The 42,449-nt window shown below is 57.6% G+C and carries 38 protein-coding genes and 2 tRNA genes (1 of these 40 only partly in view); 24 read left to right on the top strand and 16 right to left on the bottom strand.

Features of this window, described 5'->3' with window-relative positions; all coding sequences use genetic code 11:
* Nucleotides 1-2 precede the first annotated feature (2 nt).
* Nucleotides 3-75: transfer RNA gene (locus WMP97_RS01810), tRNA-Gly, on the bottom strand.
* Between the two features lie 245 nt (nt 76-320).
* Here WMP97_RS01810 and WMP97_RS01805 point away from each other — a divergent pair.
* The 5 genes from WMP97_RS01805 to msrB all read left to right on the top strand — a co-directional run bounded on the left by WMP97_RS01805 (nt 321) and on the right by msrB (nt 3,731).
* Nucleotides 321-395: transfer RNA gene (locus tag WMP97_RS01805), tRNA-Val, on the top strand.
* Nucleotides 396-467: 72 nt separating this feature from the next.
* Nucleotides 468-1,370, top strand: a complete 903-nt coding sequence (locus WMP97_RS01800) for a DMT family transporter (RefSeq protein WP_340439669.1) — start codon at nt 468-470, stop codon at nt 1,368-1,370.
* A 72-nt stretch (nt 1,371-1,442) separates the two neighbouring features.
* On the top strand, nt 1,443-2,141 hold the full coding sequence (locus WMP97_RS01795; protein ID WP_340439668.1) for a pyrimidine reductase family protein: 699 nt from the start codon (nt 1,443-1,445) through the stop codon (nt 2,139-2,141).
* A gap of 6 nt (nt 2,142-2,147) precedes the next feature.
* Entirely contained in the window at nt 2,148-3,299 is a 1,152-nt protein-coding gene (locus tag WMP97_RS01790; protein ID WP_340439667.1) for a glycosyltransferase family 87 protein, read from the top strand.
* Between the two features lie 9 nt (nt 3,300-3,308).
* The gene (gene msrB / locus WMP97_RS01785) at nt 3,309-3,731 is read left to right on the top strand and encodes a peptide-methionine (R)-S-oxide reductase MsrB (RefSeq protein ID WP_023021414.1); all 423 of its coding nucleotides are present in this window, start codon (nt 3,309-3,311) and stop codon (nt 3,729-3,731) included.
* A 107-nt stretch (nt 3,732-3,838) separates the two neighbouring features.
* Here the strand turns inward: msrB and hemQ are convergent, their stop codons facing one another.
* Entirely contained in the window at nt 3,839-4,540 is a 702-nt protein-coding gene (gene hemQ / locus WMP97_RS01780) for a hydrogen peroxide-dependent heme synthase (protein WP_340439666.1), read from the bottom strand.
* A 213-nt stretch (nt 4,541-4,753) separates the two neighbouring features.
* Between hemQ and WMP97_RS01775 the strand changes: the two genes are divergently transcribed.
* Together WMP97_RS01775 and WMP97_RS01770 are read left to right on the top strand one after the other, a co-directional pair.
* Nucleotides 4,754-5,347 (top strand): DUF3000 domain-containing protein, encoded by a 594-nt coding sequence (locus tag WMP97_RS01775; protein WP_086587733.1) that lies wholly within the window; start codon nt 4,754-4,756, stop codon nt 5,345-5,347.
* Nucleotide 5,348: 1 nt separating this feature from the next.
* A complete protein-coding gene (locus WMP97_RS01770) occupies nt 5,349-6,593 on the top strand; it encodes an HRDC domain-containing protein (protein ID WP_340439665.1) in 1,245 nt (414 codons plus the stop codon).
* Nucleotides 6,594-6,614: 21 nt separating this feature from the next.
* Here WMP97_RS01770 and dxs read toward each other — a convergent pair whose 3' ends face one another.
* The 5 genes from dxs to dut all read right to left on the bottom strand — a co-directional run bounded on the left by dxs (nt 6,615) and on the right by dut (nt 12,100).
* Nucleotides 6,615-8,540, bottom strand: coding sequence for a 1-deoxy-D-xylulose-5-phosphate synthase (dxs, locus tag WMP97_RS01765; protein ID WP_023021410.1), 1,926 nt, complete (start codon nt 8,538-8,540; stop codon nt 6,615-6,617).
* A gap of 128 nt (nt 8,541-8,668) precedes the next feature.
* Nucleotides 8,669-9,892 (bottom strand): class I SAM-dependent RNA methyltransferase, encoded by a 1,224-nt coding sequence (locus WMP97_RS01760; RefSeq protein ID WP_340439664.1) that lies wholly within the window; start codon nt 9,890-9,892, stop codon nt 8,669-8,671.
* Nucleotides 9,885-10,613 (bottom strand): DUF3159 domain-containing protein, encoded by a 729-nt coding sequence (locus WMP97_RS01755; protein WP_340439663.1) that lies wholly within the window; start codon nt 10,611-10,613, stop codon nt 9,885-9,887. The genes WMP97_RS01760 and WMP97_RS01755 overlap by 8 nt, the downstream gene beginning before the upstream one ends.
* A gap of 17 nt (nt 10,614-10,630) precedes the next feature.
* Nucleotides 10,631-11,578: a DUF3710 domain-containing protein gene (locus WMP97_RS01750; protein ID WP_340439662.1), complete on the bottom strand. Its 948-nt coding sequence runs from the start codon at nt 11,576-11,578 to the stop codon at nt 10,631-10,633.
* A 48-nt stretch (nt 11,579-11,626) separates the two neighbouring features.
* Nucleotides 11,627-12,100, bottom strand: coding sequence for a dUTP diphosphatase (gene dut / locus WMP97_RS01745; RefSeq protein WP_023021406.1), 474 nt, complete (start codon nt 12,098-12,100; stop codon nt 11,627-11,629).
* 64 nt (nt 12,101-12,164) lie between these two features.
* On the opposite strand from dut, the gene WMP97_RS01740 reads away from it, so the two are divergent.
* Entirely contained in the window at nt 12,165-12,701 is a 537-nt protein-coding gene (locus WMP97_RS01740) for a DUF3093 domain-containing protein (protein ID WP_034655386.1), read from the top strand.
* 123 nt (nt 12,702-12,824) lie between these two features.
* On the opposite strand, the gene WMP97_RS01735 is transcribed toward WMP97_RS01740, so the two are convergent.
* Nucleotides 12,825-13,115: a DUF4193 domain-containing protein gene (locus WMP97_RS01735; protein ID WP_023021404.1), complete on the bottom strand. Its 291-nt coding sequence runs from the start codon at nt 13,113-13,115 to the stop codon at nt 12,825-12,827.
* A 112-nt stretch (nt 13,116-13,227) separates the two neighbouring features.
* Nucleotides 13,228-14,115, bottom strand: coding sequence for an inositol monophosphatase family protein (locus WMP97_RS01730; protein WP_301731998.1), 888 nt, complete (start codon nt 14,113-14,115; stop codon nt 13,228-13,230).
* Between WMP97_RS01730 and ppgK the strand changes: the two genes are divergently transcribed.
* Both ppgK and WMP97_RS01720 read left to right on the top strand, forming a co-directional pair.
* The gene (gene ppgK / locus WMP97_RS01725; RefSeq protein ID WP_023021402.1) at nt 14,114-14,872 is read left to right on the top strand and encodes a polyphosphate--glucose phosphotransferase; all 759 of its coding nucleotides are present in this window, start codon (nt 14,114-14,116) and stop codon (nt 14,870-14,872) included. The two genes, WMP97_RS01730 and ppgK, sit on opposite strands and share 2 nt — an antisense overlap.
* A gap of 200 nt (nt 14,873-15,072) precedes the next feature.
* Nucleotides 15,073-16,551 (top strand): RNA polymerase sigma factor, encoded by a 1,479-nt coding sequence (locus tag WMP97_RS01720; protein WP_301731997.1) that lies wholly within the window; start codon nt 15,073-15,075, stop codon nt 16,549-16,551.
* Between the two features lie 82 nt (nt 16,552-16,633).
* Here the strand turns inward: WMP97_RS01720 and WMP97_RS01715 are convergent, their stop codons facing one another.
* Together WMP97_RS01715 and WMP97_RS01710 are read right to left on the bottom strand one after the other, a co-directional pair.
* Nucleotides 16,634-18,400, bottom strand: coding sequence for a DEAD/DEAH box helicase (locus WMP97_RS01715; protein WP_340439661.1), 1,767 nt, complete (start codon nt 18,398-18,400; stop codon nt 16,634-16,636).
* Nucleotides 18,397-18,681, bottom strand: coding sequence for a DUF3039 domain-containing protein (locus WMP97_RS01710; protein ID WP_049361236.1), 285 nt, complete (start codon nt 18,679-18,681; stop codon nt 18,397-18,399). The genes WMP97_RS01715 and WMP97_RS01710 overlap by 4 nt, the downstream gene beginning before the upstream one ends.
* A 104-nt stretch (nt 18,682-18,785) precedes the next feature.
* Here WMP97_RS01710 and WMP97_RS01705 point away from each other — a divergent pair, with 104 nt between their 5' ends.
* From WMP97_RS01705 to galE, 9 genes are all read left to right on the top strand, one after another.
* The gene (locus WMP97_RS01705) at nt 18,786-19,160 is read left to right on the top strand and encodes a DUF3099 domain-containing protein (RefSeq protein WP_301731996.1); all 375 of its coding nucleotides are present in this window, start codon (nt 18,786-18,788) and stop codon (nt 19,158-19,160) included.
* A gap of 15 nt (nt 19,161-19,175) precedes the next feature.
* Nucleotides 19,176-20,747, top strand: a complete 1,572-nt coding sequence (locus tag WMP97_RS01700) for a DUF7782 domain-containing protein (RefSeq protein ID WP_301731995.1) — start codon at nt 19,176-19,178, stop codon at nt 20,745-20,747.
* A 43-nt stretch (nt 20,748-20,790) separates the two neighbouring features.
* Entirely contained in the window at nt 20,791-21,234 is a 444-nt protein-coding gene (dtd, locus tag WMP97_RS01695) for a D-aminoacyl-tRNA deacylase (RefSeq protein WP_239204147.1), read from the top strand.
* Nucleotides 21,235-21,590: 356 nt separating this feature from the next.
* Nucleotides 21,591-22,979 (top strand): HAAAP family serine/threonine permease, encoded by a 1,389-nt coding sequence (locus tag WMP97_RS01690; protein WP_200288970.1) that lies wholly within the window; start codon nt 21,591-21,593, stop codon nt 22,977-22,979.
* Nucleotides 22,980-23,025: 46 nt separating this feature from the next.
* The gene (locus WMP97_RS01685) at nt 23,026-24,399 is read left to right on the top strand and encodes an L-serine ammonia-lyase (protein ID WP_023021394.1); all 1,374 of its coding nucleotides are present in this window, start codon (nt 23,026-23,028) and stop codon (nt 24,397-24,399) included.
* 146 nt (nt 24,400-24,545) lie between these two features.
* Nucleotides 24,546-25,337, top strand: a complete 792-nt coding sequence (locus WMP97_RS01680) for a helix-turn-helix transcriptional regulator (RefSeq protein ID WP_308767096.1) — start codon at nt 24,546-24,548, stop codon at nt 25,335-25,337.
* Between the two features lie 181 nt (nt 25,338-25,518).
* Nucleotides 25,519-26,532 carry a sigma-70 family RNA polymerase sigma factor gene (locus WMP97_RS01675; protein ID WP_023021392.1) on the top strand — a complete coding sequence of 338 codons (1,014 nt, stop codon included), beginning with the start codon at nt 25,519-25,521 and terminating at the stop codon, nt 26,530-26,532.
* 223 nt (nt 26,533-26,755) lie between these two features.
* Nucleotides 26,756-27,433: a metal-dependent transcriptional regulator gene (locus WMP97_RS01670; RefSeq protein ID WP_023021391.1), complete on the top strand. Its 678-nt coding sequence runs from the start codon at nt 26,756-26,758 to the stop codon at nt 27,431-27,433.
* Nucleotides 27,434-27,435: 2 nt separating this feature from the next.
* Nucleotides 27,436-28,422 carry a UDP-glucose 4-epimerase GalE gene (gene galE, locus WMP97_RS01665; RefSeq protein ID WP_023021390.1) on the top strand — a complete coding sequence of 329 codons (987 nt, stop codon included), beginning with the start codon at nt 27,436-27,438 and terminating at the stop codon, nt 28,420-28,422.
* On the opposite strand, the gene WMP97_RS01660 is transcribed toward galE, so the two are convergent.
* On the bottom strand, nt 28,419-29,519 hold the full coding sequence (locus WMP97_RS01660; RefSeq protein ID WP_340439660.1) for a DUF4192 domain-containing protein: 1,101 nt from the start codon (nt 29,517-29,519) through the stop codon (nt 28,419-28,421). The genes galE and WMP97_RS01660 overlap by 4 nt on opposite strands.
* A 242-nt stretch (nt 29,520-29,761) precedes the next feature.
* Here WMP97_RS01660 and WMP97_RS01655 point away from each other — a divergent pair, with 242 nt between their 5' ends.
* Nucleotides 29,762-30,826, top strand: coding sequence for a proteasome assembly chaperone family protein (locus tag WMP97_RS01655; RefSeq protein WP_301715692.1), 1,065 nt, complete (start codon nt 29,762-29,764; stop codon nt 30,824-30,826).
* Between the two features lie 34 nt (nt 30,827-30,860).
* A complete protein-coding gene (locus tag WMP97_RS01650; protein ID WP_340439659.1) occupies nt 30,861-33,404 on the top strand; it encodes a DEAD/DEAH box helicase in 2,544 nt (847 codons plus the stop codon).
* Nucleotides 33,405-33,492: 88 nt separating this feature from the next.
* On the opposite strand, the gene WMP97_RS01645 is transcribed toward WMP97_RS01650, so the two are convergent.
* Nucleotides 33,493-34,017, bottom strand: a complete 525-nt coding sequence (locus WMP97_RS01645; protein ID WP_239204155.1) for a carboxymuconolactone decarboxylase family protein — start codon at nt 34,015-34,017, stop codon at nt 33,493-33,495.
* 97 nt (nt 34,018-34,114) lie between these two features.
* Nucleotides 34,115-34,708, bottom strand: coding sequence for a peroxiredoxin (locus tag WMP97_RS01640; protein WP_023021385.1), 594 nt, complete (start codon nt 34,706-34,708; stop codon nt 34,115-34,117).
* Between the two features lie 160 nt (nt 34,709-34,868).
* Between WMP97_RS01640 and WMP97_RS01635 the strand changes: the two genes are divergently transcribed.
* Entirely contained in the window at nt 34,869-35,813 is a 945-nt protein-coding gene (locus WMP97_RS01635; RefSeq protein WP_200288966.1) for a hydrogen peroxide-inducible genes activator, read from the top strand.
* An 88-nt stretch (nt 35,814-35,901) separates the two neighbouring features.
* Here the strand turns inward: WMP97_RS01635 and WMP97_RS01630 are convergent, their stop codons facing one another.
* The gene (locus tag WMP97_RS01630) at nt 35,902-36,810 is read right to left on the bottom strand and encodes a hypothetical protein (protein WP_340439658.1); all 909 of its coding nucleotides are present in this window, start codon (nt 36,808-36,810) and stop codon (nt 35,902-35,904) included.
* 105 nt (nt 36,811-36,915) lie between these two features.
* Here WMP97_RS01630 and hrpA point away from each other — a divergent pair, with 105 nt between their 5' ends.
* Nucleotides 36,916-40,803 carry an ATP-dependent RNA helicase HrpA gene (hrpA, locus tag WMP97_RS01625; protein ID WP_340439657.1) on the top strand — a complete coding sequence of 1,296 codons (3,888 nt, stop codon included), beginning with the start codon at nt 36,916-36,918 and terminating at the stop codon, nt 40,801-40,803.
* On the opposite strand, the gene nrdR is transcribed toward hrpA, so the two are convergent.
* Entirely contained in the window at nt 40,800-41,258 is a 459-nt protein-coding gene (gene nrdR, locus WMP97_RS01620) for a transcriptional regulator NrdR (protein WP_049361220.1), read from the bottom strand. The two genes, hrpA and nrdR, sit on opposite strands and share 4 nt — an antisense overlap.
* A gap of 725 nt (nt 41,259-41,983) precedes the next feature.
* On the opposite strand from nrdR, the gene lexA reads away from it, so the two are divergent.
* A protein-coding gene (gene lexA / locus WMP97_RS01615) for a transcriptional repressor LexA (protein WP_023021380.1) crosses the window boundary here: on the top strand, nt 41,984-42,449 show its 5' portion. The gene runs 239 nt beyond the window's last position; only the first 466 of its 705 coding nucleotides appear in the window; the start codon lies at nt 41,984-41,986; the stop codon falls past the right edge of the window.

The raw sequence follows: 42,449 nt of genomic DNA, 5'->3' as shown, positions 1-42,449 counted from the left end.
GGAGCGGATGACGAGACTCGAACTCGCGACCCTCACCTTGGCAAGGTGATGCGCTACCAACTGCGCTACATCCGCATTGCGCCGCAAACTTTTATTCCGTTGCGGTGCGAGAAGAAACATTATCGTGCTCCGCGCCAGTTTCCAAATCCCCAGCCCAGCGCCTTGCTTTTAACCGCCGATATTCCACGTTTGTACGTTCCCAAATCACACCGGTGTGATTCTTGTGGACCGCAGGCGCCCAGCCGCCTCCCGCTCATGAGTAGCCCTACGCAGCCAATTAGGTATTTGAATTTCAAGCGGTGTACATTTAGCCACCGCACGGTCCTATAGCTCAGTGGGAGAGCGTTCCGTTCACACCGGAAAGGTCACTGGTTCAATCCCAGTTAGGACCACCACTTCCCCGCCCAGCGCTCCTCTTCACAAGGAGCCTGGGCGGGTTACTTTGTGTGCCGGTAAAGTGTTCCGTCGTGTTGTGGATCCTTTTAGGCGTTATCGCTGGGCTCGTTTTGCCCGTACAGACCCTGGTTAATACGCGCTTGCGCTTGTCAACAGGCACGCCCTTTTCTTCTTCGCTTATCTCTTTCGCCGTGGGCACGGTGACCTTGCTCGTTATCGCCACCGCTGTCACCGGCGGTGAATTCGGCCTTTCCCGCACAGCTGGCCAACCACTGTGGATATGGTTCGGCGGTTTGCTCGGCGTAGTTGCGCTTACTGGGAATATTCTCCTATTTCCCCCCTTGGGTGCCGTCCAGACCGTAGTTCTTCCCATCGCCGGTCAGATCATCATGGGGCTCGTCATCGATCACCTTGGGCTCTTTGACTCCCCTATATCCCCGCTGACCGTGGTTCGCATGCTAGGGGCTCTCATCGTCCTAGGCGGAGTAATCGCCATCGTCGCCGGCCCCGGCGCACCCACGAAGCGTGAGGACAGTGCCACAGCGCTGTGGATGTGGCGCTTAGCGGGGTTTGTTTTTGGCTGTTTTACTGCAAGCCAATCCGCGATCAATGGTCACCTGGGCCAGATTACTGGCTCACCTGTTGGCGCGGCTTTAGTTTCTTTTAGCGTCGGGGTATCTGCCCTTGCCATTGTGAATATTGTTCTACGCTGGCGACCTCGCATTGAGCGCCCCGAGGGGAAGAACAATCCCTGGTGGATGTGGGTTGGTGGCGTCCTGGGTGCGTTGTTTGTTTTTGGCAACGCGGCTTTGGTACCACAACTGGGCACGGGGCTTACCGTGGTCGCGGCTCTGCTCGGCTCCATGCTGGGGTCCCTACTCATTGATCGCTTGCGTGGCGCCCGCGTAACGCTGCGCCAGGTAGCCGGCATTGCAGTGATACTGGTCGGCGTGATTCTCATCCGTCTGGTGTAGCCCGTCTTGCTGAGGTTATGGCGCTGTTATTGCCATGCTGGGCACTCGCCGCTCTGGCTACACTGGGATGACATGGATATCTCTTCGCTTTTGGGTCCTGATTCCCGCGGCACATTCACCATCCGGACGAATATGGTCAGCACATTGACCGGATCGGCGACGATGAACCATGTCTCAGAAGACATGGGAAATGACACCGATGGACAACTTTTTGCAGCTCTACGGGACTGGGCAGACGTGGTGTTGGTGGGCGCGCAAACGGTGCGCGCAGAAGATTACTCCGGCGTTGTTCCTAGCACCGATGGCTCGCGCCCAGCTCCTATTGCAGTGCCTTCTCGCAGCCTTGATTTCGATATCGACTCGGACTTTTTTACAGACTTTACTACCCCACCTGTCATCTTGGCCCCACACAGCAGCTGGGAGGATGAAGACATCGTTACCCGAATCGAGGCTATTGAAAGCACGGGGGCGGAGGTCTGCGATGCCGGTGAAGGAAGCGTGCGCAACTACATATCCGTCCTGAAGGATCGCGGGTTTAAGCGCGTGCTATGTGAAGGCGGACCAGGAATGATTGGGCAATTAGTGTACGCCGATGCGATTGACCAGATGTATTTGACCCTGGATCCGCATCTGTCTACCGGCGTAGAGACTCCGATGGCTACTTTTAAGGGCGAGCATTCCCACCGCCGCATGCAGTTGGAAAATGTCGCGGCCGATACGGATGGCACGGTGTTTCTGCGGTATTCCCGCACCCGCGAGGACGTAGACTAAGGGCCCGTGAATTCCCGAATCAATGTTGCCGCTTGGCCCGTGGCCGTATTGCTCGTTGTGCACCGCGTATTCATCATTGCGCGCAACGGCACGCCAACGGATGATTTCACCACCGTGTATAACGCGGTGGCGCGCATGTCCAGCAGCCAGCCGGTCTACGAGCAGGCCTATAACCACGTTGACCCGCTGTATCTGTATACCCCGGGAGCCACGCTGCTGCTTGCGCCATTAGGGCACCTAGACTTCTCACTTGCGCGAGGACTATTCATCGTGGCGAATGCGGCCGCGATCATCGCGGCACTGGCGGTGCTTACCCTTATAGTGGACCGCAAGCTCACCTCGCCCGTGTGGCCGGTATCTATTGCGCTGGCGTTTGTCACGGAGTCAGTGACCAATACGCTTGCCTTTACCAATATCAACGGCGTTCTCTTGCTGTGTCTGGCCGTGTTTTTGTGGGCCTTTTTGCGGGCAGAGCGCACCCCGTGGTTGGGCTGGGTGGCAGGCGTGGTCATTGGCCTTGACATCGTCATTAAGCCGCAGTTTGCGCCGCTGCTCTTCCTGCCCTTGGTAAAGCTCCAGTGGCGCAGTCTCGCCGGAGGCATCGGAGTTCCGGTGATTCTCAATCTACTGGCGTGGCCGGTGGTGCCGGGCGCCAGCGGCTTTTTCGAAAAGCTGCTGCCCTATCTTTCGGAAACTCGTGACTATGCCAATTCTTCCTGGGCGGGTTTCCACGCCTACGTTAATTTTGGCGCCGGGTTGTATTGGACCGTGTGGCTGATTTTTGCCGGTCTTACGGCCGCAGCGATTCTCGGGCTTTTACGCTGGCGCAACTCCGACCCAACCTTGTGGGCACTGACCACTAGCGGGGCGATAATGGTGGGAATTTTCTTCCTGTCTTCCCTAGGCCAGCAGTACTATTCCATGTGGCTTTTCCCGCTGATGTTTACCGTTGTGCTCCCGCGCTCGGTATTTCATTCCGCAGGAGCGTGGTTGGCCGCATTTCTCTTTTTGGCTCCGGTCTCGTGGGCGTCTGCATCGCACCCGGATGCTGGGCGGTGGATGAATTTTTTCACGGCCACGGCAGGATGGGCGCTGCTTATCGTCGCAATTTTCGCTACGGTCGCTGGCTGGTGGCGTGCCGCGCGCAGAGCGGTTTAGACTCGGCTCATGACCGATTTCAAGCTCATTGCTGATACCGAATGGCGCCAGCGTTTAAGCCCCGAGGAATACTATGTTCTGCGTGAGGCAGGTACGGAGCCGCCCCATGTAGGCGAGTACACCAATACTACTACCGAGGGTGTCTATTCTTGCCGCGCGTGTGGAGCGGAGCTTTTCCGTTCCACGGAAAAGTTTGAGTCCCATTGTGGCTGGCCGTCTTTCTTCTCCCCGCTTGCCGGAGACAAGATCATCGAGCGAGAAGACAACTCGCTAGGCATGCGCCGAGTAGAGGTCTTGTGTGCCAACTGCGAATCGCACCTAGGCCACGTCTTTGAGGGCGAGGGCTACGACACCCCTACTGACCTTCGCTATTGCATTAACTCCATTTGCCTTGACCTGGAGGAAAAACCGGTAGAAGGTGGCACCGCTTAAAGGGCCCCGACACAACTTACGCCCCGTCAGCAGCCTGGCTGCCAGGCTAGTGAAGGAGCGCAGCCCGGGACGTCGCCAAGCAGGGCTTTTGCTGGGCGACGCTTCTTTTAGGGCAGTACTGCAATGAGTTCTGCTACGTCCTTGACGCGACGGCCGGTGTGGAAAGGAATTTCCTCGCGCACGTGGTGACGGGCTTCGGTATAGCGCATCAGGTACATCAGGTCGACGATACGGTGGAGCTCATCCGCCTCAAAGGCCAGAATCCACTCGTAGTCACCCAACGCAAAAGCCGGTACGGTATTAGCTCGCACATCAGGATAATCACGCGCTTGCATGCCGTGCTCCATAAGGATGCGGCGGCGCTTTTCCTCGTCCATGGTGTACCAGTCATAGGAGCGCACGAAGGGATAGACCGAGATCCACTCCTTTGGCGCCTCGCCCATGATGAAAGACGGCAGGTGCGACTTATTAAACTCCGCTGGACGGTGCAAAGCGTTGCCTACCCAGGTCACTTCGCTAACCTGGCCCAAGGTGGTCTCGCGGCGAAAGTCCCCAAAGACCTTCTGCAGGTCAGAGAATTCCTCGGCGTGCCACCAGATCATAAAATCAGCAGAATCGCGCATAGCCGTGAGGTCATAGATACCGCGCACCGTCACTTTGCCAGCCTCTTCAACGTCGGCGAAGAACTTCTGCGCTTGGGCGATGATTTCCGCTCGCTCGGTGCCGAGCGCCCCCGGGATCACCTTAAAAACTGCGTGCTGGGAATATTGCTGAACCGCATTGAGTTCCTTGTAGTCTAGCTTCGCCATTGCGTTCTCCTTTGCCAAAGCCTCTGGGTAATCGGACATATCCATCATAAGTTGGATATGAAACCTTGTCACTTCCCCCGCCGCGGGGATGCCGACACGCTCTCGCATCGGCGCGCCTCCCCCAGCTAGAGGCTGGGAAACTATAGCTTGAACGTCGTGAGCAATTCCGAATCGACCACCCCACGCAGCGCCGAGGCTTCCGCCCCCACTCCTTTGCACAGGCAAGCGGAAAGCCACGAACCAGCTACCCCCGCCGCATTCACCCAAGCAGTGGAGTCAATGCACGCGGCCGACCTGCGCCCCGAGATAACCCTGGGCTCCATTCGCCCACCGCAGCGCCTTGCGCCGTTTAGCCACGCTATCGGCCTCGAGGTGGGAGGCGAAGAAAACCCAGACATCGTGCCCACTGATGCGGAAGGCGATGCATTTGGCCGCCTTATCTTGCTCCACGATCCGGGTGCTGAGGAAGCCTGGGAGGGCGCTATGCGCCTTGTGGCTTATATTCAGGCCGATATGGATGATGCCGTAGCAGGAGATCCGCTCTTGCCCGATGTGGCTTGGCAGTGGCTCAATGAAGGCCTAGAAGAGGAAGGCGCCGACCACACCAACTTGGGTGGCACCGTCACCTCCACCGCGTCCGTTCGATTTGGGGAGATTGGTGGCCCACCGCGCGCCTATCAAATCGAAATGCGCGCTTCGTGGACCGCTGAAGGCCTCGATCTGGCTCCTCACGTGCAGGCTTTTGCAAAGGTATTGGCTAACGTTGCCGGCCTCCCTCCTGAGGGCGTTACCAAGCTCGGCCACTAGAATGCCAGAATTGCGCAGCCGGCCGGTAGAGGGCATCCCGGCGGTCCTTGCTACCCGGGATGAATTCACCGCTGCCGCAGCACGCCTAGCCGCAGGTACGGGCCCGTTTGCCATCGATACTGAACGCGCCTCTGGTTACCGCTACGATGACCGCGCCTTCGTAGTTCAAATTCGCCGCCGAGGCGCAGGCACCATGCTTTTTGCCCCTGAAGGCCATCGCGCGGAGCTCACCGCTGCCCTCGCCCCAGTACTCAACGGGGCGGAATGGATAATTCATGCCGCGCATTCGGATTTGCCCTGTCTAGGGTGGCTTGGGCTATTCCCCGGCTCCATCTTTGATACCGAGCTAGCGGCGCGGCTCGCTGGTTTCGACCGCCCGAATCTGGGCACAATGGTTGCAGAGCTTTTTGATATCGAATTAGAAAAAGGCTACGGCGACGCTGACTGGTCAACCCCGCGGCTCAGCGAGGAACTCAAGGCCTATGCCGCACTAGATGTGGAGCTGCTCCTCGAGCTGGCCGAATCTCTGCGCGATATCTTGGCCGAACAAGACAAAATGGATTGGGCGCTAGAGGAATTTTCCTCCATCGTCCGTGAGCATGCCGGTGATACTCACCCGCAGGCACCTACCTGGCGCGACCTAAAGGGAGTCTCCAACTTGCGCAACGGCAGCCAGCTTGCTGCCGCTCGAGCGCTATGGCTTAAACGGGACGCAATAGCTCGGCGCACCGATACTGCACCCGGCCGGGTTTTAGCGAATAAGACGCTGGTAGAAATTGCGCGCGCTCTCCCCACCTCTGGCAGCGACTTGGCCCGCATCAAGGGTTTTCCCCGCCGGCGCAAGGGGGCCACCGCCCGCTGGATGGCGGTGCTAAACCAGGCGCGCGCCATTCCCCCGCACCAGCGGCCTCGCGTGCACCGTACCCCGCAACCGGTCCCTTCCAAGACCATCTGGACCAAGGACTACCCGGATCTCTGGGAGATATATCAAACTATTCGCGCCGACATCGCGGAACTAGGCGATGATCTTGGAATGTCCTCCGAGCTTATTATCCGCCCCGCCACCGTGCGCGCCGCAGTATGGGCGAAGGTAGGGGTGCGTGCTGATAAACGCCACCGCGGACCTGATTCTGTTGCCGGTTCCATCCGCCAGCCAGACGACGTCGCTGCGTTTCTCCGCGCGGAAGGCGCGCGCGAATGGCAAATAGAATTGACCGCCCCGCTTATCGTGGACGGTCTTTTCTAGAAGATATTTATCAGGACAGGCCTAGCCTTCATTTCCCAGCTCATTGGCATCAGCAGTGAAGTTTTCTACCCACTCGCTAATCGAGGCCGCCATAAGTTCAGGGGTAAGCCCGAATTCCTCTAGGACCTCGCCGCGCGAGCCGTGCTTAGGGAAGTATCCCGGAACGCCAAGTCGGCGCACAGGGGTATTTACCTCGGCTGCGCTGAGGGCTTCAGAAATCATGGAGCCAATACCGCCGCGTACAAGGCCGTCTTCTGCCGTAACCACCAGATCGTGGTCAGCGGCGAGTGCCACAATAGAACTTGGAACCGGCACAACCCAACGCGGGTCAACGACGGTTACGTTAACGCCTTGCTCTCCGAGCAGCTTCGCTGCCTCGATGCTGCGCGCGGACATGGCACCGATAGAGACGATAAGCACCTCTGGGGTGTCCTCGCCAGCGTCGGCTTCGCCGTAGTGGAGGATGTCGACGCCATCCCCCAAGGTTTCTACCGCATCCATATCCGGCAGCAGGTTGCCTTTAGGGAAACGAACTACGGAGGGGCCGGATTCGATTTCTAGCGACTCCCGTAAGAGCTCCCGCAGGCGCGCGCCATCGCGCGGGGCGGCAATGTGTATGCCCGGTACGATGCTCATCAGCGCCATATCCCACACACCATTGTGCGATGCTCCATCGGAACCGGTAACCCCGGACCGGTCGAGCACGATGGTTACTGGCAGCTTCAGCAGCGCAATATCCATAATGACCTGATCCACGGCTCGATTTAAAAAGGTGGAATATACCGCCACGACCGGGTGCATACCCCCGAGCGCAAGACCAGAGGCGGAGGTCATCGCGTGCTGCTCTGCGATTCCCACGTCAAAGAAGCGTTCAGGAAAGCGCTCTTGGAACGGCGTGAGCCCAGTCGGCCCTGCCATGGCAGCGGTAATGGCCACAATGTCTTCGCGTTTTTCAGCAGCGGCTACAAGCTCTTCTGAAAAAGCTGCGGTCCAGCCAGGCTGCTTAGTTCCTTTTGCCACACCGGTGACCGGATCAATAGCACCGGTTGAGTGCATCTGATCCTTTGGCTCATTGACGGCTGGGGCAAACCCATGGCCCTTTTCAGTAACCACATGCACAATGATGGGTCCGTCATAATCGCGGGCATAGGTCAGGGCATGCACCAAGCTATCGATATCGTGCCCGTTAATGGGACCGATGTACTTCATGCCTAGTTCCGGGAACATCTCGGTTGGCAAGACCGTAGACTTGACGCCTTCTTTCATGGCATGCAGGGCATCGAAGGCCCGCTCGCCTACCCAACCCATTTGTTTCAGGCGGCGCTTGCCCTGCTCCATAAGTTCGTCATAGCCGTGCTGAGAGCGGATACGACCAAGATTTTCCGAGAGGCCGCCGATGGTGGGCGAATAGCTGCGGCCATTGTCATTGACCACAATCACCGCATTGCGGTCCTTGTCCTCGGAGATATTGTTGAGTGCCTCCCAGCACATACCGCCGGTCAGGGCGCCATCACCAACGACGCCGATAACGTTGCGGTGACCATCGCCGCGGATTTTAAAGGCCTTTGACAAGCCATCCACCGTAGACAGCGAGGCCGAAGCGTGCGAGGACTCGGTCCAGTCATGCTCGGACTCGCCGCGGTCCGTGTACCCCGAAAGACCATCTTTTTGCCGCAAGGTATCGAATTGATCGGTGCGACCGGTAAGCATTTTATGCACATAAGACTGGTGCGAGGTATCAAAAATAATGGGCTCGCGCGGGGAATCAAATACGCGGTGCAACGCTATGGTCAGTTCCACCACGCCCAAGTTGGGACCCAAATGTCCGCCTGTGACGGAAACCTTATCAATGAGACGCTGCCGAATCTCTGCCGCAAGCTCTTCAAGCTTGTCTGCGGACAGTGCCTTGAGATCCTGCGGCGAGTTAATGGTATCCAAGATAGTCATGGAGCGGCCTTCAACTCCTTCTGTGCTTAGTTCTTCTTTTCTACCGTACCCGCGGCGGGCGGTGAATATTATATTCCGGCTAGGGCGCGGCACCGTACCCGGCCGCGCCTGGGCACCTATGCAGCGCATTAGGCAGGGGTAATGAGCGCAATCGTTTCGAAGTGATGCGTTCCGGGAAACGCGTTAATGAGCGCCATTTTTTCAATCCCGTACCCGTGTTCGTCCCAGTGATGCAGATCGCGAGCAAAGGTTGCTGGGTCACATCCCACGTGCACGACCGCTTGGGGTGCAGCGGCCGCCACGGAACGAATCACGTCTTTGCCTGCGCCGGTGCGTGGGGGATCGAGGACTACAGCGCCTGGTTTAGGTAACTGCGCAGCAACCTGCTCCACCTTCGCGGATTTTAGTTCCACATCGCAGTCCGCCAGGCAAGGCTGCTCCGCCGCCGTTGCCGCTGGCGAATAATCCACGGAGATGACCTTGCCCTGCACGGCTGCGGCCAGTGCTGGAACGAAAAGCCCAACACCGCCATAAAGATCCCAGGCGGTACGTTCCTGGTACTCACGTTGACCGAGCCACTCAGTTACCAGCTGGGTATACGCTGCCGGCGCCTGACTATGGGCTTGCCAAAAGGCAGTGGCGGGGAAGCTAAACGTCCTACTACCCACATGTTCTTGCACTTGGCCGCTGCCTTCTACCACCTCACGGATGGTCTCTACGCGGCGTCCGCGCGGAGCTTTGCGGGTTTCTACTACATGGCGGTCTCCCGCGCCATCGACAACAGCAATGACCTCTGCACCTGGGATAAAACGACGTGCGCCTTCTCCGACGAGGCCGTCTGCCAATCCCGGAGCCAGCTGCGTACAGGCGGCTGCCGTAACGAGCTCATTGGACCGACGCTCACGGGTTCCAGCACGCCCTTGCTTGTCGACGCCCCACCGAACCCGAGTGCGCCAGCCCCTCACCGGCTCTAGGGTGTGTTGTTCAATGTCTAGGCCCGCACTGGTTTTAACGCCAGTGCGGCGCAGCTGCTCCGCTAAGATTTCTGCCTTAATCCCAGTTTCGGCCGCAGGATCTAGCTCTGCAAAATCGCAGCAGCCTGCCCCTTGTTCCGCAGCTGGGCACGACGATGGCACGCGCAGCGCACCCGGGGTCACTACACTGTCCAGGTCCGCCTTAATGAACGACTTCTTGACTCGGCCGGCCTTAGCCTTAACGACGTCTCCTGGAAATGCGCGTGGAACAAATACAACTCGCCCATCAGGCGCCTGGCCGATTCCTTCCCCGCCGTGTGCCATGCGGTCAATTCTCACCTCAAGAATATCGCCCCGGCTAATCGTAGGTTCAGTCATTTTCTACCTCGGCCTCTTGTAGTGGTTCTGGTTGTGCCTGCGTACGCTCACCCGCGCCTGTAGCTTCCTCCACAGCTGTGTCCGCGCGCCGCACCATCCACACGGTAAGCGCCGTTACCAGAAGGGTCAGGGGCCATCCCATTAAGATTCTGGTCACTCCCAATGCTGTAGTTGCATCGGCATCATAGATGGCGCGCTGGACAATAAAACGGGCAAGAAAGATTACCGCCCACCCACCGGTGGCTATGGCATAGGCCCGGCGCGCTGGGGTAATCTTCTGCCACTGCATTTCCTCGCCGTTAATCCCCTTCCAGATAACGCCCACCGCGGGCCACCGGAATAGGATCGAGAGTACGGCGGCAATGCATAGCGCCAACGACATCCAGATACCGTACAAGAAATACCCTTTGGCATCACCGGTAAACCAGGCGATTGCCGCACACAGAGCGACGCCCAAAAGCCCCGAAATGGCTGGCTGAAGGGTCTCTTTGCGAAGCACCCTCCAGATAGCGATAGCAACGGCTACACCAAGCGCCGCTGCGAGGGCTGGGCCCAGCCCAAAAAAGTTATTGACTGGAATCAGCACAATGACCGGCAAGGTAGCGGAAACGAGCCCGGATAGCCCACCCATTTGTTCCAATAGGGTGAGTTCGGCTTGAGGCTCATTAGCGTCAAGGTTCTTTGCGTCCTGGGAGGACTGCGGCGAGGAAGAGTGTGTCACGTGGTTTACTGCTTTGCCTAGTCTTTGGAAGTAGGTGCAGAACCCTCATCGGGGTCCTGCGGGGACGATCCATTCTCCCCCTCCTGTGGGGTGCCGCCCAAATCGCGCAAGTGCTGTTCCGCCTCTGCTTCTGCTGCAGGGTCTGGACCGCCAACGCCGTTTTCTGGGTGGTTCTGGGCATTAGCGGCTGCCTGCTGCTCCTGCTGGCGCTGGTCCATGGCCTGCTTGACTTGCTCTACGAGCTGCTCGGGCATGATGACCGGCAAAGCGTTTCCGGCCAAGATGGGGTCTTCTCCACGGTAGACAAAGGTGCGCGCGGCTACCTCGCGGGCCATTTCTGCCAGGTCAGCTTCCATTCCTGCCGGTGCCGCCAGCGTCATGCGCAGCATCCACCGTGGGCCATCTGCACCGATGACGCGAACCTGGCCATTGTCGTTTTTACCCACGACCTCAGCACCCCACGGGCCTGGCTCGGTAGTAACGGTGAGACCGTCGCGGCTCATGCCTTCCCTGATCTCCTCGACGGATTCTGCCCACTGGCCCGGCTTGCGTGGGGCGGCAAAGGCTACGGGGGTAATTCGGCCCACCTTGGTTACGATGTGCAGCATTCGCGGGCCTTGCTCGCCCATTTCTACTTGTACCTGGGACTCCTTTGGCAGTGGGATGCGCAGAGAGCCCAAATCTAAAATGCCGATGGAAAAGTCGCTGAAATCGAAAGTTTCGATATCTACGGAGTCACCATCAAAGGGGCCGGTCTGACCGTTGATAGCGTCATGGGCAAATTCGCGTGGTTCATTGCCAGAAGCTACCGCAGCATCGGCTGCGGTACCTTCTACCGGAGCATATGATTCCTGGGCATCTTTATCCACGGACTCAGGGCCCGCCGGCTTTTCGCCCTTTGCTGCAGGCTGTGCCTGCTCCTTCTTCGCATCCTCGTTCTTCTTGCCAAAGGGCCAGATTCCCATGGTTGCTACATCCTTTCTAGAAGTTTCGTTAAGTCTCTATTGCTTTAGCTACACGCCGGTAGAGCCATAGCCACCGGCTCCCCGGTCCGTGTCCTCCAATTCTTCGACCTCAGCAAATCCCACTAGCTCAACGCGCTGGACCACGAGCTGAGCGATACGCATTCCGCGTTCGATTTCGATAGGGGTATGCCGGTCATGGTTGATAAGGCAGACTTTGATTTCCCCGCGGTAGTCAGCATCCACTGTCCCCGGAGTATTAACTACCGAAAGCCCTTGTTTAGCAGCCAACCCGGACCGTGGATGAATCAAACCGACTGTTCCTAGTGGCAGCGCAATTGCAATCCCGGTGCCTACAAGGGCGCGCTCGCCGGGTTGCAACGTAAGTGCTTCTGCTGCGTAGAGGTCCGCACCGGCGTCGCCGCGATGGGCGCGTTTCGGCAGCGGAAGCTCCTTGTCTAGACGCTTGACTTTAATATCGCCGAAAGGGCTTTCTGGCTGAGAATATGGAAACGAGTCAGTCACCTGGCCAATCCTACCTGCCTTAGCAGGTTCATTCTGCGGTGCGTGTGGACTAGACTAGCTAGACGTGTCTGATACATCTGCTTCTTCCGCAACTCCGGCACCGTCGAGCTCCGCTTCTGCACAGGGCACGATGGCCCCTCAGGTGCTCTACCGCGAACGCCAATGGGTGCCTTGGTACTTTTGGCTTTTTGCCGCCGGCATCGTGGCACTTACTTCTGCTACCGCCGGGCTAAACCGCTCCATGTGGTGGACCATTATTCCTGCAATACTCCTTGGCGCCATCGCCGTGTGGGTACTTATTACGTGGTCCAATACGGTCATCGTGGTAGAGCGTGACCCAGACGGAACGCGTTGGCTCTCAGTCAAAGACGCCCAACTACCCAACGACGTGGTCTCGCGGTCTATCACGGTTCCCAAATCTGCACGGCGTAATGCGCTAGGCCCGCAATTCGATCCCGCGGCGTTCTTGGTCTCCCACGCTTGGGTGGATGAGCACGCCATGATGGTGCTCAATGATCCTGAGGACGATACCCCTTATTGGCTCATCGCTTCGAAGGACCCAGAAGCTTTACTCCATGCCTTCCTGCCGGAACAGCACTAAATTTTAAAGATTTTGTGGGCATCCTCGAACCGGCAGATTCGAGGCGGCCACAACACCAAACCCCGCACTCGGCTTTAAGCAAGTTGCCGTGTGCGGGGTTTCTTTACTGCTGCGATTTTTCCTTTAAGCACAGTCCTTACAGATAGGCTGGCCATCCTCATCGTGGGAATAGCGCTTATTGGACTGCACTAGGAAACAAGAGCCGCAAGTAAACTCGTCTTCTTGGCGGGGAACTACCTCAACATTGAGCTCCTCACCGGTAAGGTCAACTGTTGGCGGCTGGAACGATTCGACGATTTCTCCGTCATCGTCCATGCCATTGTTGTCGCTTTCAGCGGCTTTGAGCCCCTCTAGGGAGTCAGTTTCGAGTTCATCTTCCGCGCGCCGGCGCGGTGCGTCATAATCGGTGGCCATAATGCACGCCCCTAATGGTCAAATTGCTTTAAGGAATGGGTAATTATCGATCGCGCATAGTAAAGCACAAATGGCTAGATGTCATCTCACCGGCCGTTAGCGTGGAAAACTATTACCCCCGCAACGCGCCTGTGGCGTTGTGTGCTGCCAAAAGTTCCTCAAAGGCGGGGGCCAAATCTGCCCCCGCGGCCCAGGTAAGTTCGCCGTGAGCGGACCCCTTCTCAAAGCCTGGATGGTGCACCACCGCGCCTGCTTCGCGGGCAATAACTGCCCCGGCGGCAAAATCCCAAGCATTGATGCCGTGCTCAAAGTAGGCATCAACCGTGCCCTCAGCTACGCGGCATAAATCCAGCGCGGCAGCACCGATGCGGCGAATATCTCGTACCTGGGGCAAGAGCTTGGTGAGCAGCTCGGCTTGCGCTGCTCTCCGTTGGGCATCGTATCCGAAGCCAGTGGCTACCAGTGCCAACGCGGGATTTTTGGTGTGGGCGCACTGCAATGGGTGCACCTTCCCGTCCGGGCCGGTGACCGTGGCGCCTTGACCGGCCGCGGCTGCATAAGTGCGCCCGCGGGCCACGTTGACCACCGCGCCAGCTACCAGGCGCCCCTGATATTCCGCACCGATAGAAACTGCAAAATCCGGCACCCCGTAGAGGAAATTTACGGTGCCATCAATCGGATCCACTATCCAGGTAACACCGCTGGTGGATTCCACATTGGCGCCTTCTTCCCCAAAGATTCCATCCCCTGGGCGTTGGGTACGAATGGTGGTGGCAATGAATTCCTCTGTGGCGGTGTCGACCTCAGTTACCGGATCCACATCACTGGACTTGGTGCTGGTATGTGCCGCGATGCCGTCACCGGCGACAAGCTCTGCGCGCCGGGCGGCAACTAGTTCGGCCGCTCGCGTGGCGGTAGAGACGGCAAAATCCCGCAATTGGAGAAAATCGATGTGCTCAGTCATGCCAACTATTGTGCCTTCTTCTACACTGTCGGGCATGACTACTCTTTCTGGACATTCTTTTGGCGTCGATGTCGGTGGTTCGGGCATTAAGGGCGCAGAGGTGGACCTTGCCACCGGCGAATTCGTGGGCGAGCGTATGAAAATCGCCACGCCGCAGCCATCGACTCCGCACGATGTTGCCAAGGTGGTAGCCCAGATCATCCAGGAAAAGCAGTGGGAAGGCCCAGTAGGCATTACCCTGCCTTCCGTTGTCCGCAACCAAGAGGTAGAAACGGCAGCGAATATTTCCAAGGAATGGATTGGCATTAATGCTACAGAGCTATTCGCTGATTACTTGGATGCGGATTTTGCCGTGCTTAACGACGCCGACGCGGCGGGACTAGCCGAGGTTGCCTACGGAGAGGACATCGCCAAGCAGGGCTCCGTAATCTTTTTGACTCTGGGGACCGGCATTGGTTCGGCCTTCTTCTTGAATGGTCAGCTCTTTCCCAATACCGAGCTAGGGCACATGCTGGTGGGCGATGATGAAGCCGAAAGGATTGCATCTTCGGCTGTCAAGGACCGCGAAGGGCTCAAGTACAAGCACTGGGCTAAGCGGTTAAATAAGGTCCTTGCGGAGTATGAAAAGCTTTTTAACCCGCAGGCTTTCCTCATTGGGGGTGGTATCTCGCGCAAGTTTGAAAAGTGGGGCCCGCACCTTGACATTGCCACCCCCGTCATGCCTGCACAATTGCGCAATCGTGCAGGGATTGTTGGTGCCGCAATGGCGGCGGTAGAGGGCTTGAAACCATAAAATTTATGCACTGCTGGTGACCCTATCCACCGGCAGAGTAGAAAGATCCTCTATACTGGGCGGTCGATCCTAAGTTAAATAGCTCCAAGGCGTGTCTGGCCTGCATAAGGCCACAGCGCGTTAACATCACAGTGATGGACGAGCGCCCAGCTAGGGCGCACTGAGCTGTTTTAATCAAGAAGTAAGTCGAAAGGGCGTACGTGGCAGCCACTGAATCTTCAGACCAGGCACTCGGCGAGGGCGAAAACGCCGCCGGGGCATCTACTCCTGCAAAGAAGACCGCCAAGAAGACGGCAAAGAAAACCGCGAAGAAGACGGCTAAAAAGACGGCCAAGAAGACCGCTAAGAAAACAGCCAAAAAGACTGCGAAAAAGACCGCTAAGAAGTCGGCCAAGAAGACCACTAAAAAGTCTGCTAAGAAGGCCACGAAGAAGACGGTCCGCAAGTCCGCGGCGAAAAAGCAGGAATCCCCCGCTGAGTCCGAAAAGCAAGCACAGCCGGAGGTAGATGAAGAGCTCGACGAGGACGAGCACGACGAAGACGTCGACTTCGATCCCACCAATGCGGACATCGAGGAAGATGATGACTTCGCAAGCGGTGAAGACCTCGAGGACGAGGACCTCGAAGAGGACTTGGACGAAGACGATGAGGACGATGACGAAGAAGAGGACTCCTCCTCCGTCTGGGACGAGGAAGAATCCGCTGCACTGCGTCAGGCACGCAAGGATGCGCAGCTGACTGCCTCTGCTGACTCCGTTCGTGCCTACCTCAAGCAGATTGGTAAGGTGGCCCTGCTCAACGCCGAGCAAGAGGTTTCCTTGGCCAAGCGCATCGAGGCTGGTCTTTACGCACAGCACCGCATGGATGAGATGGAAAAGGCCCGCGCCGAAGGCGATAAGGCCGCTAAGCTCTCCCCCATGGAAAAGCGCGACCTGCGCAGCATCGCCCGCGATGGCCGCAAGGCCAAAAACCACCTGTTGGAGGCGAACCTGCGTCTGGTGGTTTCCTTGGCAAAGCGCTACACCGGCCGCGGCATGGCTTTCTTGGACCTCATCCAAGAAGGCAACTTGGGACTTATCCGCGCTGTGGAGAAGTTCGACTACACCAAGGGCTATAAGTTCTCTACTTACGCCACGTGGTGGATCCGCCAGGCTATTACCCGCGCCATGGCTGATCAGGCTCGTACCATCCGCATCCCGGTCCACATGGTGGAAGTCATCAACAAGCTGGGCCGTATCCAGCGCGAGTTGCTGCAGGACTTGGGCCGCGAGCCTACCCCGCAGGAGCTGGCAAAGGAAATGGATATCACCGAGGAAAAGGTGCTCGAAATCCAGCAGTACGCCCGCGAGCCCATTTCTTTGGATCAGACCATTGGCGACGAAGGCGACTCCCAGTTGGGTGACTTCATCGAGGACTCCGAAGCCGTTATTGCAGTCGACGCTGTCTCCTTCACTTTGCTGCAGGATCAGCTCCAAGACGTGCTGACCACCCTCTCCGAGCGCGAAGCCGGCGTGGTGCGCCTGCGCTTCGGCTTGACCGATGGCATGCCGCGCACTTTAGACGAAATCGGCCAAGTCTACGGCGTTACCCGCGAGCGCATTCGCCAGATCGAATCCAAGACCATGTCGAAGCTGCGCCACCCCTCTCGCTCCCAGGTATTGCGCGATTATCTCGACTAATCGTTTTACGTGGACGAGAAGAAAGCCCGCACCTTTCTGGTGCGGGCTTTTGCGTAGCTGCCCTCAGGCGGTTGTGGCCAAACTACCACTTGCGCAGGTATTCGATGCGCTCGCGTAGCTGCTCAGCGTTGCATAGCGCAGTGGGCGGTCCACCGCAGGCCTTGCGGACCTCGGTGTGAATAGCACCGTGGGGGCGGCCAGAGCGCTGGGCAGCGATAGAAACCACCGTGTTGAGCTCCTTGCGCAGCTGGCCTAGCTCATCGACGACTCCGGTATCGCTTGACTCAGCTTCCACAGCCTTTTTCCGCGAGGCCGGGGCATAGTCCATGCCATAGAGCTTGCGACGGTGAGCCTCCTCGGCCTCAGCCGCGCGCCGCGCCTTTTCCTCCGCCTCGCGGCGGTCCATTTCCTCAGATTGCTTCTTGCGCAGCAGGTCCTTGACTTGTTCCGCATCGAGCAATCCGGGAATACCAAGGAAGTCGGCTTCTTCATCCGTGGTCATGTCCCCAGTGTTGAACTGAGAACCGTTATAAAGCAGGCCTGAGAACTCTGCCTCGGCACCAAGCGACTCATAAGACTTCTCCAGCATGTCCGGTTCGGTCTTCTTCTGATTCGCTTGCTCTAGCAGCTCATCGTCCCAGCCCTCCTTGTCCGGCTTTTCCTCACCCAAAACGTGATCGCGGGACTTTTCCATATTTTCGGCCAAGCCCAGCAAGACAGGCACCGAGGGAAGGAAAACGGACGCCGTCTCACCCGGCATGCGCGAGCGCACGAAACGGCCAATGGCTTGGGCGAAAAATAGTGGGGTCGATGTGGACGTCGCATACACGCCCACTGCTAGGCGCGGGACGTCCACTCCCTCGGACACCATGCGCACAGCCACCATCCACTCATCGGTGGACTCAGAAAACTCCTGAATGCGATCAGAGGAGCCGGGATCATCAGACAAAATCACCGACACCGGAGTATTGGACAGCTGTTTGAGGATCTTGGCGTACGCGCGTGCGGTCGTCGTATCCGATGCCAACACGAGGCCACCGGCATCCGGCATATTGCGCCGCATTTGCATGAGCCGGGTATGCGCTGCCTGCAGCACTGCAGGGATCCATTCGCCCTTGGGGTCCAACGCGGTGCGCCACGCACGGGCGGTTTGCTCCGCATTCATAATGTCACCCAAGCGCGCGGCATGTTCCTCGCCAGCCGAATCCCGCCAGCGGGCCTCGCCGGAGTAAGAGAGGAAAACAACGGGGCGCACGACGCCGTCGGCAAGCGCATCGCCATAGCCATAGGTATGGTCCGAGCGAGAGACCTTGTGTCCCTCCCCGTCGTCTACATACTGAACAAAGGGAATGGGCGAGTCATCGGAACGAAACGGCGTACCCGTCAGCGCCAAGCGATGGTTAACGTCATCGTAGGCCTCCTTGACACCATCACCCCAGCTCTTGGCATCACCGGCGTGGTGAATCTCATCCAGGATCACCAAAGTGCGCCGGGCAGAGGCCACCGCGCGGTGCTTGAAGGGGTGCATTCCTACCTGCGCATAGGTCACCACAATGCCATCCATCGAGGGATTGACAGCAGAAGAATTGCTAAACGCAGGATCCAACGCTAAACCTACTCGCGCGGCAGCGCTAGACCACTGGGTCTTGAGGTGTTCGGTAGGCACCACCACGATAACGCGTTCGACCGTGCGGTCTTCCATAAGCTCGGTTGCGATGCGCAGCGCGAAGGTAGTTTTGCCGGCGCCCGGAGTCGCCACCGCCATAAAATCCTGCGGCTTAGTGGCGAGGAATTTATCAAGGGCGGATTGCTGCCAAGCGCGAAGGTTAGTCTTTTTAAAAGTCCTCACTTGCGGCGCAGACCCTTATACACACGCTCACAATCGGGGCATACCGGAGAACCCGGCTTTGCCTGCTTGGTCACCGGGAAGGTCTCGCCGCATAGGGCAACGACATACTTGCCGTTGACCGCGGAATCGAGGATGTGATCCTTTTTGACGTAATGGAAGAACTTCGGCGTGTCATTATCCGTCGTCGAAGTGTCTTCACGAATATCTGGCCGTTCAATTGTCTTCGTAGTCGTAGTCACGCCCTCTATTTTGCCGCATCGGCATCGAACTTTGCGAGTCATGCGTCTACCCTTGGAGAACATGGACACCTCATGCACGCCAGCCACTGCGCCCCTTTCCCCATATCGAGGGATGACTACCGCGCGCGAGGGGAGCCGAGTTTAGGTTGTTTGGCAAAAAAGAGCGCTACCTCATCACAGATGCCAAGCTCACGCCTGGCCAGGACCGTAAGCGCCGCGAAATTCAGTACGGAATCTTCCAGTTCTTGCGCGTTCCTTCCTTGCTCATCGCCGGCTTTTTCCTCTATATGCATTGGTGGCTGCTAGCCGCAATCGTTGTGGGCGTGACTTTTCCCCTCCCGTGGATCGCCGTGGTAATTGGGAACGGCCGAGGAGAAAAGAAGGATAAGCGCGAAAAGAATGTGTACAAGCCAGCCGTAAATCGGCAGCTTTATAGCCAGACACACGCACCACAGGTCTCCAGCGGCACGGCGCGGCCGATTGAGGCTAAACACGACATCATCGACCACGAAGAAGAGTAAAGGAATCCTGCCCACATGACGACTACTTTTGGACCCGATTTCGATGCCGCGGCACTGGCCACGTTGGCCCCTGAACTTGCGGACGTCTTTACCGCCGCAGGCTTTACCACCGATGGCGTGGCCGGGTACCTAGGGCCGGAGGTTACTGAAGCCCTATTCCGCGGCGAGCCGGCACCTGTTTCGCTAGCCGCGCACAGCGAATCTCAGATGGACTTGTTGATCCGCTTTTTCCTCCTGCACGAGCACCTGCCTGCCACGCATTTGGGTGAGGCCGTAGGAGCGCGCCTGGCTACCCAATTGCTGGATGCCAACGTTGCGCTTGCCGACGCCCACGGCATGGCCTACATTGCCCTCGACATCCGCCCCCACACCATCGTGGGCGCTAACCGGCTCATCTTCTCCGACGTCGATGCTTCCCTCGTGGATCACGTACCCGGCCCTGACCATGTGCTGGGAGTAGGCGCGGCAAGTCTCTCTTTGCTGCAGTCCACGCCAGTAAGCCCAGTCGGCAGCGTTCTCGATCTGGGCACCGGCTCGGGTGTCCAATTGCTGGGGCAGATCGAATGCGCAGAAAAAATCACCGCGACCGATGTGCATGAGCGTGCCTTGGATTTGGCTGCGGCCACCATCGCGGCCGCTGGTGAGGGCGACAAAGTGGAATTGCTCCCTGGGTCATGGTTTGAGCCCGTAGCTGGTCGCCGCTTTGACCGTCTAGTAGCTAACCCACCTTTTGTTGTAGGCCTTCCCGAAGTGGGCCACGTCTACCGCGATTCCGGATTAAACCTCGACGGAGCCAGTGAATTGGTTGTCTCTCAAGCCACCGATCACCTGACGCCCGGCGGAACCGCTCACCTTCTGGCTGCGTGGGTACACACCAGTGGCGAAACATGGCAGCAACGCGTTGCTTCCTGGTTGCCGGATAAGGGAATCGCCGCCTGGATCATTCAGCGCGACGTTGCCGATCCCGCACTTTATGTCTCCACCTGGCTCGAAGATGAATCCCTCGATATTCGCTCCCCTGAGGGGCAAGAGCGCTCTCGCGCCTGGCTCGAACATTTCCAGGAACACGAAGTAAACGGCATTGGTTTTGGTTTCGTAGCTATTCAACGCATCGGTGACGATGAGCCTGCAGATATCTTGGCCGAAGAAATGCCGCAGGCCTTCAGCGATCCGCTTGGCCCCGAAGTAGAAGAATACTTTGCCCGTGTGGCGTGGCTGCGCGATCTTGTGCCGGGAGAACTGCAGGGAAAGCACTTCCAAGTAAGGACCGGCTTGGCACGCGAAGATATCGGCACCCCAGATGAAGATTTGGGACAGGGATTCACCCGCGCCGCCTTGCGCCTAACCCGCACAGACGGCCCGCGTTGGAGCCACGAGGTAGATGAACACATTGCCGCAATTGTCGCTGGTCTCAACCCACAGGGTCTGAACCTAGAAGAGACAATTGGGCTGTATGCGGCGGCGCACGGATTCGATGAGGAAGAACTCACCGCCGCTGCCCTCCCCGCAGTCATCGATATGGTCCGCCACGGTCTGCTTATCCCAGCAGATCTCCTCTTGGACACCGGTTCAACGAACCTTAGCTGATACCGCATTTTCAACCCACTGGATAGATAAGGAGAAGTAAGCGGTGCGCGCAGTTTTGACTCGAGTTTCAGAGGCCACAGTAACCGTCGATGGAGAGACCGTCGGGGCCATTGATTGTCCCGATACCGGCGGTCTTCTCGCGCTCGTCGGCGTCTCGCGCGAGGATATGGATGATTGGCAGCCTCGAGCAGAGAAAATGGCGCGCAAAATTGCAGAACTGCGCATTCTTGACGGCGAGGTCTCGGTGATCGATGCCGCAGCTCCAGTACTAGTAGTGAGCCAATTTACTTTGTATGGTCGCACTGCCAAGGGGCGACGCCCTTCATGGGCGGATGCCGCGCCAGGTCCGGAAGCTGAGCCGGTTGTTTCAACGATTATCAACCACCTCAAGGAACGCGGCGTGTCAGTAGAAACAGGCCAATTCGGGGCTAAAATGCGCGTCTCCTCTGTAAATGAAGGCCCTTTCACCGTTTTAGTTGAGACGTAATTTGCGCGCCCTTCTCCCGCCCCAACGATCCTCAAAACGTATTAAGCAGTACTTTCATTAGAGCACTTGTGACTGGTGCCACTCTCGGTGAAATTATATGGAACAAGCCATAAAGAACGGCAGATTGCAAATTTTTCGAGAGTGATAAATGCCCTACCTGTAGTGCAATAATTTATTATCATCCTGCAAGTTTCTGTTCTATACTGAAGGCACAGCGAAGCAAAAGGGCTGGACAAGCAGGATGAGAGAACTTTTCTCAAGGTCCTACTAACGCAAAGTTGAATGAGAATCTTTTTCTCAGTCACGGTTGCAGAAGCCCAAACGCTTCGGCCGACCAACTAGATGTAGGAAAGAAAATGTCCCACTCACTCAAGCGGCGCAATTCAGCCCAGCACCCAGAAAACAGGGCAGAAATGCCCGAAACCCCCAAGACAGCCGCACCGGCTCCTGGCATCGACACCCCCTTCGATGGCCAGAAGGGCGCACCGAAGTGGAATAAGGAAGACACCGTATGGATGCTCTCCCTGTTCGGCACCGCCATCGGCGCCGGCGTCCTCTTCCTCCCCATCAACGCCGGTATCGGCGGTATCATCCCGCTGCTCATCATGACGGTCGTAGCACTGCCTATGACCTACTGGGCTCACCGCGGAATGACCCGCTTGGTACTGTCCAGCTCCAAGCCAGACGGTGACCTCACGGACGTCGTCGAAGAGCACTTTGGCAAGAAGGCCGGTGTTCTCATGAACATCCTGTACTTCCTGTCGGTCTACCCCATCCTGCTGGTTTACTCAGTCACCATCACCAACACGGTCAACTCTTTCCTGGAGCACCAGCTCGGCGTTACCCCGCCGCACCGCTGGCTAACCTCTCTCTTGCTCGTTGGTGGACTCATCTTGATTGTCCGCATGGGCAAGGACGTCGTGGTTCACGTCATGTCCTACCTGGTATACCCGTTCATCGGCATCCTGGTTCTCCTTTCCCTTTACCTCATCCCGAAGTGGAACACCGCACTCTTCGATTCCTTTGACCTAAACGTTGCTCGCGAAGCCTCTGGTCACGGCATGGGCGTTACCCTGATGCTCTTGGTTCCGGTTATGGTCTTCTCCTTCAACCACTCCCCGATGATTTCTTCCTTCGCCGTTGACCGCCGCCAGACCTACGGCAAGTTCGCAGAAGCCAAGTCCCGCAAGACCCTGCTCCGCGCTGAGATCCTCATGGTCGTCGTGGTTATGTTCTTCGTCTTCTCCTGCGCCCTGAGCCTCTCCCCGGCTGATATGGCAGAAGCTAAGGCACAAAACATCACCATCTTGTCCTACCTGGCCAACCACTTCGATACCCCACTTATCCAGTGGATTGCTCCTATCATCGCCATGATTGCAGTTGCTAAGTCCTTCCTTGGCCACTACCTCGGCGCAGCCGAAGGCTTCGAGGGTCTCATCGTCAAGGGCAGCAAGAACGCAAGCAAGGATGACGCACAGTCGGCTCACAAGCTCGACACCATCACCCTCATCTTCATGCTGGTTACCGCTTGGCTCGTCGCTTGGGCTGACCCGTCCATCCTGGGCATGATTGAAACCCTGTGTGGTCCAACGATTGCCATCATGCTCTTCATCATCCCGATGGTCGCTATCCACAAGGTTCCTGCTCTCCAGCGCTACAAGGGCAAGGCTTCCAACTACTTCGTCTTCTTCATGGGCCTCGTCGCCCTAGCAACCATCATCTACTCCATCGTCCACGCCTTCTAAGCACCGCCGTAGACGAGAAATTCGCAGAGGATTCAAGGAAAGAACAATGTTCATCAGCATCTTCGATATGTTCAAGATTGGTATCGGCCCCTCAAGCTCACACACCCTAGGGCCAATGAAGGCCGGCAAGGCTTTCGTAGACGAGCTCAAGGAAAAGGACCTCTTTGACAAGGTCACTCGAGTGCAGGCAAATGTCTACGGTTCCCTCTCCCTCACGGGTATCGGCCACTCCACCGACAAGGCCATCCTCCTCGGCTTGGCCGGTGAAGAGCCAGAGACCGTTGATATCGACGGCATCTCCGAATTCATGAAGAACGTCCGCAGCAGCGAGAAGCTCATGCTGGGCGGCACCCACGAGGTAGAATTCCCCAAGGACGGCGGCTTCTTCTTCCACGACGAATACCTCCCGATGCACGAAAATGGTATGTGTCTTATCGCCTTCGCCGGCGAAGAAAACATCCTGCACAAGACCTACTACTCGGTCGGCGGCGGTTTCATCGTCAAGCAGGAAGACTTTGCAAAGCGGCAGGACGTCAAGGTTGATATCCCCTTCCCATATGCCAGCGCTGCAGAAATGCTCGAACTGTGCGAAAAGAACGATATGACCCTCCCCGAGCTGGGCTTGGCCAACGAATTGGCACTGCGCTCTGAAAATGAGGTCAATGAGCACCTGCGCAAGGTTCGCGATGTCATGTACACCGGCATCAAGCGCGGTTCCTCCACCGATGGTCCGCTGCCTGGTTCCCTGCTCGTTCCGCGTCGCGCGGCTGCCCTTAAGCGTCGTCTTGAGCAGTCCGAACCGCACGATGGTTTGAACATCCTCAGCTGGGTAAACATGTTTGCACTGGCTATCTCCGAAGAGAATGCAGCCTGCGGCCGCGTTGTTACCGCTCCTACGAACGGCGCCTGTGGTGTCGTCCCCGCAGTCCTGGCTTACTACGACAAGTTTGTCGAGCCAGTTACCACGGAGATGTTCGCTGACTACATCTTCGCCTGCAACCAGATTGCTTCCCTGTACAAGATGAACGCTTCCATCTCTGGCGCTGAGGTCGGCTGCCAAGGTGAAGTTGGTGTGGCGTGCTCCATGGCTGCCGGCGGACTCGCCCAGCTCATGGGCGCTACCCCAGAGCAGGTATGCATCGCAGCTGAGATTGGCATGGAACACAAGCTTGGCTTGACCTGTGACCCAGTCCTCGGACAGGTTCAGGTACCCTGCATTGAGCGTAACGCCGTTGCTGCGGTCGACTCCATCACCAGTGCTCGCATGGCGCTAGAGCGTGAGAGCAAGCCGTGTGTTTCTTTGGACGAAGTCATCTGGACCATGTACAAGACTGGTAAGGATATGAATGCCAAGTACAGGGAGACCTCACAAGGTGGTCTGGCCCTAGCAGTTCACCCACCAGTCCCGGTGTGTGGATAAAGAACACCCTGTAATGAAGCGATGAGCCGGGTGAGCACAGCGCTAAGCCGCTAGTGTTCACCCGGCTTTCTTCGGACTATTCCCTTTCTTCCACCGAGTCGCTTCCATGTGGTACCTTCGCTATAACCTGACAGGAATTAAAGGACATGCTTCAGCTAATGAATTTTCCTAGCGGCAGTGCCTCCGAAGAAAACTTCCTCGAGCAGTATATTCCCCTCGTCGAATTCCTCGGTAAGGCAATGGGCCCCAACACCGAAATCGTCCTCCACGATCTCGACGTTCCCGATAAATCCATCATGGCCATCGCCAATGGGCACATCTCCGGCCGGCAACTTGGCGGCCCGGTGACCGACTTCGCTCTATGGTTTATGAAACAGGGCGATGCCGCAGCAATCCCCATGATGACCGGCTACCGCGCCGTCAATGCGGAAGGCAAGATTTGCCGCTCGTCTAGCTACTTCATCCGAGACGACTCCGGGCATATGCGCGGCATGCTGTGCATCAATGTTGATGTATCCGAATTAGTACACATTCGCGATGCGGCCGCAGCACTCATCGGCAAGGCCGATGATCCCGCATTCGATAAGTCAAAGGCTTTCGGCGGCTACCCAGGTGAAACTGAGCTACCCAACCGCCCCGTTGCAGTACCATACCCAGTTCCAGATAAGGAACCGGTAGAGGAAGAAGCGGACAAGGAAGGAGTCAGCGAGTCTTTGCGTTCCAACGTGGAACACCTTCTGGACTCAATGTTGGACTCCGCCATTTCTAACCAAAACACCCCTGCCCCTCGCATGCAGCGCGAGGAGCGCCTCGAGGTGGTCTCAGATTTGGAGGATGCGGGATTCTTCCTTCTTAAGGGAGGAATTGCCGCAGCGGCAGAGCGGCTAGGTGTTTCCGAACCCACCATTTACCGCTATCTCGTACAGGTACGCGGATAGTACTCCTACGTACCTGCCCCATCGCAGAGCGCGGCGTTCTCCGTGGCACATCTCCCCCGAAAAGGTGGAGTCGTACCACGGGGAACGCCGCGTTTTATCAATTCTTTCCACATTGGGAACTAAATCTCTAAAGACTCCGTTGTACTTTGTGAAACCGGCGACAAATTCAGGAGGCTTCACTATGACGAAGACATCTGCCACCACCGCCAAGGGCGCTTCAGCTGCCACTACTAATGAAGAACAGGAAGTAGATCGCGGATCTCGCCGCAACCAAACCAACGACAACCCCTCTGCCGACCTCGTTCGTGTTTATCTCAACGGCATTGGCAAGACCGCACTGCTCAGCGCGGAAGATGAGGTAGAACTCGCTCAGGCCATCGAAGTTGGACTGTACGCGGAGTACAAGCTCAATAACGCTGAAAAGCTCACCCGTGCAGAAAAGCGTGACCTTAAAATCCTCGCCCGCGAAGGCAAAAAGGCACGCTCCCACCTGCTTGAAGCCAACCTGCGCCTCGTGGTCTCGCTGGCAAAGCGCTACACCGGCCGCGGTATGCCATTGCTGGATCTCATCCAGGAGGGAAACCTCGGCCTCATCCGCGCGATGGAAAAGTTCGATTACGCCAAGGGCTTTAAATTCTCCACCTATGCCACGTGGTGGATCCGCCAGGCAATTACCCGCGGCATGGCTGACCAGTCTCGCACCATTCGCCTCCCAGTCCACTTGGTAGAACAGGTCAACAAGCTGTCCCGCATTAAGCGCGAGATGTATCAATCCCTGGGCCGTGAAGCTACCAATGAAGAGCTTTCGGAGGAATCAGGCATTGACGAAAACAAGATTGAGATGCTGCTGCGCCAGTCGCGCGACCCAGTCTCTCTCGATATGCCGGTAGGTACCGATGAAGAAGCTCCTTTGGGTGACTTCATTGAAGACGCCGAAGCTACCGATGCAGAAACCGCGGTCGTAGCCTCCATGCGCCATTCCGATATTCGCGGAGTGATTGACACCTTGGAAAAGCGCGAGCAGGACGTAATTCGTCTGCGCTACGGCCTCGATGATGGTGTTCCGCGCACCTTGGATCAGATTGGTCGCCGCTTCGGTCTTTCGCGCGAACGTGTACGCCAAATTGAGCGCGAAGTTATGGCAAAGCTGCGCGATGGCAACCGCGCCGATCGCCTGCGCGAGTACGCTCTTTAATCTGGGCTGGCAGCGCTCCGCGCCCAGTCCCCCTCCCCGAGTCCATTCGGCACAATACTGCCACGGGCTCGGGGTTTGGCGTTAGAAAGGCAGCGGCTTAGTTCGACGCGGCGAGCAAGGGCTTAGGTAGGCTAATCTGGACTGCAGAGTCTAGAAAGCGCTTTCCCGTCCTTGGTCGGGAGATTAGCCGCGAAACTGTATTCACACAGAAAGGTATGCCCACGTGAGGGACCTAGTTGATACAACGGAGATGTATCTACGCACCATCTACGAGCTAGAGGAAGAAGGTATTACTCCCCTTCGCGCCCGCATCGCGGAGCGTTTGGAGCAGTCTGGGCCTACGGTTTCTCAAACTGTAGCTCGCATGGAACGCGACGGCCTTTTGCACGTGCGTACCGACCGCAGTTTGGATCTCACGGACAAGGGCCGCGACCTGGCTACCGCAGTCATGCGCAAGCACCGTTTGGCAGAGCGTTTGCTTACCGACGTCCTCGGGCTCGACATCGCAAAAGTTCACGACGAGGCCTGCCGTTGGGAGCATGTGATGAGCGAAGAAGTAGAAAAACGCATGGTCGCGGTTCTCGATGATCCAACCCGGTCACCATTCGGCAACCCTATCCCGGCGCTGTCTGCACTCGGCTTCGATGCTCCGCAGCCGGACCAGGGCACCCGCGCAGTCGATCTCCCCAATGGTGAGGAGGTCTCCGCCACCGTCATCCAGGTCAATGAGATTTTGCAGGTTGATGATGGCACCTTCCAGGAACTCACCGCTGCCGGAATCCGCGTGGGAGCAAAGGTATCGGTAGTCAATAACAGCGGCACGATTACGTTGTCGACACCGGATGGCGGCAGCGTCGTGCTTTCCGACGACTTGGCGCACGCAGTGCGCGTGGAGGTATAACCATGAAACTTCTTGTCACCGGTGGCGCCGGCTATGTCGGCAGCGTGTGCGCCGCTGTATTGGTCGAACAAGGCCATGATGTAACCATCATTGACAATTTCTCCACCGGAAACCGCGAAGCCGTTCCAGAAACAGCCCGCGTCGTCGAGGGCGACGTGGCGGATAAGGCCGCCGAGGTCCTGGGAGAAGGTGGTTTCGAGGGTGTCATCCACTTCGCGGCGCGCTCGTTGGTGGGCGAATCCGTGGAAAAGCCCGATGAGTATTGGCAGCACAATGTCGTTACTACCCTGACGCTGCTCAATGCCATGCGGGATAACGAGGTCAAAAATCTCGTCTTCTCCTCCACCGCTGCAACCTACGGTGAGCCGGACCAAGTGCCGATTACAGAGGATATGCCAACCCAGCCCACCAATCCCTATGGTGCAACCAAGCTTGCCATCGACTACATGATCACCTCTTTCGCCCACGCCTATGGATTGGGGGCGACCTCCCTGCGCTACTTCAATGTGGCTGGAGCCTACGGAAACATCGGTGAGAACCGCGAGGTAGAAACCCACCTCATCCCCATCGTGTTGCAGGTGGCCTTGGGCCACCGCGATAAGATCTTCATGTTCGGTGATGACTGGGATACCGCAGACGGCACCCCAGTGCGTGACTATATCCATATCCGTGATCTGGCCGATGCCCATGTGCTTGCTCTCGAATCCAATGAATCTGGTAGTCACCGCATTTACAACCTGGGTTCTGGTGATGGCTACTCCGTCAAGCAGGTCATTGAGATGTGCCGCAAGGTCACCGGCCACGACATTCCTGCTGAGGTGGCTCCGCGCCGCGCAGGCGACCCCGCCACCCTCATCGCTTCCTCAGAGAAGATCAAGCGGGAGCTCGGATGGAACCCCACCCGCACGGATCTGGAAACGATCGTTACCGATGCATGGAATTTCACCCGCCAACTAGGTGATAAGGCACATTCAGCGAAGCGGGCCTAGCCTCCAAAGCTACTTTGCGGGGCATCAGCGCCAAGCCCCGCCGCTTCGCGGGCTAACTCACAGCCATGGCAGAGGCTCGTGACCAACCGCCTTCCCATGCCGCTGCGATACCCCTGCGCTATGAGGCGCCCCAAATTATGATGGGGCGCCTCTTCTACTAGTACAGAAAGCGCCGGACCCGCATAAATTCCGAATTCATGGGATACCTGGCTAGCTGCGTATAAGGCTAGGGCGTTATAGCGGATGGACCCCTGGAATGTACGTGCCACCGCTAGGAGGAGGTCCCCTGCTTCCCGCGGCGCAGACACCAGCTCTGTGATGACCAGGTCACGGGTCCACGTGGTAGACATCCACATGGCTGCTGCACACAGCAATTCCTCATTTTCCAAAGTCTCCTCCAGCGATTCCACCTCACTGAGCACGAAGCGGACATCAGCGATAAGGCGCTTGACCACCTGCACTGGATCTGAAGTTTGGTAACCGCGCCCGGCGCGCAGTTGGCGGGCGATTTCTCTGCAGCATCGCTCCATTGCGCTAATTTCTTCTTTCCCAAAGTATGGGTTGTGGTCCTTAAAACGCTGAACCAAATCATTGCGGCTGAGTTCAGGAAGCATGCCATTATTCACGCACGCACGCATGGAGTGGCTCGTCGATATGGCGGGAATGGTTCCTTCCATCCAATTCTGCAGCGGGCCCTCGCCGTCCTCGGACGCGTGGCCAAAAATGAGGTCGTAGGCGGTATCAGTAGATAGCTCTTCGGCCAGCCAACAGGCGTCAATGCCCACACCAGAGCGATCCTGAAAGCGGTAGAGGGAGTGCATGATATCCCATAGATCTTCTTCTTGGCGTTGAGAGAGAACGAAACCAAAGATGCTTTCGGGATTGCCGCAGTGAAATGCATCCATCACTTCTTGCAAGGCGGCAGGGACATCGTTCAGATTGAGGCGGGCTACCGGCCCCATACTGTATCCGCGTGGGCTGGGCTGGATGGAGATGAGGATGACTGATTCGGAAGGGAAGAATCCGAGAATTCCTGGGATATTGGCGAGGATATCGCCGGGCGTACGAATGGGCTGAGTTGGTGTTGAGATGTTCATGGCCCCAGCTTCAGCCACGCGCGCAACCATGTATAGGACAAGCATCGAGAAGTGGTAAGAATCTGGGGATAGGCGGGGTGAGGGGGCGTCGGCAGGCGGCTTGTCCACACCCCGCCCGGGATTGCGCTGGCAATGTGCGGCGATTTGGGGCACAATCAGTTATTTAACCTCCCAGTGCGCGCGGGAATACTGAGCCCGCCTGCGGCGTTGGGGTAGGTAAGAAAGCAAGGAGGTAACACAACATGCACGAAGAAGATCGCCGCATGTATGAGCTGGAGTATCCAGCCCCGGTGATTAGGGATGATTCCGGTGACGGACAAGGCCCCACCATGATTGTTGCCATGCACGGCTATGCAGACGCCGGCCAGGCCATCGAGGCTAGTGCGGACCATTTGAAGGCAGCTTTGGAAGGCCGCCAACTGGCCTCGTTTAACTCTGATGAGCTGATTGATTACCGCTCGCGCCGGCCAGCCGTCACCATCGATAAGGATCGGGCGCTAGAAATTGAATCGATGGATCTGGGTATCAAGGTCCTGCGCGATAATTCCGGCAAAACCTTCCTACTGCTGTCTGGCCCAGAGCCCGACATGCGCTGGGAGGCTTTTACCACTGCTGTGGTCAAGCTGGTGGAAAAGTTCAATATCAATGACACCATCATGCTCTATGCAGCACCTATGCCGGTTCCGCACACCCGCCCCACGGTGGTCACGGCGCATGGCACTTCCTCCCGTCTGACTGAGCATATGTTGTCGATGGATTCCACCATGATGGTCCCAGGCTCTGCTGCACTGTATCTGGAAAAAGCACTGGCGGATAAGCAGCGCACCGTAGCCGGATATACCGTCCACGTGCCGCATTATCTTGCGGCTTCGCCCTACCCGCAAGCCACGTTCCAGTTATTGGATTCGGTAGCTCGGGCCGCGCACCTCAATATTCCTTTGGGCAGCATCGAGGCTGATATTTCCCGCGTAGAAAACCAACTGGAAGAACAAGTTGGTGGCTCGGATGAGATAGAAAGCGTGGTTCAGCAACTCGAGCAGCAGTATGACGCCTATATGGAGCGCTACCGCAAGGAACACCCGCAGGCTATCATGCCCGGCGAGGAAGCTGTGCCTACCGGCGAGGAAATCAGCGAGGAGTTCCAAGCCTTCTTGGCTTCTTTGGATAAGGAAGAAAGCCAGCAGATCATTAACTCTGACATAGATGACCGCGAAGATTCCGCCGATGGCGAGGGCTCTCAAGCCGATAACGGCAAGGATGATCCAGATTCCGCTCAGGGCGATGGCGACTTAGGTGACGATATCTAACTAACCCACCCTCATCACCGCTAAGGTGGTGGGGGTGAACTTATCTCAGCTGCTGCCAGATTTATCGGAAGTGCCCGAGTCCCTCGTAGATGAGGCAATCTGGGATACCTTTACCTCGTGGACCACCGGCCGGGGCATTAATTTGTATCCAGCGCAGGAGGAGGCCTCGCTGGGGATCTTGGCCGGCGATAATGTCATCCTCGCTACCCCAACTGGCTCCGGAAAGTCCATGGTGGCCAATGCCGCACACTTTATCGCCTTGGCCCGTGGCCAGCGCAGTTTTTATACGGCGCCCATCAAGGCTCTAGTAAGTGAGAAGTTCTTTGCTCTCTGCGATATCTTTGGCGCGGAAAATGTGGGCATGATGACTGGTGACGCCACCGTCAACGGCAATGCCCCCATCATCGCCGCTACGGCTGAGATTGTGGCTAATATTGCGCTTCGCGATGGCGCCGAGGCCAATATCGACCAGGTGGTGATGGACGAGTTCCACTACTACTCCGAACCGGACCGCGGCTGGGCCTGGCAGGTGCCGCTGCTGGAATTGTCCAACGCGCAGTTCTTGCTTATGTCCGCCACCCTGGGCGATACCACATGGTTGGAAGAAGACCTTAGCCGTCGTACCGGCCGCGCTACCGACCTGGTTGCTGGTACTACGCGCCCCGTGCCGCTAGATTTTTCCTATGTCTTTAGCGCGGTGCACGAGACCATCGAGGAGCTCTTGGCCGATAAGAAGGCACCCATCTACGTGGTGCACTTCTCGCAGCGTGAAGCGGCCGAGCGCGCCCAGGCGCTCACCTCGCTTTCGGGGATAATCACCAAAGAAGAAAAAGAGGCCATTGCCCAGGAAATCGGCGGCTTCCGTTTCACCACTGCCTTTGGCAAGGATCTATCTAAGTTGCTGCGCAAGGGTATTGGCATCCACCACGCGGGTATGCTGCCCAAGTACCGCCGCCTAGTAGAGCGTTTGGCACAAAAGGGCCTGCTCAAGGTTATCTGCGGCACCGATACCTTGGGCGTGGGCATTAACGTGCCTATCCGTACCGTACTCATGACGGGGCTGGCTAAGTTCGATGGACAGCGCCAGCGCATTTTGAAATCGCGCGAATTTCACCAGATTGCTGGGCGTGCCGGCCGCGCCGGCTATGACACCGAGGGCACCGTGGTGGTTGAGGCCCCCGAGCATGAAATCGAAAACGCTAAGGAACGCCGCCGCATCGGTGATGACCCCAAACGCTTGAAGAAGCTAAAGAAAAAGTCCGCTCGAGAGGGCGAGGTTTCGTGGTCCGAAAAGACCTTTGCGCGCCTTACTGAGGCTGAGCCTGAGCAGCTGACGTCTCAATTCCGCGTCTCTAACTCGATGCTGCTTAATGTATTGGCACGACATGGCAACGGCTATGAACACATGCGCCATCTGCTGCGGGACAACCACGATAATCGCAGCAAGCAGAATAAGGACATTCTCACAGCCCTCGACCTTTTCCGCGGGCTGGTGGATTCTGGCGTAGTGCAAAAATCCACCAAGGGCTTGGATATCTACGGCCGACCCTATCATTTGGTGCGAGAACTCCCCCGCGATTTCGCGCTTAACCAACCGCTGGGACCATTCGCCCTAGCCGCGCTCTCGCTGCTGGATCCGGAGGCGGACACTTATAACTTGGACGTTATTTCCGTATTCGAGTCCATCCTGGATGACCCGCGCCAGGTGCTCATCGCCCAGCAGAAACAGCACCGTGGCGAAGAGATCGCCGCGCTGAAGGCGGACGGGGTGGACTACACCGACCGCATGAATATCGTGGAGGATATCACCTGGCCGAAGCCGCTCGAGGAGCTTTTGGAGCAGGCCTACGATACTTTTGCGGAGACTAATGCCTGGGTCAAGGAATTTGAGTTGCGCCCCAAGTCCGTAGTCCGGGACATGCTCGAAACTGCAATGAACTTCTCGGACTTGGTGGCCACCTACGGCTTAGCCCGCTCCGAGGGCGTGATTTTGCGTTACTTGACCGATGCCTGGCGTACCCTCAAACAATCCATCCCCGATGAGTACAACACCCCGGAGCTCGAGGACATCGTCATCTGGCTGGGTGAGCTTATCCGCCAGGTGGATTCCTCGCTTGTCGACGAATGGGCGCAGATGGCCGGCGAAGACTCCCCCATCGACCAAGACACAGTGGATCGCGAGCTTGCCTTCGGCGTGGAGGACCCCACTGCTCTTACGGCCAATCGCCGCGCCTTTACCATTATGGTGCGCAATTACATGTTCCGTTTGGTGCAGCTTTTCGCGCTAGAAAAAGAAGACCGCCTGGCGGAGCTGCTTGATTATCTGGACGAGGTACCGGACTTCGGCGCTATCCTAGATGATTACTTCGATGAGTATGATGACATCGATTCCGGCCCCGAGGCCCGCGGCCCGGAGTTTTTCCGCCTAGGCGATACTGACTCGCGTGCGTGGTCCGTGCGCCAGATCATCAAGGACCCAGACGGCGACCACGCCTACCAGTTCGTCGCTACGGTAGATCTCGATGCCTCCGATGAGGCTGGCGAAGTCCGACTGTCGGACCTGCGCGTGGAGTACTAGCCAGCCAAAACGACAAAGCCGCCCTGGCTGCCTCGCCCCGAAGTAAGGGGACGTCGGCAAGCGCGAGGGCGGCTAAAGGCCGGCTATTTTAGCGTGCGGCCTCAATCTGGACAGCCTGTGCCACAGCCTGAACTACGGCAGCGACCTTGACGGCCTCCCAGACCTGTTCCTTGCTCAGTCCAGCCTCGTTGAGTTCCTGAGCGTGGGCGCCGAGGCAGTGCTCGCAACCATTGATGGCAGAAACTGCGGTATTCCACAGCTCGAAATTAGCCTTGTCTACGCCCGGCTTGGAGATGATGTTCATGCGCAGGCCAAACTTTACCTGTGCGTAGTCATCGCCCAACCAGCCCTTGGCGCGGTAAGCAACGTTATTCATCGCCATGACGGTGGCTGCGCCGTAGGCTGCCTCGATAGCCTCCTCGGAGAGGTGCTCTTTTGCTTCCTCAGCGATTTCTGCCAGCACGGTGTCATTGCGGGTTGCTGCGGCCGATGCCAGCAGGCAGCCCCACAGCTGCTCTTCGTCCAAGTCCTTGGAACGGGTCAGCGCACCGAGGTTGAGCTTCTGGTCCTTGGCGTACTCCGGCAGGGAAGACTTCAGATTATCAATAGACATAGCTTTTCTCCTTTGGGATTTTGATAGGAATTTGCTGTGCTGGATTTAAAAGGAAACCCCGCCACGAAAGCGGGGTAAACCTGCATCTCAGTGAGATTTAGAGCGCGGACTGAACGACGTCCATCTTGTTGATATTCTTGGTTGGGTCGTTCTTCTCCCAGTTGCAAGCGCAGACCTCTTCGGACTGCAGAGCGTCAAGCACGCGCAGAACCTCGTCTACATTGCGGCCGACAGCATCCGGGGTAACGGAGACGAACTGGATAACACCATCCGGGTCGATGATGAAGGTAGCGCGGTCAGCAACACCATCAGCGTTTTCTACGCCCAGTGCGCGGATGAGGTCGTGGCGCACGTCAGAGAACATCGGGAAAGGAACTTCCTTCAGCTCCGGGTGGGTTGCGCGCCAGTTGAAGTGAGCGAACTCGTTATCGGTGGAGCCGCCGAGGATCTGGGTATCGCGGTCCTGGAACTCCTCGTCCAGCTTGCCAAAGGCAGCGATCTCGGTCGGGCAGACGAAGGTGAAGTCCTTCGGGTAGAAGAAGACGACCTTCCACTTGCCCTCGTACTTGTCCAGGGATACCTGCTCGAAGTAGTCCTCCGGCTGGTTAGCGTTGACGTCGTGCAGATCGCCACCGGTCAGGGCAGTGAGGTTGAACTCTGGGAACTTCTCGCCGACGGTCAAAATAGGCATAGTCTTCAACTCCTTTAGCAAAGGCTTTTCCTCTAAGTTTCCTGCCGCTTGGCGTACAAGCAGCGGGGCCGGACCGTGTCCGGCCCAACACGATCAGTTATACCATCTTTTCGGCTCGCGTCAATAGCAAATCCTATAGGTAAGTGTTAGAGTGATAGGCATGCATAATAAAGAGTATCGCCCTACACTTGCTCAGCTGCGTACCTTCGTCACCGTTGCGGAAAACAAGCACTTTGGTACCGCAGCCGCCAAACTCGAAATTTCCCAGCCCTCCCTCTCCCAGGGCCTCGTTGCCCTCGAGCAGGGCTTGGGCCTGCAGCTTATTGAGCGCTCCACCCGCAAGGTCATCGTCACCTCGGCTGGTGAGACCCTCCTCCCCTACGCCAAGGCAACGCTTGAAGCAGCCGATACCTTCCTCGCCCACGCTCGCGGCGCCAACGGCACCCTTGCCGGCCCACTAACGATCGGCGTTATCCCCACCATCGCCCCCTACATCCTCCCCGATCTGCTCTCCATGCTTGCCGAGGCCTACCCGGATCTCCAGCCGCGCTTCGTCGAGGAGCAAACCCAACACCTCATCACCCGCCTGCGCAACGGCAACCTGGACCTAGCCATCATGGCCCTTCCTTCCGAGGCCACCGGCATGGTCGATAGCCCGCTTTACACCGAGAAATTCTCCATTGTCTGCCCTCCCGATCACCCCATCGCCGGCCGTGAGGACGTCGAGCTTGCGGAACTCAAGGACCTGGATTTGCTGCTGCTTGACGACGGCCACTGCTTGCGCGACCAGGTAGTCGACCTTTGCCGCCACGCCAATATCAACCCGGCCGAGGCCACCAATTCGGTCACCCGCGCCTCCTCCCTGACCACCATCATGCAGCTGGTCATGGGCGGGCTGGGCTGCACCCTCGTCCCAGAATCCGCCCTGGCAACCGAATGCCACGGCAAGGATGTAGCCGTAGCCCACTTCGCCCCCGACGTCACAGCCGAACGCGAGGTCGGCCTCGTATTCCGTTCCTCCGCCGCCCGCGCCGAGGAATTCCGCGAATTCGGCACGCTCATCACCGCCGCCTATAACAAGGCGATTGAGCGCTCCCGGCAGTAATCGTTCACGGCAAGCCCCACGGGGGCGTCGCCAAGCACACCAAAGGCCACCGCCCCTAACTGGAACGGTGGCCTTTAACTGTGGTGCGCTACGCCTGCGGGAGAGTATTGCGCCCCGCGCACTGGCGGAACATGTGCGCCTGTGCCAAGAGCGTAACCGGATACGCCACGATAAGGCCGATGCCCAAAAGCAAGAAGCCGGCAACAATGATGAAAAAGTTCAAAATGGCAAGCAGCAACATCTGGCCATAGTTGTCCTTGCCTGCCTTAAAGCCATTCTTTACTGCTTCGCCAACGCCATCGCCGTCAGCCGCAAACCACTGCATCAGTGAGAAAAGTGGTTGAATAAAGAAACTAATCACCAAAAGTACGCCCATGATGCCCATGACGCTTAATACTGCCGCAACTGCTTCTTCCTCCGTGAGATTCTCGGCGTCACCAAGCAGCCCAGTGACGGTTCCACCTACTACAGAGAATACAATGAACATCGACACCGCCCCGATGACGAGCATGATGACCAGCGGCTGCCACCAACGCACGTTCTTAAACAGGTAGCCCCAACCGGTGCGAGAGTCATCAATCTGGAAAAGCGCCAGGCGCATAACTACCAGCGACAAAACAAGGCTTAGGACAGTCGAAATGAGTTGAGAGACCAAAGAGCCTGCGGTTGCCTGACCCGCGCCGGAGTCGCCCACAGCATTGATGCCAGCTGCAATAACAACAAAAACAATGCCTAGCGCAAAAAGCGCTAGAGATCCCAAAATCCACAGCTTCCAATTGCTAAAGACGGTCCTAAACGCCCAAGAAACGGCGTCTACGGCAGAGACCTTGCCGGTATATGGGCGCTGGCCTGCTTGGTAGCCCACATAGCCCTGGGTGTTTTCTTCATGGCTTCCGCCATAGGACGGAAGCTGTCCGTAGTTTGGTCGGTCCTCGGGGTGATCGGTCGGTTCGTAGCGCGGAAAATCATCATTTCCACCCGAATACGGGTTCGTCATAACCGGGGTTCCTCCTTAAGGAATGCGAATCAGTGCATGGATAAGTATTTTCACTTTAACAACTTTTCCTCATTTCAGGCGGGCAGGTAAACTCTGTGCCTAGTCATGACTATGAATGAAACCCCTTCCCGCGACGAGCTTTTCGCCGCACTCGAAAATGTCACCTTGGCCGAAGCCCGCTCCTTCCGCCGCCGCCTGAAAAAGGCCCGTGCCCCGAAAGCGCTCCAAGAAATCGGCGCTGAAATCCACGCTGCGGCTGAGCGCGTCGCGCTTACCGACGCCGCCGTCCCCACCATCACCTACCCCGACGCCCTCCCCGTCACAGCCCGTAGAGACGACATTGCCGAGGCCATCCGGGATAACCAGGTAGTCATCATTGCCGGCGAGACTGGCTCCGGTAAGACCACCCAGATCCCAAAAATCTGTCTTGATCTGGGCCGCGGCCGCCGCGGACTAATCGGACATACCCAGCCACGCCGCATTGCAGCACGCACCGTGGCCGAACGCATCGCCTCAGAACTGGACCAAAAGATTGGCGAATCCGTCGGCTACGCCATCCGCTTTGATGATCGCGTCTCTGAGACCACCGCGGTGAAACTCATGACCGATGGCATCCTACTCGCCGAGATGCAGCGTGACCGCTTCCTCAACAAGTACGACACCATCATCATCGATGAGGCCCACGAGCGCTCCCTCAACATCGACTTTTTATTGGGCTATCTCAAGCGTCTTTTGCCCAAGCGCCCCGATCTCAAGGTCATCATTACCTCCGCAACCATCGATCCGGAAAGCTTCGCTGCCCATTTTGCCGACGCCGACGGAAACCCTGCCCCCATTATCGAGGTCTCCGGCCGCACCTACCCGGTAGAAATCCGTTACCGGCCCCTCGAGTTCGAGGCCGGCGGAAAGGTGGTGGACCAAGACCCGCTCGACGGTTTGACCGAGGCAATCGAAGAGCTGATGCACGAAGGCGACGGCGATATCCTTTGCTTCTTCCCTGGCGAACGCGATATCCGCGATGCCATGGAGGCCATCGAAGGCAAGAAGTGGAAAAACGTCGAGGTCACTCCCCTCTTTGGCCGCTTATCTAATCAAGAACAGCATCGCGTTTTCAGCGAACACCGTGGCCGCCGCATCGTGCTGGCCACGAATATTGCAGAAACCTCGCTTACTGTGCCCGGCATCCGCTATGTGGTTGATACCGGCACCGCCCGTATCTCGCGCTATTCCACGCGCACCAAAGTCCAGCGCCTGCCTATCGAGCCTATCTCGCAGGCCTCCGCCAACCAGCGCTCCGGCCGCTGCGGCCGCGTTGCCGATGGCATCGCCATTCGCCTCTATAGCGAACAGGACTTTGAAAGCCGCTCCGAATTCACCGACCCAGAAATTCTGCGCACCAACCTCGCCAGCGTCATCTTGCAGATGGTCTCGCTCAGGCTAGGCGACATCGAACAATTCCCGTTCATCCAACCGCCCGAGCACAAGGCCATCCGCGATGGCCTTAACCTCCTGCACGAGCTCGGCGCTCTCCACGACAAGCAGGATAAGCCCACGCTGACCGCTACTGGCCGCGACCTAGCGCGCATCCCGCTAGATCCGCGTATGGCACGCATGCTCATTGAGGCCAATACCAACGGATGCCTGGATGATGTCATGGTCATCGTCGCCGCCATGACCATCCAGGACGTTCGCGAACGCCCCCTTGATTTCCAGGCCCAGGCCGACCAAGCCCACGCCCGCTTCAAGGACAAGTCCTCGGATTTCTTGTCCATGCTTAAGCTCTGGGATTACATTAAACAAACCCGCAACGAGCAATCCGGCAATAAATTCCGCAAACGCATGAAGCAGGAGTTTCTCCATTACATGCGCATTCGCGAGTGGTTTGACCTGGTACGCCAGCTCAAGGACGTCGCCAAGCAGCTGGGCTGGACATACCAGGAAGGTACCGAGCGCCGCGCCGATGATATCCACATGTCACTCCTGTCAGGCTTGCTATCCAATATCGGCGCCCGCGATGGCAACTCCAAAGAATTCCAAGGCGCGCGCAACACCCGATTCCTGGTATTTCCTGGCTCCGCCTTGGCCAAAAAGCCGCCGGAGTTCCTCATGGCCGCCGAGCTGGTGGAAACTTCCCGCCTCTGGGCACGCGACGTCGCCACCATCGATCCCGCCTGGGTAGAAAAGCTGGGCGCAGACCTGCTCAAGCACAACTATTCCGAGCCCACCTGGTCCCGCAAACGCGCCGCCGCCATCGCTCACCAGAAGTCCACACTCTACGGTGTACCCATTGTGGCCGACCGCACCGTGCCCTACCACCGCGTCGATCCCACCGCCGCGCGCGATATGTTCATCCGCAACGCGCTCGTTGCCGGCGACTGGAATACCCACCACGCCTTCTTCAAAACCAATGCCCAAGCGCTTGACGACGCCGCCGCATACGAAGAAAAAGCCCGCCGCCGCGGCCTCATCGTAGACGAAGACACCCTCTTCGACTTTTATGACCAGCGCATCCCAGCAAATGTAACAACCGGCCGTCATTTCGACTCGTGGTGGAAAAAAGAACGCCGTCGCAACCCTGAATTGCTGGATTTTGATCCGACAAAGCTCATCGATGACTCCCACGAGGTCACCGAAGAATCCTTCCCCGACCACTGGAGAAAGGGTTCCATCGACTACGAACTAACCTATAAATTTGAACCCGGCGATCCACTCGATGGCGTTACCGTGATGGTACCCATCCCCATGCTCGCCGGCTTAGATACCGAAGGCTTCGATTGGCTCGTACCCGGCCTGCGTCTCGAGCTCGTAACCGAACTCATCCGCAGCCTGCCCAAGGCCCTGCGCCGCACTGTTGTTCCAGCGCCCGAATTCGCTGAGCGCGCCATCGACCGCCTCGTCCCTTATGAAGGCACCATCACCCAGCAGCTTGCCGACGTCCTCCATGAACTCGGCGGCCAAGGCATCAACGCCACCGATTTCCAGCCCAGCAAGCTACCGATGCACCTGCGGATGAACTACGGGGCCATCGACAAGCGCGGCAAGATCGTCGACTCCGACCGCGACCTCGCAGCGCTTATCCGCCGCCAGTCCGGGCATATCAAATCCTCTGTGTCCCGCGTCTCTCGCACCGCTGAGTCCACCGCTGTCAGCGAGTGGACCGACGATACTCTAGGTGCCATCGATGACACGGTTACCACCAACGTCGACGGCCACGAAGTCACGGCTTACCCCGCCCTCGTCGCCACAAAGGACGGCGTTGAACTCAAGGTACATCCCACCAAGGCCGCAGCCGATGCCGCTATGGTTACCACCACCCTTACCCTGCTTATGCGCGACATTGCGGTCAATACTGCACAAATGGTCAAGGGCCTGCCGCTGCAACAACGCGTCGCCGTCGACTCCTATCCCCACGGCGGCGCCGATGGCCTGGTCAACGACGCCCGCGTCGCGGCCATACGCGACCTGATGCTAGAGGCCGGCGGACCCGTCCGCACTCCTTCCGCTTTCCAGAAGCTCAAAGACACCATCAAGCCCCAGGTTCCGGGCCGTGTGCGTCAAGCGGTGGTGGCTATCGCCCCAGGACTCGCCGAGTATTCCAACCTGCGAGCCGAACTCGCCCACTGGGACGGTGCGGCAATCGATGACATGCGAGAGCAATTGGAGTTCCTCCTCCCCCGTAATGCCATCACAATCCATGGCATGTCCCACCTGCGTCATCTACCGCGCTATATCCAAGCCATGCGCATTCGCTTAGAGGACATGAACCTTGACCCTGACCGCGACGCGGACCGCCAGGCCGAGGTAGATAACGCCAAGGCCTACCTCGCCAACCGGCTGCGCAGCCTACCACCTGGCCGCGAAAAGACGCGCGAAGTCAAGGACATTCGCTGGATGGTGGAGGAACTTCGCGTTTCACTATTCGCCCAACGCCTCGGCACCGCTCACGCAGTGTCACTCCGCCGCATCCAGAAGGCCGTTGACAAATTGCGCTAGAAATCCTCTCGGTCGCGCCTTCGCATGAGACGAATTTCAGATTCGAAATCATCAGCGCTTTCAAAGGACTTGTAGACCGAGGCAAAACGCAGATAGGCCACCTCATCAAGATCGCGAAGCGGTTCCAAGATGGCCAGGCCAATCTCATTCGCGTTGACCTGAGAGGAACCATGCCCGCGTACGGTTTCTTCCACTTCTTGCGCCAGTTTTTTCAGGGCATCGTCACCCACATCTCGCCCCTGACAGGCGCGCCGTACGCCGCGAATCAGTTTATCTCGACTAAAAGGTTCCGCGAGTCCGTTCCGCTTGACCACCAACAACACGGCCTTTTCGACCGTGGTAAAACGCCCCTTACACGAAGCACACTCACGCCGGCGCCGAATCGACGCTCCAGCATCGACGACGCGGGAGTCAATGACACGGGATTGCTCATTATGGCAGAAGGGGCAATACACAGAGGTCCTTTCACTGACGTTGTTACCCCAGTAGTTTACTCGCCCAGCAGTCCGCCCAACCACCGAGCATAAGGCCACCGCCTCACTAATGCACTACAGCAGCCTCGACCTGTTGAATGTCTGAGGTCGGCGGTTGCGGTGCACTACTTCCTTCCGCCCCTCCCAATCCGCCTAGGAGCGTGCCCAAAAAGACCGCGATTCCAAACACGCCACCTAAAACGTAGTTACCTGTGTTCGACTTCACCGCGCTACGTTGAGCTCTCTGTGAAAGACCGTCGCCCCCGCCAGATTTCACTCGATTCGAACGATATGTCGTTCGATCTTCCACGCGGAGAGTTCGAACATACCGCGAATCACCGCTCCCTCGCGCCGCGCGAGAGGCATATCGATCCACGTCCCATACAGATGCGGGAGAAACCACTAGAGCGTCTGCAGAATTGCGCTTTGCCAGGTCATTTCGAGAATTAATAAGTAGAGACATGTTTTTCCTTTCGACGACCGAACTCACCATAGGCATCCCACTGGACACTTAATTTGAAACAGTCGCCATAATGTTCGATTTAGTTGGTACGTTCGATTTATAGCACCGCTTCGAATACTTGTCCACCCGTGGACACAAATCTCGAACATCTGTACTTTTCGTGCTACAAATGACTTGTGGCACTCTAAATCCGCCCACTAATAGACCGACAACGAAGTCACCCGACCCTACGTAGGAGCCAGCAATGGGCCGCAAGCCAAAAAAGTCCGCCGAGAAGACCGATTACGCATCCCTATCCGACCGCCAACGACGAATCCTCAATGTCATTAGTGACGCCGTCATGCTGCGTGGCTACCCACCAAGCATTCGCGAAATCGGCGATGCAGCAGGCCTGCAGTCCACATCCTCAGTTGCCTATCAGCTGAAGCAATTGGAAGAAAAGGGATTTCTCCGGCGCGACCCAAATAAGCCGCGTGCCGTAGATGTTCGACATCTCAACACAGACGAAGGCACCAAGAAGCCTGGCCGCAAGCCCGCTAAGCCCGAACAGCAGGTTCCCGAGGACGCAGGCGCTGTGTCTTATATTCCTGTGGTCGGTCGCATCGCTGCGGGAGCACCCATTACCGCTGAGGAAAACGTCGACACGTACTTCCCCATGCCTGACGAGGTTGTCGGCAGCGGCGACCTATATATGCTGCAGGTAGTCGGCG

This window comes from Corynebacterium sp. KPL4072 (assembly GCF_037908395.1).
In the GTDB taxonomy this organism is placed as follows: domain Bacteria; phylum Actinomycetota; class Actinomycetes; order Mycobacteriales; family Mycobacteriaceae; genus Corynebacterium; species Corynebacterium kefirresidentii.
This window is presented reverse-complemented; position numbering and strand designations above follow the sequence as displayed.

Coding starts and splice junctions, on each gene's coding strand:
- WMP97_RS01655 (WP_301715692.1), top strand. CDS start 29,762: ATGCACGAAGAAGATCGCCGCATGTATGAGCTGGAGTATCCAGCCCCG.
- hemQ (WP_340439666.1), bottom strand. CDS start 4,540: ATGGCGAAGCTAGACTACAAGGAACTCAATGCGGTTCAGCAATATTCC.
- WMP97_RS01685 (WP_023021394.1), top strand. CDS start 23,026: ATGTTCATCAGCATCTTCGATATGTTCAAGATTGGTATCGGCCCCTCA.
- WMP97_RS01630 (WP_340439658.1), bottom strand. CDS start 36,810: ATGACGAACCCGTATTCGGGTGGAAATGATGATTTTCCGCGCTACGAA.
- WMP97_RS01635 (WP_200288966.1), top strand. CDS start 34,869: ATGCATAATAAAGAGTATCGCCCTACACTTGCTCAGCTGCGTACCTTC.
- WMP97_RS01640 (WP_023021385.1), bottom strand. CDS start 34,708: ATGCCTATTTTGACCGTCGGCGAGAAGTTCCCAGAGTTCAACCTCACT.
- ppgK (WP_023021402.1), top strand. CDS start 14,114: ATGACTACTCTTTCTGGACATTCTTTTGGCGTCGATGTCGGTGGTTCG.
- WMP97_RS01730 (WP_301731998.1), bottom strand. CDS start 14,115: ATGCCCGACAGTGTAGAAGAAGGCACAATAGTTGGCATGACTGAGCAC.
- WMP97_RS01735 (WP_023021404.1), bottom strand. CDS start 13,115: ATGGCCACCGATTATGACGCACCGCGCCGGCGCGCGGAAGATGAACTC.
- WMP97_RS01760 (WP_340439664.1), bottom strand. CDS start 9,892: ATGACTGAACCTACGATTAGCCGGGGCGATATTCTTGAGGTGAGAATT.
- hrpA (WP_340439657.1), top strand. CDS start 36,916: ATGACTATGAATGAAACCCCTTCCCGCGACGAGCTTTTCGCCGCACTC.
- WMP97_RS01750 (WP_340439662.1), bottom strand. CDS start 11,578: ATGGGAATCTGGCCCTTTGGCAAGAAGAACGAGGATGCGAAGAAGGAG.
- WMP97_RS01700 (WP_301731995.1), top strand. CDS start 19,176: ATGACGACTACTTTTGGACCCGATTTCGATGCCGCGGCACTGGCCACG.
- dxs (WP_023021410.1), bottom strand. CDS start 8,540: ATGACTATCTTGGATACCATTAACTCGCCGCAGGATCTCAAGGCACTG.
- WMP97_RS01690 (WP_200288970.1), top strand. CDS start 21,591: ATGTCCCACTCACTCAAGCGGCGCAATTCAGCCCAGCACCCAGAAAAC.
- WMP97_RS01645 (WP_239204155.1), bottom strand. CDS start 34,017: ATGTCTATTGATAATCTGAAGTCTTCCCTGCCGGAGTACGCCAAGGAC.
- WMP97_RS01675 (WP_023021392.1), top strand. CDS start 25,519: ATGACGAAGACATCTGCCACCACCGCCAAGGGCGCTTCAGCTGCCACT.
- galE (WP_023021390.1), top strand. CDS start 27,436: ATGAAACTTCTTGTCACCGGTGGCGCCGGCTATGTCGGCAGCGTGTGC.
- WMP97_RS01795 (WP_340439668.1), top strand. CDS start 1,443: ATGGATATCTCTTCGCTTTTGGGTCCTGATTCCCGCGGCACATTCACC.
- WMP97_RS01710 (WP_049361236.1), bottom strand. CDS start 18,681: ATGACTCGCAAAGTTCGATGCCGATGCGGCAAAATAGAGGGCGTGACT.
- WMP97_RS01770 (WP_340439665.1), top strand. CDS start 5,349: ATGCCAGAATTGCGCAGCCGGCCGGTAGAGGGCATCCCGGCGGTCCTT.
- WMP97_RS01680 (WP_308767096.1), top strand. CDS start 24,546: ATGCTTCAGCTAATGAATTTTCCTAGCGGCAGTGCCTCCGAAGAAAAC.
- msrB (WP_023021414.1), top strand. CDS start 3,309: ATGACCGATTTCAAGCTCATTGCTGATACCGAATGGCGCCAGCGTTTA.
- WMP97_RS01660 (WP_340439660.1), bottom strand. CDS start 29,519: ATGAACATCTCAACACCAACTCAGCCCATTCGTACGCCCGGCGATATC.